This is a genomic window from Sporosarcina sp. E16_8, assembly GCF_017347095.1.
Lineage (GTDB): Bacteria > Bacillota > Bacilli > Bacillales_A > Planococcaceae > Sporosarcina.
Window position 1 is genome coordinate 1 of record NZ_JADPRZ010000001.1, and the last position, 57,671, is coordinate 57,671.

Consider the following 57,671-nt stretch of genomic DNA (forward strand, 5'->3'; position numbering starts at 1 on the left):
GCAATTGCACTATATACGTTCGCGAATTGAGCACCTGCAATCTCCAAATAAGCTGTGTGAATTCCCCCTTCACGAATAGCTTGAAAATCAGTGGCATGTTTACCATGCCAAGTCGTGGCTGAAAGTTCTGGTTCCAAACATTTGTGTTCATTCATAGTGAATTGCTGCTGTTTTTCGCTTAGTGAGGATTGACACGCATTAAGACGTGCAACCTCCCCTTCCTTCTTACTCAATAATGCATAGTAATAGCCAAGCAATCCTCATTCCCCCTGCCTTTTTTATTTACCTCACATTTACCCCACAATGACTTACCGGTTACTTACACCAGAAACTTTGATGAATTCCGATAAAAGGTTGTGAAGATTTTTATATTCATTTTTCGCTGCAACGATTTATGGAACATCATCAAATCTATGAGCTATCGAGGAATAACTATCCGTAATTTCCTCACACTAATTCTCCTTTATATTATTAATCGCGAATAATATGGAAATCAGTCATTGATACTATAAATAGCATCCCAACCTCCACGTTGTCAAATATATCCAAAACGACATGTGGTTCCCTTAGTACTATTATCCCTGTGTCTACTATCACTTATGATTATTTCATGTTTTATTACACCTACTTCTCACCTTAAATCTATGAATTCGCGACTATTATAATAGAAAATTCCGAATAAAAGTCCGACTTCATGACTTTTGATTCATCTTAGGTAGAATCAAAAAATAATAGTACATGCGGGAATCTATAACATACCTTTTTTGAAACAGAACATTACAAGGAACCTTTTTATAGTAAAGAACGTATTATCAATACAGAAGACGGAATATTAAACAATTTTCCCAGGTTAGTTGAACAGGATTTTAAGAAAAGGGTGGAATGAAAATGAATATTAATTTATGGTCCTTTATTCTTTCTTTATGTTGTATCCTTCTATTCTTCATAGTATCATTTGCAAAATTCCCAAGTTTTCTTACACAAATCATAGGGGCCCATCCTTTAGATATTGTTTTAGGCATAACGTTGATAGCGTTTTTTCTTGGAGTTATCGGCTTAAAGGATGTAAGGGAATGGAAAGCAATGGCTAGAAGTATATTTACCATAATTTTCTCAACAGGCTTGTTGGTGTTATTAGTTTACATTATCCTTATTGGCAGATTGCTTAGTTAATCTTCTTTAACTAATCCGCTTTAGTTAATGAAAAGCTATATGGAGCCTATTCTGAGCAGAATCACACTGATTAAAAATGTACACCGTAGTAGATGCCTTCATTATTCAACTCACCCGGATAATCATCAAGTACTAAAAGGTTTTAAAGTTTTATTAAAAAAAGAGGTTTATCTTAATTCAGCGCGGGTATAGTTAGATTACAAGGCGGAACTACCGGAGGATGAACTTAGTAGACGAGTAACCTACAAATGATTCTGACGATGAACTGCACAGCCTTGGCGGAAAATTTGCTTTGCTGGCGATAGGTACACTTTTTTAAGAACCGTGCAATAAGGTTCCAATCTCTATGTGTTAACCAAGCAGTAAGCATTATGTTTTTTGTGGAAGTGCAACTTGAAGACTGAGCTCAAAAGAGCGGATCGCGTACCAACCATCTTGCGACTGCATGGCCGAAATGGCTAATTGAGTCAGCCCTATCAAACTGCATTGACGAGCGTTACATTATTATTCGTCAGGAAGAACAGTTTGTGTAATTGAAAAAACCATCAAATTTTCCGAGTGCAACCCGTTTTTATCGGGTAATTGAAAAAGCATGACCCTCTTAGTTTGAGGGTCATGCTTTTTCTTTGTGTATACAGGTAGTGTGACCCACCGCGCAAAACAGACTAAGTAGAGACGCGGCGGGTACCATCTATAAAATGTTTTGAATTATCGAACCCGGCGTAGGCACCTTACAGGGATAGGCGAAGCTACCTAGCTTAAGGCGAAAAGCATCCCCTAAGCGCCGGAGCATTATTCAATGGAATCATTCAATATATGTCCCTCATTTCTCCTTCATTTTTTGGTATATGTCTAAGTTAGCACCCAAGACATTGATTTTATCTTCTCCGAGCACACCTAACACGCGGCTCTCGGTGTTTGCTAGGACAATTTCATTCACTTCATCTACAGACAATCCACTTGATTGTGCTACGCGTTTCACTTGAATGTACGCAGCCTCAATGCTGATATGCGGATCAAGACCCGATCCCGAGGCGGTCATCAAGTCAGCTGGAATCTGCGCACGCTTTACACCCGGATTAGCATCTAAAAACTTCACAATATCCGCTTCAATTCGTTTTTTCAGTTCAGGATTGGACGGTGCATAGTTGAATGTCCCCGAACTGACACCGCCGTATGTTGTTTCGCCATTCACATCCGGTACGGTATCTTCTTTCGAATAGACATTGTAATTCACCGCAGATACGCGTCCTGAGAAATACATAGGGTCAGTGAATGCCTGCCCCAAATTTTTAGATCCGACAATCTTACCATCCGCTTCGATTAAACTGCCGTTTGCCTGGTGATTGAATAATGCTTGAGCTACCCCAGTGACTGCAAATGGGTAGATTAAGCCACATATAACGAGTAACGAAAACGTAACCAGCAGTGCTTGTTTGGTGTATTCGAAAAACCCTCTCATAGTACTCTTCCTCCTATAGACCCATCATAGTTAAAATAGGCCCTGTCATTAAATCGAGCAATTTTATCCCTATAAAGGGCGCTATGACACCACCAAGCCCGAAATGTAGCAAGTTTCTCTTTAATAATTTCTCTGTGCTCATCGGTTTATAGTGAACACCTTTTAGTGCAATTGGTATTAGTAACGGGATGATGATCGCGTTAAATAGTAACGCTGAAATGATCGCACTCGTCGGCGAGTTCAACTGCATGACGTTCAGTGCGCTCATTTCGGGGACTGCCACCATTAGCATCGCCGGAATGATTGCGAAATATTTCGCCACGTCGTTTGCGATACTAAATGTCGTTAAGGCACCCCTTGTCATCAATAATTGCTTTCCAATTTCTACAACTTCAATGATTTTCGTTGGGTTCGAGTCCAAGTCGACCATATTCGCGGCTTCCTTCGCCGCGTTTGTCCCGGAGTTCATTGCCAATCCGACATTTGCCTGAGCAAGTGCAGGTGCATCATTCGTACCGTCCCCAGTCATCGCTACAATTTTCCCTAATGCCTGCTCTGCTTTGATTAAATTAATTTTATCTTCTGGTTTGCTTTCAGCGACAAAGCTGTCCACGCCTGCTTCTTTTGCGATTGTGGCCGCTGTAAGCGGATTGTCACCTGTACACATAATCGTTTTAATGCCCATTGCACGTAACTGTTCGAATCGTTCTTTTAAGCCAGATTTCACGACATCCTTTAAATAAATGACGCCAAGTATTTTATCATCTTCCGTCACGACTAACGGTGTACCGCCAAGTGATGATACTCGATTCACAAGCCCCTCCAAGTCTTTTGGGATAACTTGACCGGCAGCGATACTTCTATTTTTCATCGAATCATACGCGCCTTTACGAATTTCCGGGCCATTTTTCATATCCAACCCACTCATGCGTGTCTGAGCTGTAAATGAAATATGTTTACTCGTCTCGGTAATCGTTTTTTCATCGGCATCATTGACGTTTAATGTACGCGCAAGTGATAAAATCGATTTCCCTTCAGGCGTGTCGTCTGTTAATGAACTTAACCATGCAGCACGTATTAGTGTTTCACTAGCAACGCCTTGTACCGGCGAAAATTCTGATGCCTGACGGTTCCCATAGGTGATGGTTCCGGTTTTATCCAAAATCAATGTATCGACATCTCCACACGCTTCAACAGCTTTTCCTGACATGGCGATAACGTTGAACTGTGTAACGCGGTCCATACCGGCAATACCAATTGCTGACAACAATCCACCAATTGTCGTTGGGATCAAACAGACGATCAACGCAATTAGCGTCGCTATCGGAATATCAACATGTAGATAGGTAGTCATTGGATATAGCGTCACGACCACTAGTAAAAAAATAATCGTTAAACTGACTAATAAGGTGTTTAATGCAATTTCATTCGGTGTTCTTTTACGGCTCGCTCCTTCAATAAGCGCAATCATTTTGTCGAGGAATGATTCGCCTGGTAGAGAAGTAATTTCGATTTTCAACCAATCACTTGTCACAGTAGTACCGCCTGTAACCGATGAAAAGTCACCACCGCGCTCTTTCACTACAGGGGCCGATTCACCGGTAATTGCCGATTCATCGACGGTTGCAATCCCTTCAATCACTTCGCCGTCGTTCGGGATGATTTCACCAGCCCGAACTAACACAATATCGCCCTTTTTAAGTTCTTCGGCCTGTTTCATGACCAGCGTGCCGTCAGCAAGCAACATGCGTGCCTCTGTGCTAGTTTTTGTTTTCTTAAGTGTTTGCACTTGAGCTTTACCACGACCTTCCGCTATGGCTTCGGCAAAGTTCGCGAATAGAATTGTGACGAGTAATATCGAAGCGACTATCGCATTATAGAGACGCGCATGTCGATCTCCGCCATCGTCCAACATATTCGGGAAAAAAGTTAACACGAGTACAAATATGAACCCAATTTCAACTACGAACATCACAGGGTTTTTTATCATAAAGACTGGATTTAATTTCTTAAAGGCTCCTATTATAGAGCTTTTTAGTATATCACGCGTTATAAAACTTTTTTTTGATGCAGTTTCCATTGTTGTCTCTCCTCGTCAAGAACGTATTTGTAAGTGTTCTGTTATTGGACCGAGTGCTAAAGCGGGTAAGAATGTCAATGCACCAATCATCAGCACGACTGCGACAAGCATGAATGTGAACATTGCGTTGTCTGTTTTCAATGTCCCCACCGTTTCACTGTGCCATAATTTAGTAGCAAGTAGTGATGCAATGGTCAGTTGGATAATAATCGCTAAATAGCGGCCAAAGAACATCGCAAGACCCGTCGTCACATTCCAATATGTCGAATTATCGGCTAACCCTTCAAAACCGGAACCATTATTCGCCGAGGAAGAGGCATATTCATACAGAACTTGCGATAAGCCATGCGCACCCGGATTTGTGATACCCGCAATTCCAGCGACGGTCGTTACAGCAATTGCTGAGAACACCAAAATGATTGCCGGGTGGATTAAAATACAAAGTGCGATTAATTTCATTTCTTTTTCTTCAATTTTCTTGCCTAAAAACTGCGGTGTGCGTCCGATCATCAAACAGGCAATGAAAATAGTCAGTAAGACATACATCATCATGTTCATCAAACCGACTCCCTTGCCGCCGAAGACAACATTTAGCATCATGTTAAACATCGCCACCATACCACCAAGCGGCGTTAAGGTATCATGCATATTATTGACGGTTCCGGTCGTGAAGGCCGTCGTCACAACTGTGAATAAAGCGGATTGCGCAACACCAAAGCGCATCTCCTTCCCTTCCATACTGCCAAGATCCTGCGTGATGCCGAGCGTGTCTATAATCGGATTGCCCGCACGTTCAGCCATGTAACACGTGACCAAGCCGATGAGGAACAGAATACCCATTCCTGCAAAAATGACCATTCCTTGTTTACCGAATAGTACTTTCTTACGCCGTGATGCGACCATTAAGCCGAATGCCACAACACATGCGCCAGGCAACAGCATCATGGATAGTATTTCAACAATGTTTGAAATCACAGTTGGATTTTCAAACGGAGTTGTTGAGTTGGCGCCGTAATAACCGCCTCCGTTCGTACCGACGTGTTTGATTGACTCGAGCGAGGCGACAGGCCCAAGCGCAATATCCTGCATTTTGCCTTCTATTGTCTGTGCAGTTTCGTTCGCGTTAAAAGTTTGCGGCGTTCCCTGGACGACTAAAATCATCGCTACAATAAAAGAAATCGGCAGCAATATACGTGTTGTCACGCGTACAATGTCCACAAAGAAATTGCCGAGTGTATCTGTTTTCGCCACTAAACGACGACAAAATGCCATGCAGGCCGCATAACCGGTCGCCGCAGATGTAAACATCATGAACGTGATGACAAGCATCTGGGCCAAGTAACTTAACCCTGACTCACCGCTGTAATGCTGCAGATTCGTATTGGTTATAAAAGAAACAATCGTATTGAATGACAACGTCGCTTCCATATTACCAATATCATTCGGGTTGAAAGATAATACCGACTGAATGCGCAAAATAACGTAGCCAATGAATACCATAATGGCATTTGAAAGAATGAGCGCCAGCACATATTGCTTACCCGTCATATCAACCCGCTTAACGCCCGAAAATTTGAAGATGATAGTGTCTATTCGGTCCATTACCGGATCAAGCCATGTCTTTTTCTGCATCGTCACGTGATACAAATAATGACCTATACCAATGACAAGCGGTAAATATACTAGTAGTACTAAGGCGATTTGCCACATTTCCGTTACCCCCTATTGGCTTCTTACTATTTTTCTGGATAAAGCAATGCATGACCTAAATAAACAAACAACGCACTCACAATGCCTATTTCTATCCACATAAAAATTCCTCCCTAGTTGTTGACTTGCTTGTAACACCAGACCGTCAAGCCATAAAGACTAGCAAAACTTATGACTAGTAAACCAACCATATAAACATCCATCACATCTATCACCCTTTCCATCTATTGGTTATTCCCATCATAATTGTTTTCAAATTAACGTAGTGTTAGAGAAATACGAATTGTATGAAGGCAGTATTAAGATATCAATCTTAATACTGCCTTAATGGTAGTTGGCGCTATAATAAAAGAGAGGTGAAGACTAATGGAAGACTTACGTCCGAGTCCGGAAGCCATTTTAGCGAAGATTAAACAACAGGAAATAGAGGTAGGGCTAGGCAAGCTAAAACTATTTCTCGGATATGCAGCAGGAGTTGGTAAAACATATGCCATGCTTGACGCCGCTCACAGAGCAAAAAAGCTCGGTATGGATGTGGTCATCGGTTATGTCGAACCACATGCCCGACCAGAAACAGCAGCCTTACTTAATGGGCTTGAAATAATACCACCAAAAAAAATAGCTTATAAAAGAAAGACCTTTGAAGAACTTGATATCGACGCGGTACTTGAACGAAAGCCCGCGATTGTGTTGATTGATGAGCTGGCACATACAAATGTACCGACGATGCGCCATTTAAAGCGATTTGGCGATGTTGAGGAATTGCTAGCGAAAGGAATCCATGTCTATTCGACCGTCAATATTCAGCATATTGAAAGTCTCCACGATTTGGTTGAAGAGATTACTGGTGTGAACGTACGCGAGCGCATTCCGGATTATTTGATCGACAATGCATCGCAAATCAAGCTTGTCGATATTGAACCGGATGATTTAATTCAACGTTTACTAGAAGGTAAAATATATAGACCGGCACAGATTGAAAACGCAATGGACCATTTTTTCCGCAAGCCGAATCTGGTGGCGCTCCGAGAAATCGCGCTACGTCGCACAGCAGACACGATTTATTTTCAAAAAGTGCATGAGAGCGATTCGCGGTGCAACAACGCCCAGGTGGAAGATCATGTATTGGTCGGTATCAGTAGTTCGCCGACGAACGCAAAAGTTATACGTTCGGCAGCGCGATTGGCACACGCTCTACATGGTAAATTCACGGCACTTTATGTACAAAAAGAGGACATGACTAATGGCGACGAAGTGCATTCCGAACGGCTGCAACAGCATATTAAACTGACAGAGCAGCTCGGCGGCCATGTAGTGACTGTGCAGGAGGACGATGTGGCTGCGGCCCTTGCCAATTATGCAAGGATGAGCGGTGTGACAAGTCTCGTTATTGGGAGATCCGCGGTGACAAAGCAGTGGTGGCGGCCAAATCCCAAAATCGCAGACCGTATTAATGACTACGTGCCGAATTTGACGATGCATATTGTAGCTGATCAACAAAACGAACCGATTCGCTTCCCCCGTGTAAGACCATACTTAACGTTTAATTGGAATGACTTGTTGAAAATGTCAGCCGTGTTTGGCTTTGCATCCGCAATCGGGCTGTTTTTTTCAACGGTCGGCGTAAGTGAAGCGAATATCATCACCATTTATATTTTAGGCGTGTTGGTACTTGCCATGTGGTCAACTGGCTGGGTGGTAAGCATGATCAGTTCCCTAGTGGCGGTACTGTTGTTCAACTTTCTATTCACTGAACCACGTTTTACGTTCGAAGCGTATCACCGAGACTACGCGATGACGTTTTTAATCATGTTTGTTTCCGGGTTCATCACAAGTAGTCTGACGCGGAAAGTGAAGGCGCAGGCAATTGGAGCGGTTCGTAAGTCATATCGAACGGAAGTATTACTTGAAACGAATCGGAAATTGCAGCATGCGAAGTCTCTTGAGGAAATCATCACTGAGGGCATGTCCCAAATTGTCAAACTAGTCGAAAAGCCCGTTGATTTTTTTGAAATCGCGAATGAACTAATTGTGCGTTCAGTATTTTTCCCGTCAAATGCCCTGATTAATTCGGAAAACAAAGAGCTCGAAGCACTGTTTGACAATGCGAACGAGCGTGGCGTGGTAACATGGGTTGCAAATAATAAGCATGTGGCAGGCGTGTCAACAGATACCTTCCCTGAAGCGAACGGGTACTATTTACCAGTCATCTCGGGCGGCAATGTGAAGGGTGTTATTGGTATCGCACTGACGAAAGAAGCACCATTGCCGGCGTTTGAACGAAATATTTTGCACGCCATCATGAACGATTTTTCATTTGCGCTTGATAAATGGTATTTACAGAAATCGAATGAGGAAGTCACGCGAGAAGCAGAGCTTGAGCAGATGAGAGCAAATCTTTTGCGTGCAATTTCACATGATTTAAGGACGCCGCTGACAAGCATTTCAGGGAATGCTGATATTTTGTTGACGAGCTCGGAACAACTTAACGACACACAGAAACTCCAGCTTTACCGCGATATTTACAGCAACTCGAAATGGCTTGTGCAAATGGTGGAAAATCTGCTCGCTGTATCAAGGCTGGATGATGGGCAACTTGCGATTGAAATGCAACCAGAAATTGTGGAAGATATTATGCAGGAAGCACTATTACATGTGGTGCGCAATGACAATACGCATAGAATTTCTTGCCATGTCGAGCCGGAGTTGTTATTCGCAGTGATGGATGCACGGCTCATTATTCAAGTGATTATTAATATTATCGACAATGCGCTGACATACACACCGGCTGGCAGTGAGATTAGCCTTACTGCGCAGGAAACGGGTAGTTACGTGCATATCCGCATCACGGATAACGGTCCTGGCATTGATGATAAGCTAAAAGCCCGACTTTTCGAGCCGTTTACGACGGGCAAAATTCACCGCAGTGACAGCCGACGGGGTCTTGGACTCGGCTTAGCATTGTGCCAGACGATCTTAAACGTACATGGTAGCGAACTGACAGTGGCAGACAATGAGCCATCAGGCACCATTTTTAGTTTTATGCTTAAAAAGGGAGATATCAGCATCGATGAATAATCGAATTTTAGTAGTTGAAGATGATGTGGCTATCGCAAACTTGATCAAAATGACATTGACAATGCAGAATTATGACTATGAAATTGCATCAGACGGTAAAACCGCGTTGCAAAGAGTTCTATCGATGCAACCTGCTGTCATTATTCTAGATCTTGGCCTACCGGATATGGATGGCATTGACGTTATCCATAAAGTACGCAGCTGGTCGCAAACTCCGATTATCGTTGTGAGTGCACGCGGCGAGGATACTGATAAAATAAACGCACTCGATGCCGGAGCCGATGATTACGTAACGAAACCGTTCAGCGTCGATGAGCTACTGGCACGTATTCGCGTAGCGTTTAGGCGAATTTCGAGCGATCGCAATTTGGAAAAGGAGCAACCCGTGTTCGAGAACGGCGATTTACGAATCGATTATTTAGCGAATACAGTGTTTGTGCGTGGCCAGGAAATACATTTGACACCGATTGAATATAAGTTATTGGTCGTGCTATCCAAACATGTCGGCAAAGTACTGACGCATAATTTTCTATTGAAGGAAGTATGGGAGCAAGTGTCGCAATCCGACGTGCCAAGCCTGCGTGTATTTATGGCGACGTTACGCAAGAAAATTGAAGTGTCCCCCGCGGATCCAAAGTATATCCAGACACATGTGCGCGTTGGCTATCGGATGTTGCGGTACTAATCCTAATAAGTATTTATATTTTTCCAGTTTGTAGTTGTGATTTTTCACATTTTGGAAACACTACTGCTTGAAGGAGGAGATAAAATGGCTAGCAAGAATAGAATTTTAGTTCCAGGTGCACGTAAAGGATTAGATCGCCTTAAAGCTGATGTCATGAAAGCACAAGGATACAACGTAAATGCTGATAATCCCAATAACGTGAAATATGAAATTGCGAATGAACTAGGTATTCCACTGTCGAAAGGCTATAACGGAAAACTAACGTCGGAACAGGCGGGGAAAATTGGCGGCCCAATCGGTGGTAATATGGTGAAAGAAATGGTGAGAATGGCTCAACAACAAATGGCGAAGAAATGAAAATAACGCTTGTCCCGCAACTTGTGGGGCAGCGTTTTTTATTTGTTGGACGATTTGCCGTGTTGGTTGGATACTTTCGTACAATGGTTGGACACTTTCGTACAATGGTTGGACACTTTCGTACAATGGTTGGACACTCCACTGCGTTGGTTGGACACTTTCGTACAATGGTTGGACACTTCGGGAAAAGTGCACTTAGAAAAGCACCAGCTAAGTTGCAGCCGGTGCTAAGTTTTAAAACTTCGATCCAGTTTCGCCGAACTCTTTGAGAAGTTCCCCAAAACTTTTGTTTTTCTCACGTTCTTTGCGTTCAAGGCGAAGTTGCTCTTGACGTTCTTCTTCTTTCGACTCTTCAACAGCTGACAATGCCTTTTTTGCCGCCTTCAATTTCTCAAGAATATCATCGTCAAGTGCATCTGAATATACAGATCCTTCGTTGTCTCTTTTTTTCGGCTGTGGTACAGACTGTTTACGTTTTTTCGCCATTTATTTCACCTACTTTCGTTCATGGTCGTGTAACAATGGTTGCGACCCCTTGTCCCCCACCGATGCACAGCGTAGCAAGTCCGGATTTCACATCACGACGTTTCATTTCGTGAAGAAGCGTCACTAGGATGCGTGCCCCGCTAGCCCCGATTGGATGGCCAAGTGCAATTGCGCCGCCGTTGACGTTAAGTTTTGATGCGTCAAATTCCAGTTCTTTTCCGACCGCGATAGACTGTGCTGCAAATGCTTCGTTCGCTTCAATCAAATCGATTTCCGATAGTTGCATATTTGCTTTAGTCAGTGCCTTTTTAACCGCTTCCACAGGTCCTAGACCCATAACGGAAGGATCCACGCCTGCATTACCATTTGCTACGATTGTTGCGAGTGGCGTTAAGCCTAGCTCGTCAGCTTTTTCTTTCGACATGATGACAAATGCTGCCGCACCGTCGTTAATGCCCGAAGCATTCCCTGCAGTTACACTGCCATCTTTTTTGAATGCCGGTCGAAGTTTACCGAGCTTTTCTGCAGTTGTTCCGACTTTGACGTATTCGTCTTGATCGAAAATAATAGGGTCACCTTTACGCTGCGGGATTTCAATCGCAACGATTTCTTCTTTGAAAGTTCCGGCTTCAATTGCTGCCGCTGCTTTTTCCTGCGATGTAGCAGAAAATGTATCTTGCTCTTCACGTGTAATTGAATAACGATCACAGAGATTTTCTGCCGTGATGCCCATATGGTAATCATTGAATGCACACCATAGTCCATCTGAAATCATACTGTCGATAATTTTTTGGTCCCCCATTTTAAAGCCTTCTCGGCCATCTTTCATTATGTAAGGGGCTTGGCTCATATTTTCCATACCGCCTGCAACTATAATATCCGCATCTCCTGCAATAATTGCTTGACGTGCAAGATGCACAGCTTTTAATCCAGAACCGCATACTTTGTTAATTGTCAGAGCAGGAACGGTTTCAGGTAGTCCCGCTTTCATTGCCGCTTGTCGTGCCGGATTTTGACCTAATCCCGCTTGTAGGACATTCCCCATGATCACTTCGTCAACGCTCTCTGGTGCCACACCTGCACGTTTTAATGCCTCTTTGATAACTGTCGCCCCAAGATCTGTTGCCGGTATATCTTTCAATGAACCAAGGAACGATCCGATAGCAGAACGAACCGCACTGATAATTACGACTTCTTTCGACATTTCTTTTCCCCCATTCCCTTATTTAAGTTGCCTGTATATGCATCCCTTCATTACAATATACTAGAGGAGGGATGATATGTTCATTTTACCAAACAACGTCACAATAATCGAGGTTGGTCCACGCGATGGGCTTCAAAACGAAAAGAAACATGTCAATGAAAATGATAAGCTAGCATTTATTGAGGCTTTACAAGGGGCAGGCATTCAAGAAATGGAGCTTACTTCGTTTGTATCACCGAAATGGGTGCCGCAAATGGCGGATGCAAAAACGATTGTAGAAAAGTCAAAAAAGGTCGGCAGGCAATTCGTCCTTGCACCGAATGACAAAGGTGCCGAGCTTGCAATTGAAGCTGGTGCGACCAGTATTGCCGTGTTCGTTGGGGTGAGCAATACATTTAACAAAAAAAACATTAACCGAACAACCGCTGAAAGCATCGATGCGCTTCAGCCCGTCTTTGCGAAATTAAAAATAAATGACGTTTTTATACGGGCTTGTATTTCAACTGCGTTTTATTGTCCGTATGAAGGGAAGATAGAGATAGAGGATGTCGTCGCACTTTGTAAACGATTTGTCGCCATGGGTGCGAACGAACTTAGTGTCGCGGATACGATTGGGAAGGCGAATCCCCGTGAAAGTTATGAGTTGTTCAAGACGTTGAAAGAGGAATTTCCAGACGTACTGTTGACAGCTCATTTCCACGATACGCAAAAAATGGCTATCGCAAATATTTTTGCTGCGCTTCAAGCAGGTATCAACCGGTTTGATACCTCTGCAGGCGGCCTCGGCGGCTGTCCGTTCGCACCTGGCGCAACAGGTAATGTCGCGACAGAAGATGTTGTCAACATGCTCGATAAGCTTGGCATTGATACCGGTGTTGATGTGAAAAAAGTTTGTCAAGCAGTCCAAGTGATTGCGCCGCATGTGTCACGGCCAATTGATACAGGTATGTATAGATTGTTCGAAAACAATCAACCGTAAAAGGAGTTGAGTGGTTTGAAACGGCGCGTTCTTTATATAACCGGTGTGATTTCTAGCATTGTTACAGCGTTACTGAGCATTTTCGGATTTCTCGCAACGAATAGACTGATGTTTTTGAAGTTGAAGGATTCCAACTTTATTTTAGAACGCGAAATTATTTCGAAACGGTTTGACGAACATTGGTATGAAAAGGTGCGCAAAGATGATATGTGGATTGAGTCACCAAATGGTTATTTATTGAAAGCTGTATTTCTGAAACCACTTGAAACCGCAAAAACTGTGATTATCTGCCACGGAGTAACGGAAAATAAAATAAATTCGATGAAATATGCCCGTCTTTTTGAACGACTTGGATTTAATTCTGTCATCTATGATCATCGACGACATGGTGATTCAGGAGGAAAGACGACGAGTTTTGGTTATTATGAAAAGATTGACTTACAAGTGATTGTCCGTGCCGTACGGGAACGGATCGGAAAACGAGCTTTGCTCGGTATCCACGGCGAATCCATGGGTGCCGCAACAACGATATTATATGCGGGAACATTTAAGGATGAAGCAAATTTTCATATTGTCGATTGCCCGTTTTCGGATTTCTCCGAGCAGATTCTTCATATTCTACGGAAAAATACGCCTATTCGGTCATCGATGGCTCTACGTATTGCCAACGTCTTTCTCAAAATGCGCGATGGCTATACCCTAAACCTTGTCTCTCCGCGGGAAGTCGTCAGAAACATCACTAAACCGGTTCTTTTCATCCATAGTTTGGAAGACGATTTCATCCTTCCTTATATGACAGTGGAATTGTACGAAGCAAAGCTAGGCGACAAAATGTTGATTCTTTTTAATAAAGGTGCCCACGCAAAGTCGTTCAATGATAATCCGGTTCAATACGAAAAAACAGTACAGGAATTTTTGGGCAGATTCGGATTTAGAGATTGAAGAAAAACGCCCGCTATGAACGATTGAACTGCACCCCGAATTTCGGACACTTTGAAAAAAGATCCGAGATTTGGGGTTTTTGTTTAACTTTTTTTGCGTGACCAAACGTAAATACCTTGCTACTGATCATAAATGCCCCGCTATCAATTTTATCCTATGCGAACCGATCATTAACTATCCACAGCCAATCATATCTTATGCCAACCGAGCATTAACGGCACACGACCGATCATATACCATACCAACCGAGCATTAACGACACACGACCAATCATATCCCACGCCAACCAAGCATTAACTACTCACGACCAATCATATCCCACGCCGACCGAGGATTAACGACACACGACCAACATATACCACGCCAACCGAGCATAAACTACACTCGACCAATCATATACCATACCAATCGAGCATTAACTACTCACGACCAACATATACCACGCCAACCGAACATAAACTACTCACGACCGATCATATCCCACGCGGACCGAGCATAAACTACACACGACCGATCATATCCCCGAGCGTTAACTTATCCTCAGTAGGAAATCAATATATTCCTAGACAACAAAAAACCATCTTTCCTGTCAAGCGTTCAACAGATAAAATGGCTTATTAAGTGATCGGTAGAAAGTTTAAGTAATCCGAGTAAATTTCAGGTGAAAGATTAACCTATGTATAAAAATTTGCAGGCTTTCCTTTTCACTAATCCTTTACAACCCAATTAATAACGGGTATTATGTAATTACTTTTTAACCTTTTTTGTCACTTACTTTGTTCATTTGGTTCATCATTTGATTGATTTTTTTCTGTGAGGGTTTTTGTCCCATTTGCATCATCATACGTAACATCTGATTTAATGGGTTTTCATCAATTTTAAAAGTCACTAATTCTATTAAGAAAAATATAGCATAGTTTTAAAGCTTTGTCTACTAAGATAAGGTATCAAAAAGCCCTCATTTTTGGAGGCAATTATCTCCTATAAGCAAACCTTTTCCTCTTATCCCCAATCCAGAATTACTAATGTAACACATTCAAGTATGCCTTGTCGGTTATCTGTGTTCTTCGTAGTATACTGAATGCCAAGATGTTATTCTCTCTTAATTGTTCAGCCCTTCCCATTCATCTCGAGTTCGAATGGTACTATGGCTTCTGCTGACTTCTGATTGTTCAGCTACCCATCACTGAGTAGGTTACCATGTTGTACTTGGCTTATCAATCAGACATCCCCAGGTAAGAACGTAGTCTTTCCCTCCACCTTATATTCTTCTATATAATAGCCGTATATGTAATACCTTTTTCTTCTTTTTAGTTGCATCTTTCTTGGATGAACCTCTTACCCAAGCTTCACGACTCTTTCTACTTTTCAGTGTACCAAGTTTCACATCATGCTTTTCAGCCAATGCAGCAAGTTTTTATAGTTTCCCATCCCACTCTGATTTTACTCCAGTTCATTTACATGGCACTTACCTCCAATAATAAGTATGTATAAGAGCTTCGGGAGTCTACATTTTCCGTCTTCTCATAAAAGAGATTATGGTGTAAATTGATATTAAGTAAACAAGGTGGTGAAAATAATGATTAATAGCTGTGTAGTCGAAAAAGTTGACGGCGAATGGAGGATCACGTCAGGCTTCCCGATTGCCGGAAGGATTTCTCAAGAGTCCTTCTCGTCTGAGGAAGAGGGTCTTAAGGCGCTAAAAGAAGGAAACTATAGTTTTTAATAATCACCGCACGGTTTATTGCCGCGTACTTATTTCATTTAGTTCTAATTTCATCACATTTAGCACATCATCGTCCACCTCCGTTATTTTTATGCATAGAAAAAAGCGCAGCAACTGGCGCTCCATTTAGAATATTTATCCAATTGATATTTTAGATGAAATAACTACTTGTTCAGTTAATTCTAAAACCACGTCTTTCGCAAGACCTGAAAGTTGGTATGTCAACACTAAATCAAACGAAATTATTAAGGGCTATTTTTTTATAAGCAACCGGACTTAGGTAGCCTAATGTACTGTGCGAACGGATATTATTATACCAATTGACATAATCGAAAAGTTCAAGGGACAGCTGGTTAAGGGTTTGATAGTGGGCTCCGTTGATCAATTCTGTTTTTAAAATCTTAAATGTTGCCTCTGCACCGCATTATCATAAGGATTCCCTTTATGGCTGAGTGATCTTTTAATTTTGTATCCTCTTAATAATTCATCGATACCAACGTTTTTAAATTCAGAACCGCGATCTGTATGAAATAAGTTCACGTTTCCCAATGGGTATTTAACAGAATCGAAGGCACGCTGAACTAAAGCAGCGTCTTTTTGTGCTCCGACGCTCCACCCGACAATTTCACGATTGTATAGATCGATTAAGAAACAAACGTAACTCCAACGGTATCCTACTTTTACGTATGTTAAGTCGCTTACTAACACGGACATCTCTTTGTCCACTTCAAATTCTCGATTTAATACGTTTCGAACGGATTCTTCATTTGGTCTTGTTGCCATTGGTTTATAGGAAGGTTTGGCGTATTTTGATTGAAGTCCAAGTTCGCTCATCAATCTTCCAATTCGGCGTCTCGAGATTGGAAGGCCATCTGTCTCTTTATCTAGTTCTATTTTTAGTTTCCGAGTCCCATAAACGTGTAGGTTTTCATTGAAAACCTTAGCGATATTTTCTTTTAATACGCGTTCTTCTTCCCGCTTTACTTGCTCTTTTTGAGCGGATACTTCAGTGTCATAATAGAAGGTGCTACGCGCAATTTTTAGGACTTTACACATTGCTGATACCGAATAGGTGTGACGGTTTTGTTGAATCACATCTATTTTCGTCCCATGATCAGCGCTGCTTGCTTTAAAATATCTACTTCCATTTCTAGTTGCTTATTTCTCTTCCGTAAGGCAATCAATTCCTGTTCCTCTGGAGATTGATTATCTATCTCTAAGAAAGAGCCTGACTGCCTGAATTGTGTAATCCACCTATCAAGAGCAGATGCGGTTAATTCATATTCTTTGACAATATCTTGTCGGCTTTTTCCGTTTTCATATAGGGCTACCACTTGTTTTTTGAAATCTGTAGAAAACGTTCTTCTTTTTACGGACATAGTAGATCTCCTCACTTCTTGTGTATTATTCTACTAGCCCTTAATTTAATTGTCCAACTAAGTGTAACCTATCCATATTCGTTATATTCAATATATGATAAGTGCATCAAATAGTATGCTTGATTATGATACGTTTCAAAAGTTATTTCAACACTATATGATACACTTATTTCCGAATAAGAATGGCTTAGGTAATGGCTTTCAATTTACGGTTGAAAGTGTTTCAATATGTGTACATTTTGATGCATTGATACATGCCATCCACTGATTAGGAATGACAGGATTATTCCCCTGCTAATAAGAAGAATGGGGATTTTTCCGAATTTTCCCTTCTATGATTTTATTTAAGACAACAAAAAACGACCTTTTTGCTAAGATCGTTAATGGTTTGTGTTGTATTTGATTTTAGATGCTATTCTTTATGCTTTACTTTCCTTTTAGATCTACAAAATTAGAAACTTGCACGCGAATTAATTTTATTCGATTCAATGCAGATAGCAGTACAGTTATTTCCTTCCGATCTAAGTAGTCTAGCAGTTCAGAATAGATCAATGTATGCTCTTGAATGATATCGGATAGGATTTCATCTATAGGAATAGGATTAAGTGCATTAGATTGGCTAATCTTATTTTCATAGATCCTAAGCGCAAGCATTTCTTTTGCCAATGCGCTGAATGAAGTGGATGACATCAAAGCATTCTTCAGTAAATCCATTTGCCTTGGACAAGTTTTGTTAAACGCAACTCCCTGTGTGATATATTTCCCTTTGGTTCTATTAATCATATCTTCAATTGCTTTATCTACTTCCTCTTCTGATTTATGCCATTCCATATGCTAATCTCCCTACCCTCCTGATTAAATTATTGACTATCGGTTAATTTACGTTTCTCTAAATTAACCCTATCCGTTAAACTTTTGTATGATAATAGTATGATAGGAGGGACATGGAAAGAAGATAGTCGGGGAGGAAATAGTCAAGTTTGAAACCCAAGGCTTCACTCTCGACCACTTACGATACAACCGTATGTTTTTGCATCTTATAGTCCTAGATCAAATATCGCTTATTTATATGTAATGAACGTAGCGGCGTGCGTGCAACGCTTATTTATTTAGTATTGAAGATGCTTAATCTGAATTTAGACATCTTCACTGTTCCTACTTTCGAATAATAACAAGAATAGGTATTTTGTGCATTTATATACGAATATATAGAAAAAAGAACGTATCCGTGATGGGAGTACGCTCCATTATTGAATTACCGTCGCAATGATTCAATTATTTATCTAACGCTTCCTTGTTGCTGCCAACAACTGGGGAGTTTTTTATTGCATTTATATCATGCTAGTTACCATTAACCGTACCCTTCATGAGTTCTGAATTTCAAGCTGGTCTCATTCATGTTGTTTTATACTTAAATTTCTCACAAAAAAAAAAAAAAAAAAAAAAAAAAAAACAAAACACCTGTTGCCTAAAATGCAATCAAGTGCTTTATAGTTAGCTATATAAAGTAATTCATTACTATTTCTATCTTTAAACCAACGAGCCTGTTTAATTTCGTAAGTTTTTGGCGTGTTCCCTGTAACAATACTTCGTAAGTTTAAAATGTCATCTCGCCAGTTATCATACTTACTTTTCATAAACCATGTATTCTTTGGTACAATCTACATGAGTTATTGATTTTGACTAACCTCAGTAAGATTACTTTGTGAGTGGTAGACTAATAGAATATTGCAGTTTCCAATTATTTGCATGTTTTTTAATTATCTTGAAGCCCTATTACAATCCATTCATCTACAATATCCCAGAAATCCACATTATATTCAGGCTTACCATTGGTAAACCATAATGTCGCTACATCATCGATACAGTTGTTTAAATCTATAGCAACATATCCTCCCATGCCGTTTTCAAAAAAACCATATGTTGTAGCCATATTAATTCCTAATGGTTCATCTAATTCTTTAAGTATTCCCCATTCATAATCCTCAAAATGAGTAGTGCGTTCCACTGGTACTAGCCCCATAGCTCTACTTGGCAAATAATAAAACCCATTGTGTAACTTTTCATAGAACCCCTTAATAGATTCTGGAACATTTGACCAATCTTGTTGCATTTCTGAAATATAAATAGAACTGGTCGGTATACCACCTTCGTAATAAAGAATTTCGTCATTTTCACTCTTTACGCTGTATAGTACTGCATATTGTCCATTATCTACAATTAGTTCAAATTCTAATAAATTCTCTTTCAAGTATGATATAGTATTACTCAATTCTTTTTCACACACATCATTCCATAAAGCTATTAATTTATCTTTCTTTCTAGTTTTATCTGTTTCTTTAAATATCTCTATCCATTTTTCAGGCATATTTTCCTTTTCTATATTGAGTAAGTCTTTGTTAGATACAAGCTCTATACTTTTTCTGTATTGTTTTAATAAAGATAACTTATCCACCCGAAATCACTCCTTTTTATTTATCCTATTAAATTCATCTGTCATCTTTTGTATCTCAATTTCTAGTTCTTTTTCTTTTAATATCATTTTTTCCCTAAATACAGGATTTACCAAAATGTTTTCTTTTTTGTAGATGTTCCAATCTGCAAATGATTTTGAACCTTTAGATGTATTAGCTGCTTCACTAAGACCTTTAAAATTCTCTACAAAATTGGCAATTTCCTTCTGTTGTTGGTAAGTCAATGTCTCAAAACCTTCCAAACGAGCTATTTTCTCTAGAGAAACAATATGGTCTGCATGCAGTTTTTTTTCAATTATTTTTCCGGGTAAAGCAAAATCCTCAGTTCCAATAATATCATCAATATTTTTATTAACTTCTTTTTGTATTTTAGAAGATGGCGATGCTCTTCTTAATTTACCATATGTCTCATCGGAAATTTTCCTTTCCCCATATCGTGCACCTTACGTAATGTTTTTATCCGTACCCTTAGCCCCAACATCCACATTTTTTATTTCGACCTTAACATCGGTAGCTCCACTTTTTATATTCGTAGGGATATCCGTTTTTGCAAATGGCATATTGAATGCAATGGCATTTGGCGTACCCAATTGGTAATGAGTGTTAGTTAAGAAATCTAGTTGATTTTGAGTTTTTCCTAGTGAACTGTTGACGACATCCTGGTAAATTGGGGAATAGATGGACTCCATCTTCTCTGTACTTACCACTTTACTTACTTGATTTCACTAGCGTCGCATTAAAATAAAATACACCTCTTCGTGAATCTGAATAATCTGCAATTTTAATCAAACACAAAAAAATCCTTTATAATGGGTTGGAGGTAGTAACCTATCCAAATCCAATATAAAGGACCTAATCATGGATAAGTTTACACGAAAAACATCATTTGAACAATGGCTTTCACCTATTTCCAACGAATTATTTGAAGAACTGGTGAAGACACATCGTTTAGACTACTATACAAAGAAGCTGTACATGGCTTCGTTTACAAAATTGTTACTGTATGCCCAACTACATCAAACAGAAAGCTTACGTGCCATCAGCGATTGCGTCTTCTCGAAAGAATTGCAGGAAGCATCAAACCTGGATTCGATCAGTTTCTCTCAATTAGGAAGACGGTTACATCAAGTTCCTACGGAATTCTTTCAGGCTATTTTTCTAGACTTGGTGGCTCAAATACATGAAATCACTGATTTTCAGACGAGACGGAAAACAACTACTCCGTTAAAAATCATTGACTCGAGTACACTGCCTTTAAACTTGAATACTCATCGATGGGCGAAATTCCGACAAACAAAGTCCGGTATCAAACTCCATCTACGACTTGTGTTCATGGAAAATGGCTGTTCCTATCCAGATCAGGCAGTCTTAACAAATGCAAAGGAACATGACCGAGGACAACTGGAAGTACTAATCGACGATAAAGAATGCATGTATGCGTTTGACCGCGGATACCTGGATTATAAGCAGTTCGATCGTATGTCAGATGAAGGGTATTTCTTCGTCTCCCGCTTACGTAAGAATGCGGTAGTACACTCGCTCAAGCACTTCGAACTTCCAGAAAACTCATCGGTGCAATCAGACGAAATGGTTATCATCGGTACTGCGCAGAATCGTTCAGAAAACGCTTTTCGCCTTCTTAAAGTGCTAGATTTCAAAGGCAATCAGCTGAACCTGATTACAAACCGATTTGATTTGCCTGCGGATGAAATCGCGGTACTGTACAAATCCCGCTGGGCCATAGAACTATTTTTCGAATGGATGAAGCAGCATTTGACTATCAAAAAGTTCTATGGACAAAGTCAGGAAAGCGTACATAACGTCGCTCATATGCTTAAAGGAATCGAATTTGCTAAAAGGAACTTTTGTGAATCCTTTGGAGTTAGCAAATTGTATTCTCAAAGCATCGTTTATACTAAAGTCATTAAGGATTTCTCCATCCCGACTTAAAGCGTTAATCTTGATTACACCTTTATCCACCAATGACTTTAAGTACTTTTTATTAGTCGCACCACTTGCTTTATGAGTTGTCGAAAATTTAATTGGTGAGAATACACTTAATAATGTTACTGTCGTTTCCGTAAATTCATCGTACCCAACTTTTCTTTTCAAAAGGGAATACAGATATAACTCCACTTCATTAAGATGTGCATCCTCTCCTTCTGTAACCAACGTGTCGTACACCATGATGAATTCCTTCTCATTTTCGTTTCCCATAGTAATAATCTTCCTCTCATGTTTCTCATAATAAAGAATAATAAACACCACATCTCTATACAATACATGTCTATGTATATATTTATAATAATGTGTATATCTTTAAACTGTCCGATATTCATTCTGTTTCGGTATGTTATTCGGACACTGTCGTTCGATTTACATACCATTTCAGCATGTTTTTCGGACTTTTTTAAATCGCGATGTCATTGCGTTTCTTTAAATTGAATTAGTAACTCCTGCAACTCATCCGATTTCTGATATAAAGTAAAACTCCACGAAGATACCACTTCCAATTAGTGGTTCAACCTCTATACTAGTTATTATCTTGGTAAGAACCGAAATCATCAATAGATTTCAAATTTTCTTCGTTTTTATTTTATTTATGATTACCTATTGTTTTTTTTTGTGATCCACCCTGTAAATAGATGTTTCAATCGTTTTCCTATCTCCAAAAATAGCTTGTCCCGCTATTCAGTGATTCGCATTAATCTCTGCCTTAATTATGATGATACTCACTCATACAGCTCCATCTGAGCCCGTCTCATATATTGTGATATATTTATTCAACTTATTAATAAAGTCGATGTAACGGAGCCGTATGACCTCTGCGTGAGCGTTGTAAGTTAGGAAGGTTGTAAGGGAAAAGAAAAGGGATGTCATTTAGACACCCCCTCAAGTGGATTCATTTTGCTGACTTTTAGTTTTATATATGATCCTCTTCGCATCAGGGACAAGGTTTTAGATAACTTCAACTTCAATTCTATATTTAATGTCGATTAATAGTACCTTGGCTTCGATTTGTTTGCTTATATATGTGCCTTGTTTCTCAATTTTATAGTTAATTTCAGATAGCTCATTCATTAAAGTAAACTCATGACTGTAAGTCCTGCATTTAGTAAATAATGAATGGCGACTTTCCCCCATCAGATACCCTCTAATCCTTCCAGACTCTATCGTTATAACACTTGACTCTTTCCTGCTGCCACTTGTTATTGCTGGCTGATATTCCTACCTGAGTGTTCTTATTCTTAGGATTACGTTTGATGAATATTAATAATGCATAAAGAGTACTTGTTACTTGACTTTGAACTGCCCTTCCAGAACAGAGTAGCAGCTTGACCTTGGAAACGGCTTGTGAACGTTTTTGCCTACTTTCCAAACAAAATGAAAATACAAATAGAATCATAATGTTTAAAAAGTAGGCGAAAAACTACGTACAACGTCATAGAGATGACTGTGGTATCCGTTCGTCCTTGTTTAGTTCCGATATTCCTATCGCTGTATTCTCATGCTTTCATTGCCCCACATGTGCCTACAAGTGTCTGTGAACCTCATAGAGCCTAAATACAATCGCACTAGCTGTAACTAGTCAATGCTTCCAACCCAAGCCGTTAACGGTCGCTCTCACCGTTCGTCATCCACCGAAACAAGGAACGGCTTACAGGATGATATATCCCTTGGTTGCAGTGGTAGGGAATACCTGTCAAGGTTAGATTAGAGACGTATTAGTAGGCATTCCACGACCAGAGTTCCTTAAAAAGGCATCACTAAATAGCCTTGCCTATATCCAATTTTTTTGATATAGTAAGAAACAAGGAACTCTTATTCAATTGTAGGTGTACTTCTGTTTAAGGGTAGATACGTTTTCACACGAGGTTAGGCGTTCGAGCGCTTGACCTCTTTTTTATTTGTTCTTGTTTATATTGGATAATGGACTAAAGGATATGGCTTTCCTCTCTATTTCCTCCGTGGTCATACTGCGTAAGTATTCCTGTGTTATTAAAATTGAAGAATGACCCAAAAGTTTTGAAAGTGTAAAAACGTCAATTCCGTTATTTACCATTCTTACAGAATAGAAGTGTCGAAATTTATGCGGATGAGCATCTTTCACTTACGCCTTTTTCGCCGTGTCTTTGACTATGTTGTGTAATGACATGTGCGTCAGTTTGTTGCCTTGATATGTCAGAAAATAGGTATCGGATGCAACAATTTTGTCGCTAAAGAATTGTTGTTTTAGTCGTTCATATTTGATTAAAATCTTCTGTACAGTTGGACTGATAAAAACTACCCTTTGCTTGTTCCCCTTGCCATTTATTATTAGGATCGAGTTTTCTTTTACATCATCATTCTCAATCCCCCTTATTTCCATCGCCCTTAAACCACAATCAGCTAACATTGCAATTACCGCTTTATTACGGGCTTCGAGATAAGTTTTATATCCGTAAACACCAATCATCTTAATGACTTCCTTCTCAGTGAATCCTACTGTCACCTTTTGCGGAATCTTAGGTATCTCAACCGTTCGCATTTGATTCTTTTTCAAATAGTCCTCGCGTACACACCAGTTCATGTATGCTGCAACAACCTTTGCAATAGTATCTAGACTTGTCGGCTGAAGCCCTGTGCTTTGTCTAAACCTGAAATATGCTTTCATATCATGCTCAGTGATTAGTTCTAACTCTGTGATTGCTCGTTTTCCAATTAGAAACCTTTGGAAATGACCCAACTCATGTCGCTTATTGTGTAAAGTCCTCGAGGTTAAACCCTCTGCCTTACAATGAACCATGTATTCCTCTATAGAATCCTTTAGGTACAACAAAAAAGCCACCCCTCTATCAAACCTTCTGATAGAAAAAGTGACTTCTTCATTTTTGATTCAAATCGCCCATGAAAGATATATCAAATGAATGAACATCATATGTACTCAAGAATGACAATTTAGGTGCAAAGTTTACAAACCCATAAACTACGGGTATTACGTAATTACTTTTTAACCTTTTTATCTTTTTTGTCACTTACTTTGTTCATTTGGTTCATCATTTGATTGATTTTTTTCTGTGAGGGTTTTTGCCCCATTTGCATCATCATCATACGTAACATGTCTTCATTAATCGGCGGGTTATCTTTCAAATATTTCATCATATATTGACGTGCAATGAAAAATCCGAGGGCCACACCTGCTAATAGCGCAACGATGATCAAAACGATCCACCATACTGTAGTCATCCGCTATACCTCCTCTACTTCAGTTATTCGATTTTACTCTACCATCATGGATTATACAACATTGTACGGGTGAATAGCAATGGACCTTTATTAAATATTCTAATCATCGCATAATGGAATTTCTTACTTAATGCTATTTGAACAGACAAAATAGACCCTATTTTTGAGATTTGGGTCCTTTTTGTCCCTTTACTATCAGTATCATTTCAAAGATATGCGGCTTCTTCATACGAACGAAAATCAGTCGTTTTGACCGGTTTCAGCCATCCCCATTCACCGTGTCCATCCATGACAGCGAAGAAGCGGTCAGCCGCCCCAGATAAGGCAACAAACAAATCCAAATCCAACATACGGGATCCGTCGCAAAAGACATTAAGCGAATACGATGATAGCGAAATTAGAATGGATCCTTTGACCGGATGCGTTAGTTTGTATTCCCCGTTTCGAGATTCAATCGACGTAAATCCTTCGCCAAGATTTGCAATTATAGCCTCATCAATCATTTTTTCTTCAAGTCTGTCACATAAGTAATGAACTTCAGGCATACAATTATTCTTCTGCTCGTCTTCTTTTAAAAGATCATACAAAAGCCGTTCACGCCCAATGATGAATGGCTGGTACATTTCTTTCACTTTATAAATTCCATATGATCGCAATATCGCCACCCCCTAGAGATAATCCTACATGGTTTGATGTAAAAAGGGTGTCACATTGCGGAATAGAACGGCACTATTATTGTCGGAAAAGATTGGTGACTAAAGATTCCGTCAAATTATCTGAAAAAGCAGTGCCGTTTGCCAAAAATCCTTCGACAAACGGGACTGGATCATTTATTTTTAGTTATTGATTAACATTTTCACAGTAGCAAGGACATTGTCCTCTGTGAAGCCGAATTCTTTAATGACAGTATCTCCAGGCGCACTTGCTCCAAATGTGTCAATCGCAATGATTGCGCCTTCGTCACCAACATATTTATGCCATCCTAATGAAACGCCCATTTCGATACCAAGACGTTTTTTTACATCTTTCGGCAATACACTTTGTTTGTATGCATCGTCTTGCTTCTCAAACAGATCCCATGAAGGCATAGAAACAACCGCCACATCGATTCCTTCAGCTAACAGTTTCGCTTGTGAAGATACCGCTAGGTTCACTTCAGAACCCGTCGCAATTAAAATTGCGTCTGGTTGTTTTTTGCTTGCAGGAGATATGATGTAAGCTCCTTTTTTGACGCCTTCCATCGCAAGTTCAGCTGACTTTGGAAGAACAGTCAAGTTTTGACGAGACAATACAAGTGCAGTCGGCGAGTTCTTCGACGACACTGCAATATTCCATGCAGCTGCAGTTTCGTTAGCGTCAGCCGGACGAATAACCGAAAGTCCAGGCATCGCACGAAGCGCAGCAAGTTGTTCAACTGGTTCATGTGTAGGACCATCTTCACCAACAGCTACGCTGTCGTGTGTAAAAACGTATGTGACAGGTATACCCATAAGAGATGAAAGTCGGATTGCAGGACGTACGTAATCGCTGAACACGAAGAACGTTCCACCGAACACATGTAATCCGCCATGCAAAGTCATTCCGTTTAACGCTGTTCCCATTGCAAACTCACGAACGCCGAACCAAATATTACGGCCGGAATAATTGGTAGCAAGGAAATCTCCTGCTTCCTTAATTGTCGTTTTGTTTGAGCCTGCAAGGTCGGCACTTCCACCAAAGAACGAAGGAAGCTGTTTAGCAATTGCATTGATAGCGTCACCTGATGCAGAACGTGTTGCATGGGATGAACCCGCTTCATACGTCGGCAATGATTTTTCGAATCCTTCAGGTAGTTTTCGCTCAATTGCATCTTTCAATTGCTTCGCAAGTCCTGCATGTGTAGTTTCGTATTCTTCAAATAGTTGGTTCCATTCCTGTTCTTTTAGCACGCCCAATTTCTCAGCTGCTTCTTGGAATGTTTCATAGACACCTTCAGGAACATGGAAATCTTCTTCCAGCGTCCATTTATAGTATTCTTTTGTCAATTTCATTTCATCTTCACCAAGTGGCATACCATGCGCATCCGATTTTCCGGACCTATTTGGCGATCCGTAACCGATGACCGTTTTAACTTCGATCATTGTCGGGCCTCCGACATTGCCTTTAGCTTCTTCAATCGCTGTTGAAATGTTGTCAGTGTTGTTGCCATCTTCAACACGGATGTAATTCCAGCCGTATGATTCAAAACGTTTACGAATATTTTCAGAGAACGACATGTCAAGTTCACCATCGAGTGAAATGTCATTGCTATCATATAGGACAATCAGTTTATTTAACTGTAAGTGACCGGCAAGTGAAATTGCCTCAGCAGCAACGCCTTCCATAAGGTCGCCATCACCGCAAAGAGCATAAGTGTAGTGGTCGACAACGTCAAAGCTTGGTTGATTGTACGTTGCAGCAAGGTGTTGTTCCGCCATTGCCATTCCGACTGCCATTCCGATACCTTGTCCAAGTGGACCAGTTGTTGCTTCAACTCCGACTGTATGACCGTATTCGGGATGTCCAGGCGTTTTAGAGTTCCATTGTCTGAAGTTCTTGATTTCATCCATCGGAAGTCCGTAACCGCCAAGATGAAGCAGGCTGTAGAGAAGCATAGAGCCGTGTCCTGCCGAAAGAACGAAACGGTCACGGTTAAACCACTGTGGATTTGAAGGGTTGTGATGCATATGTTTTGTCCAAAGCGTATAGGCCATCGGAGCAGCCCCCATTGGTAAACCAGGGTGTCCTGAATTCGCTTTTTCGATTGCGTCAATAGAGAGCGTACGGATTGTGTTAATGGCTAGCTGATCAATTTGTTTAGTCATCGTGTACATCCTTCCCGTCATATGTATTTATCTACACATCCTAGTTTAGACAATTCGCGCAGTTAATGCAAAGCTCAGTTTAAATATTTGCCGCTACGGGCGTCTTTTACCTTATCAGGTGTCACATCGTTGCCTTCAGGATCAAGGATTTTGACCTGCTCAATTGTGTTGCGCATAGATGAACGAAATGTCTCTAAATATTCTTTTCGTAGTTGTGTCTGTTCTTTTGCCTCTTCGATCGACAGACCTGACGTCTTCGATTTTTTTGAAAGTTCATTAATTCGTTTCATTTTCTCAGCTGGTAGCATATGATTTCCTCCATTTAGTTTATGACTACAAACGTATACAAAAAGTACAGAAAGTGCAATAAATCAGCCTTCCTGCTCCATCTCATATTCTTTATACCTGCGATGCACAGTCGCTTTACTTATATCATGACCGAGCCCTTTCAAGACGCCAGTAATTTCTTCATAGGTCAGTCCTTTGTCCCTCAATGACACGATTTCAGCTATCGGTACTTCAATCCGCTCACGACCTTCCGCATTGCCCCTGTTTTTCAGGTTATGCTCAGGCCGATAGCCTTCCCTTACCGCACGTTTCATGCCCCTCTTGATTTTGGCGTTATGTAGTTTACGTTGGTACTCTTCGACGATAGCTAAAATTTCAAGTAACATTGTGTCCATTTCATTGAGCGCTATTGGCCCACTATCATTATGCGAATAAATCGCTGTGTCCGTTTTCGCCAATAGATGCAAAACCGCCATCCGTGCATTTCCACGCCCAAGCCTCGTTTCATCTTGGATAAGGATTGCATCAACTTCCTCATCACGGATGTAATCCAGAAGACTTAGAAGCCCCTCACGGTCAATGTCAAAACCGCTGTGCTTATCCATAAATGTCGCGACATGTTCGAGACCAAGTTCAGCTGCCAAGTCAACAAGCTCTTCTTCTTGCCTCACTAGCGACATTTCCTGCGTTTCTTTCTCAGTGCTCACCCGGCAATAGATAACACATCTTTTATTGCGCCCAGTCATCGATTAACACCCGCCAGTTGTGTATTGTTTTTACCCATAGTCCGTGCAGCAGGCAAAAGTAGATCCTCGCCTTTTTTTATTGTAGCAGATGATAGGTCATTCAATTTCATAACTTCTTTGATCCATTTATCTAGAGCCATATTTTCCGAGTAATGATTTGCGAGACCCCAAAGCGTATCCCCTTCAATAATTGTTATTTTCGTGACCGTTTGTTCTTTCTCGTATTTATTTACTCCAATAATTGCAAAAACCATACATAAAACAATAATAAGCACAACATAGCTATTTCTTTTAATAAAAGTCATCATTATCCCCCTAGCGAATACTTGTTCGGAATGCTTGTTCTTATTATAGGAAAAACAAGTGAGATTGTCAACACTTATTCGAACCTGTGTTTGCCATTTATCCAGGAGACTGATATAATGAATCTATTGAAAAGACTTGATTGTCGGGAATTTATTTCACGACTTTCGAAAGTTAGCAGAATATAAGGCGAGAGGTGAATGGGATGCAAAAAATTTCAAAAAGACAAGAAGATATTTTGTCTTTCATTAAATCTGAAGTAAAGAAAAAAGGTTATCCACCATCCGTGAGGGAAATTGGCGAGGCTGTCGGTTTGGCATCAAGTTCAACTGTTCACGGGCATCTAGCGCGATTGGAAAGCAAAGGTTTCATTAGAAGAGACCCAACAAAACCGAGAGCAATTGAAGTACTCGATCCAGAAGGGCTAGAAACGATGAAGCCCGGTGTTCTTCACGTACCTCTTGTCGGTAAAGTGACAGCGGGTCTCCCAATTACAGCTATTGAAAATATCGAAGAGTACTTCCCACTTCCTGAATCTTTTGGTACATCGGAAGACAAGCTGTTCATGCTTGAAATAGTTGGGAATAGTATGATTGAAGCTGGAATTTTGAATGGCGACTACGTTGTCGTTAAACAACAGCAGACCGCTAATAACGGCGAGATTGTCGTAGCAATGACCGAAGATGATGAGGCTACAGTGAAACGTTTCTTTAAAGAAAAAGATTATTTCCGTCTGCAACCTGAAAATGCTTCGATGGATCCAATCATTCTCGATAACGTATCGATTCTTGGTAAAGTGGTTGGCGTTTATCGCATGATGCATTAATCTCAAGTATGCAAAAGGGCTACATCCTTCACTTGAAGGATACAGCCCTTTTTTATTTGAAGAATTGCCATGACAGTTAGCTATCTTTACTTCCCAATCAAGTTTTCACTAACTAATTTTTCGATTGAGGATAACACAGCTACTTTTACATGCTCGTAAGTCAAGCCACCTTGGACATATGCCGTATAGGGCGGTCTGATAGGGCCATCTGCCGTCAGCTCGATGCTGGAGCCTTGGATGAATGTCCCTGCAGCCATGATGACGTCGTCCGTATAGCCAGGCATATAGGACGGCTCAGGCGCGTAGTGCGCATTGATAGGCGAGTTTTCTTGTATTGACCGACAGAACGCAATCATTTGATCTGCATTTTCGAAGGATACCGATTGAATCAGGTCGGTTCTTTTTTCAGAGTAATGTGGCGACGTATTGAGACCGAAGCTTTCTAGGAGTGCTGCTGTGAATAGCGCTCCTTTTACTGCTTGACTGACAACATGCGGCGCTAGGAAAAATCCTTGGTACATTTCCCGCAGTGTATCCAGCGATGCCCCCGCTTCTGCCCCGAGTCCTGGTGAAGTCATCCGGTATGCACACTTTTCAACGAGGTCAGCACGGCCAGCGATATAGCCACCCGTTCTTGCCAGTCCGCCACCGGGATTCTTGATGAGTGAACCTGCCATTAGGTCCACACCGACTTGAGTTGGCTCTTTTTCTTCCACAAATTCACCGTAACAGTTGTCCACAAAAACAACGAGCTCAGGATTAATGGCCTTCACTTTACGAACCATTTCACCGATTTCATCCACCATGAAAGAGGGACGATCGGAATAGCCTTTCGACCGCTGGATACCGATCATTTTCGTCTTACCATGAATGTTTTTAGCGACTTCTTCAAAATCGACTGTGCCATCTTCATTTAAGTCAATATGTTTATAGGAAATGCCATAATCATGCAGTGAACCTGTGTCTTTACCTTTTCCAGAAACGATAGAATCCAGTGTATCATAAGGTTTCCCCGTAATATAAAGGAGTTCATCGCCTGGTCTCAGGATTCCGAAAAGGCTGATTGAAATTGCGTGTGTGCCCGAAATAATTTGGTTGCGTACGACGCAATCTTCCGCTCCAAATACGTCGGCGTATACTTGTTCCAATACATCCCGGCCTGCGTCATCATAGCCGTAACCTGTTGAACCGGTCAGGTGAAAATCGCTCACCATATTTTTACGGAATGCAGCGAGCACTTTCCGTTGATTGTAAAAGGCGGTTTTTTCGATACCTTTGAAAAATGGTGCAAGTTTCTCTTCGATTACTTCCGCATTTGCAAATAAAAGGTCGTCTTGTTCTGTAAACATAATTGGTATTCCTCATTTCATTAAATAGTCACTTCATTATCTTATCAGTCTGTCCGTAGAGGTCAACGTTTACGGGGTTTTCTTCATTGATTAATAATTGTAATCTGTTAGAATGCTAAAGGGTATATTGAATGGAGGAAGTTAAGTGGCGTGGGATGTATTTAGCTTTATCGGTACCGCGGCATTTGCCATCTCGGGCGCAATTGTTGCGATGGAAGAGGAATATGATATTTTTGGCGTTTATATATTGGGTATGGTCACTGCTTTTGGCGGCGGTGCCGTTCGTAATGTCTTAATAGGTGTACCTGTCTCTGTACTATGGGATCAACAATTCTTATTTTTAGTGGCAAGCATTTTGATAACCATTATTTTCTTTTTTTCTAGGTATCTTCTTTCGCATTGGAATAGATGGGGGAATTACTTTGATGCGATCGGTTTGGCGGCATTCGCAATACAAGGCGCTATGCTAGCCATTTCACTGAATATGTCACTTTATGCAGTTATGGTTGCAGCCGTTCTAACAGGAGCTGGCGGCGGTGTCATTCGTGATCTGTTAGCAGGTAGAAAACCACTGGTCTTTAAACGGGACATCTACGCAGTCTGGGCTGCTCTCGCCGGACTTATAGTCGGCCTGGGTCTATTCAAAAGTGACCTGGCACTTTATGCGTTACTCGTGATGACTGCCGGTCTTCGTATTTTCTCGCTTGTCTTCCAATGGAAATTGCCTACTGGAAAAATTCATTAACAAAAGCGGAACAAGGATTTTACTCCCTGTTCCGCTTTTTTACGTCTAGAGGCTCGCTTTTGTTTACGTCGAGACTCCGGGCACCTAGAGGCTCGGACATAAGGCGGTCCGGCTATGCGGCAAAGAACGCCACTTGGGCCTGCCGGATGCAGGTCATGCAGTCATTGCGACAGGACGTCGCGCACGTAGACTGCCTTCCTTTTTTACGTCTTATGCCTGCCGCGGGCCTACAGGATGTAGGTCATGCAGCTGTTGCCACAGGAAGTGGCGCACTTAGGCTGCGTTCATTTGTGACAGGTACCCTCCGCTTTTGCTTATTCAGTCTCGTCTTTTAAAATAACCGGTTTTGTTGGGACATATGTGGAAATCGCATGTTTATAAATCAGTTGTTGCTTGCCGTCCGATTCAAGCAACACGGTATAATTATCATACGATTTAATAAGTCCTTTCAATTGAAATCCATTCAGTAAGAATACCGTTACAAATGTATTATTCTTTCGTAACGAGTTTAAAAACGTTTCTTGCATGTTAACCTGTTTCATACGCCGAATCCTCCAGTTGTCATAGATATATTTCTAGTGCTCCACTTACTTTATTCGACCTGAATTATCGAAATCCTTCAAGATTGCCAAAATTCTCTTTACAATTTCGGTTGTACCCAATTTTCCATCGAACCAGCTGATGTCCAATTTGTTGCGGAAATAGGTCATTTGCCGTTTTGCGTAGTTACGCGTATTTTTTTTAATTAATTCAACAGCATCGTCTAGTAACAACTTCTCTTCGATATATTGATGAAGTTCCTTATAGCCAATCGCTTGTACAGATTGTACGCCACGAATGTTTTCATCCCATAATCGATTCGCTTCCTCTAGAAGACCTTTTTCCATCATTATGTCGACACGGAGACCAATCCGTTCATAGAGTACATCACGGTCCATATCAAGACCGACAATGAGATGATCATATAGGGGCTCTTGTCCCGCATCGTCTTCGTGGTCTTCTTTCGTTTTACCAGTCACTTCAATGATTTCAAGCGCACGAACCAGCCGACGATGATTATTCGGATGAATTTTTTCAGCACTCACCCGGTCAAGCTCGACAAGTTTTCCATGCAAATAGGCGCCCCCTTTTTCAGCCAGTTCCTGCTCCAAGCGTTTCCTAACTTCTAGATCCGCCGCCTCTTCTGTAAAACGGAAATCAAACAACACCGATTGTATATATAATCCGGTGCCCCCTGTAATAATTGGAATTTTTCCACGGCCTTGGATTTCTGTAATCCATTTACGTACAGCCGCTTGGTACTCCGCAACAGAAAATGATTCATTCGGTTCTTTTACATCGAATAAATGATGTGGGATGCCATCCATTTCTTCTTCTGTGATTTTTGCTGTCCCAATATCAAGACCTTTGTATACTTGCATTGCATCGCCATTAATGACTTCCCCACCAATTATTTTGGCAAGTTCGACACTTAACGCCGTCTTCCCAGATGCTGTAGGTCCGACGATTGCGATTACTTCAGGATAGTTACTCATTTTTTTCAATCCAGTCATAAACGGTTTCGAATACGTGTTGGCGATTCTTTTCATGGAGCATTTCATGCCTGCCACCTTCGAACAAAAATAGCGTAACATCTTCTAGGCCCGCCTTATTATATTGCTGTGCTACACTCCAAACCCCTTTTCCATTGCCACCTACCGGGTCTTCACTCCCTGAAAAGAGGAAAACAGGCAGTTTTTTAGGGATTTTATTTATTTCATCTATATCATGGATTTCTCCAAGTCCTTTGAATAAATCCGCAAAAAGTTGTGTGGTTGGGACAACTCCACAAGCGGGATCAATCAGGTACTTCTCAACTGCTTCAGTATCGGTGGAAAGCCAATCGAATGGCGTTTTTGGTTGATGTACTGACTTATTGTAGCCACCAAAAACGAGTTTATTCAGGAAATTATCGGGCTGATCGAAACCGTTTTTCTTGCCGTGCAGATAAGCAACTGCCTGCCCTGCGAACCGGCTTGCACCGGGGTCTCCGCCTGTCCCTGAAAATATTGCCAGGTCAACTTCACTGCCATGGAGTTGGACATATCTCCGTGCGACGAACGATCCCATACTATGACCGAACAGAACGAAACGCGAGGATGGATACTGTTCCCTGAGATTTGAAATGACTTCGAAAGCATCTTGAACAACGTGGTCAAAACCGTCCTTGTCGGCAAAATGCCCTTTCAATCCGTTCATTTTAGCCGTTTTACCATGTCCCCGGTGATCGTGTCCGGATACGATATATCCTTTTCCTACGAGATAGTGAGCAAATTCTTCATATCTGCCAATATGTTCGGACATGCCGTGAAGAAGATGGATATGTCCGACTGGATTGCCTTCAGGTTTCATCACGATGGCATGAACTAAAAAACCATCTGACATTTCAAGTGTCGCTTCTCTCATTGACGTCCACCATCCCTCACTTTAAGTCTTGTAATAGCTACTAACTTCCACCCATCTCTTCCTACATCACTCGTTTGAACATTTTTTCAAGTTCATATGTCGTGAAATGAATTAGCACCGGTCTACCATGCGGACAAGTAAATGGATTGTCGGCAGCGGATAGATCATTCAACAGCCTTTCCATATCTGCCAGTGTCAAATGGTGATTGGCTTTGATGGACCGTTTGCAACTCATCATGATGGCGGCTTCTTCACGCAATTTACCGATATCAATTTTCCGTGTTGTCAACACTTGCTCAATAATATCTTCGATGATAACCGTCTCTTCTCCTGCTGGAAACCAAGATGGATATTCTTTTACCGCATAGGAAGATGGACCAAACTCCTCTAGGAAGATACCGACTTCCTGCAACAGGCTCATATTTTCCTCAATTTTCGTTTTCTCATCTGCTGAGTAATGGAACATAAGAGGAATCAGTAACATTTGACGTTCTTCATCATCAGTCACACTCAATTTATCTCTGAAAAACTCATACTTTATTCGTTCTTGGGCTGCGTGCTGATCAATCATGAAGAAACCATCTTCATTTTGCGCAACAATATAGGTGCCATGAACCTGTCCAACTGGCTCTAGAGCTGGAAATTTTTTATCAACTTCTGATTGTTCAGCTTCGTCTAGAGCAATCTGTGGTTCATTGACCGTCCAAGGCGTTTGTTCAACGGGGTCATTTTCAGGGAGATCATACGGCACGTACTCAGGTTTTTCTAGTGGTGTCATTGACGGCGCTGTCACGGGTGTTGGTCTTTCGGTTCGGAATTGATTCCACATATTTACTTGTTCAGACTGATTTTTCTTGGCAGGTTCTTTTTTAATAGCATCTGGAACGATTGTGTTTTTCCGGATCGCTTTCTGGACGGATTCTTTAATTAACGCCAGCAACTCGCCTTCTTTGCTCATGCGGATATGTTGTTTGGAAGGATGCACGTTGACGTCTGTCAAATAAGGGTCCCCTTCAATGTTAATAACCGTAATTGGAGATCGTCCAATCGGCAAATACGTATGGAATGCATCTAGAATTGCGTGATTGATTGCATTGCTCTTTACCCATCTACCATTGACGATTAACGTCATATAATTCCTTGACGCACGCGTCATTTCAGGTAGTGTCACATGGCCTGAAACGCTGTAATCCGCATTCTCTCCCGCGAAGCTCACCATTTTACGGGCGACAGCTATGCCGTATATATCTGATAGTACTCGGCGTTGATCTCCGCTTCCCGCTGTCTGTAATAGCACTTGACTGTAATGAGAGAGTTTAAATGCTATCGCGGGATGACTGAGCGCAAGTCGATTGACGAGATCGATTGTATGGCCCAGTTCTGTTTGGATTGTTTTCATGTATTTTAGGCGTGCTGGCGTATTGAAAAACAATTGAGAAACAGTAATATCCGTTCCTTTGCGGAATGCCGCATTATCGTGTTTGACAAGTCTGCCTCCGTCAATTTGTACTTCTGTGCCTTCTGTTTCACCGTCGGAAGTCCACATAATTATCTTGGACACGGATGCGATACTCGCAAGTGCTTCTCCTCGGAAACCGAGCGTGCGAATTCGGAACAGATCATGGTCATTGGAAATCTTGCTCGTTGCATGCCGCTCAAACGCTTGAACAGCATCTTTTTTAGACATTCCATTGCCGTTATCTGTTACACGAATTGTCAGCAGACCGGCTTCCTCAAGCCCAATTTCAATTACGGTACTTTCTGCATCAATCGCATTTTCAACAAGCTCTTTAACGATGGAAGCAGGACGTTCGACGACTTCGCCCGCAGCGATTTTATTGGACAGCGTATCGTCCATCACTTTGATGATGTCTATCGGTCTCACCCTTTCTTAGGTCTGAGCTTTTCTTTCAATTCATGGATGTATTGCAGTGCCTGGAACGGTGTCATATTTAGTAGATCTGCATCGTTCAGGTCAGTCAGCACTTCTTGCTCTTCTGTAGACAGGGAAACCTGTCCTTCATTTTGAATATCGAAAAAGTTCAACTGCATAGGTTCATCTTCACGAACCGTTTGTTTCTCCACATTTTCAAATGTAGTGAGTAATGTTTTTGCTCGGTTGAGAAGCGATTCAGGTAGACCTGCAAGATCCGCAACGTAAATCCCGTAACTTTTATCAGCTGGCCCCGTCATGACTTTATGGAGAAAGACGACTTTTCCATCCTGTTCCATTGCAGCGACATGAACATTTTCAAGTCGAGATAGTTCTTTATCCAAATTGGTCAGTTCATGATAATGGGTAGAAAACAGTGTATTCGCTCCGATTTCATTGTGAATATGCTCCATCATCGCCTGCGCTAAAGCCATGCCATCATAAGTTGAAGTCCCACGCCCGATTTCATCAAAAAGGAGAAGACTTTGCGCAGTTGCATTTGCGATCGCGAATTGAGATTCCATCATTTCCATCATAAATGTACTTTGTCCTGAAGCTAGGTCATCCGCAGCACCAATTCTTGTGAATATTTGATCGGTAACTGGAAGTAACGCCTGATCGCAAGGAACGTAGCAACCAATCTGCGCCATCACAACAATGAGCGCAATTTGCCGCATATACGTACTTTTACCGGACATATTGGGTCCCGTGATAAGCAACATATTCGCTTCGTCAGTCAATTTGCAGTTATTAGGAACGTAAAGAGAATGGTCAATCATCTTTTCAACGACCGGATGACGACCGTTCTTGATTTCCAATGCTTTCCCATCGTGAAATACGGGTTTGACGTAGTTACGCTTTTCCGAAACTGCTGCGAATGAAAGAAGGACATCCAGTTCGCTTAGGACACTTGCAAGATGCTGGATATTACGGATATGTGTTTTCATGGAATCTCGGACCTTGCTGAATAATTTATACTCAAGCTCTAGCCCTTCCGCTTCCGCATTGAGGATAAGGTCTTCTTTCTCTTTTAGCTCAGGCGTTATGTAACGTTCAGCATTCGCAAGCGTCTGCTTTCTCTCATATCGTTCCAAATCCGCAAGATGGATATTGGACTTCGTAATCTCTATATAATAGCCGAATATTCTGTTGTACCCTATTTTTAACGATTTAATGCCTGTTCGCTCGCGCTCCTCACGTTCAAGTTCTGCAAGCCACGCCTTACCATTTTTTGAAGCATCACGGTATTGGTCAAGTTTTGCATCATAGCCATCCTTGATGATACCGCCTTCTTTAACGGATAGTGGCGGATTTTCAGCAATTGCTAGTTCAAGAATTTGTAGTGCTTCTTCGCAACCATTAATCCGCTCAGAAAATTGATTCAGCAGCGGGCGTTCTGATTCATGGAGTGCTTTTTTGATAGTTGGAACACGACGGAGTGAGTTACGAAGTTGTGCAAGATCCCTTCCACTCGCGCTACCCATCGAAATTCGCCCAGCAAGTCGCTCTAAATCGTACACTTCTTTCAAGCTTGTCTTCAATTCATCCCGCAGGAAAAATTCTTCTATCAGCTCAGTCACTGCATCAAGACGGTTTTCAATTGCTTTTTTTTCGGCTAATGGCTGATGAATCCACATTTTTAATTTACGTGCGCCCATCGCTGTAACCGTCTCGTCAAGCAACCAGTAAAGCGTACCATCCTTGCTACCGTTGCGGATTGATTGAATGAGTTCCAAATTACGCATGGAATTGGCATCAATGGATAGCTTCGTTTGTTTCTGAATGAATTCGAATGGACGTATATGATCGAGTGCCGTTTTCTGCGTGCGCTTTACGTAGGATACAAGCATGCTACATGCTTCTCTGACATCCGTTGGAATTGCACCAAAAAGATCTTCCGTTTCGAACTGTTCTTCGCCATATTCGATGGACAATACAATACTGCGTTTCGCCATGCTGTCACTAAGAGCGAGATGCAGCCTTTCATCGACAACGACCTCTTTCATACCCAGTGCCTCAATCTCAGCAATTAGCGTCCGCTCATCGCCTTCCACACACTCTACTTTGCCCTCACCAGTTGCTAGGTCAAGATAAGCGAGCGCATACTTGTTGCCATCTATACTATCAGCAGAACCGATGAAATGATTCGTATTCGCATCAATTGTTTTTCCCTCCGTCATCGTACCCGGGGTAATGATTTTAACGACTTCCCTTTTGACGATACCCTTCGCTTCTTTTGGATCTTCTGTCTGTTCACAAATAGCCACTTTATGCCCTTTACGTACGAGCGTTTCAATATAACCCGCAGCGGCATGATAAGGTACACCACACATCGGAATCCGCTCACGATTTGCAGCATCCCGACTGGTTAATGTAATTTCAAGAATTTGAGATGCTTCTTCCGCATCCGCGAAAAACAATTCATAGAAATCGCCTAATCTAAAAAACAGAAATGCATCTTCATGCTCTGATTTTACTTTTAAATATTGTTGAATCATTGGTGTATGTGTTGTCATTTTTTTAACCTCTTTACGTTTACTGTTTTTTATTATTATACCAAAGTTGGGCCACGAAGAGCCCAACTTCTGTGTGATTTTTGCGGGCTGTGCGAAAATCACAACAAAATCGGACTACGAAGGGTCCGATTTCTGCGTGATTTTTGCGGGCTTCAAAAATCTAAGCAAATACCGGACAACGAAGAGTCCGGTATTTGTGTAATTTACACGGGCTGTGTGGAAATTACAACAAAGTTGGGCCACGAAGGGTCCGATTTCTGTGTGATTTTTGCGGGCTTCAAAAATCTAAGCAAAGTTGGGCCACGAAGAGCCCAACTTCTGTGTAATTGCAACTCCACGATTTTAATTGCAACTTCACTGCTCTAATTGCAACTTTACCATTCTAATTGCAACTCCACCGCTCTAATTGCAACTTTACCGTTCTAATTGCAACTCCAGATTTTCAGTCAAAACGCCGGACATTAAAAGGTGTGTAATCGCAACTTCGAAAACCTAATCACAACTCCACCACTCTAATCTCAACTGCACATCTATCATCACAAACTTCAGCTATGAAGCTTAGTAAGCGTACTCTCACAAAATTCAAGTAACTAAAAAAAAGCCGGTGGTGTTTGCCGGCTCTCAAAATGACGATGATTCGTTTGGTGATTTATGATTTTGTCCTTGACCTTGTTCATTGCCCCGCACTTGCGCTTGTTCACGTCCTGGACCGTGCCCCTGTTCATGGGATGATGATTCATCTGAAAACTTCCATTCCTCTTCAAAACTTTGCGGATGTACCGTAATACAGACTTTTGTTTCGCCAACAACTTCAGCCATCAACTCTCGTTCAATCGTTATGCAGAACTTCTCACCACATTCCGATATAATCGCCTCTGTACAATTCGGGTGCTGTACAACATCAACGATGACTTCTTCATGCCCAGATGTCGGCTCGTCTCGATAATGCAAACGAATCCTGTCCTTGTAAGGAATTGACTCCGTAAATACAGATGTCTTTGAATGTTCTTGATGGGAATACCAAACATTGACGTCGAACTTACCGGTAACTTCGATGAATTTACCGACCTTTTTCGCCTGATGTGTATGGTTGATGACCCAACATCCGAGTATACTCGTCGGACTATTCGGCGGCTTCAGTGTCACAGTCGTCTCAGTCCGCTTCTTCCCCTTGGCAATAACCGTCTTCGTCACGATCTGACGTAAATTTTTCAGTTCGATTCCTCCTCCATTCGCTTCAATCCATCTTATGCAACAGAAGCCCAGAGAGTGAGAAAAATCGGCAGGAAATATTTTCCCACCGATTGGTATACTTACTTATAGTTTTTCATATGTCGTATTTTTTACATAAGAACCTGTTTCTCCACGTCTTACATCGCCATCTGTCGCTTTGATGATTTCATCTGTGACAGTGTTTGCGATTGTGTTCGATACAAGTTGTAGTAAATCATTCACTTCACCCTGAGATTGTTTAAATTCCTGAACAATCGGAACTTCGTCTATATCACTTTGGATTTTTTCAATTTTGCCTTCAATGATACCCAGTGCTCTTTCTTTTCCATACTGCTGGAAATTGACTGCCTGCTTTTGCAATGATTTTAGACTTGCAATATTTTCACGGATTTTTTGATTTTCATTAATCTGCTCTTCTGCCCGCTTGAAAAACTCCACTTGCTCCGTGTTTGCAATCATTACTGCGATTTCGCGTGCCTTTGCGATAATTTCATCTTTTGAATAGTTCTTTTCCATTATGACATCACCTTTTCCTTTTCTACTACGCCGATAAACTCACCGTCGAGTGACCATGTTTTGGCCTCTATTATTTTCACATTGACTATTTTACCAATCACCGATTGTGGTGCTTTAAAATTGACGAGTTTGCTTTTCTCAGTGTAGCCCGCGAGAACTTCCGGATTACGCTTACTTTCCCCTTCGACAAGCACCTCAACGATTTTACCTTTATAGGGTTTCATCGCTTCTGCGGATAAATCATTGACGACTTTATTTAATCGTTGTAGACGTTCTTTTTTCACATCCATCGGAATATTATCAGCCATTTTTGCGGCCGGCGTGCCATCCCGTGGCGAATAAATATACGTATAAGCAATGTCGAAACCAACTTCCTTGTACAAGGATACTGTCTCTTCAAATTGCTCGTCCGTTTCATTCGGGAACCCAACGATAATATCCGTCGTTAATGTAACGTTCGGAATCGCTTTCTTTATTTTACCCACGAGTTCCAGATAATGTTCACGAGTATATTTTCGCGCCATGATTTTCAAAATATCGCTAGAACCCGATTGAACTGGAAGATGAATATGATCGACTAGATTTCCACCCTTCGCAAGTACTTCGATTAGATAGTCATCGAAGTCACGTGGATGGCTCGTTGTGAAACGGATTCGCGCAATGTCGATTTTTCTTAGATCATCCATTAAATCGCCAAAACGGTAACTCGTTCCTTCAAAATCTTTTCCATATGCATTAACATTCTGACCAAGCAACGTAATTTCCTTATAGCCCTCTGCCGCTAACTGCCGTACTTCCAGAATAATATCTTGCGGACGTCTGCTTCGTTCCTTGCCCCTCGTGTATGGCACGATGCAATACGTACAAAACTTGTCGCAGCCGTACATAATGTTCACCCAAGCTTTAATTTTTCCGTGACGGACTTTTGGAAGGTTCTCAATAATATCACCTTCTTTTGACCACACTTCAATGACCATTTCTTTTGATAAGTAGGCCTCATTTAAAATATGGGGCAATCTATGGATATTGTGTGTCCCAAAAATCATATCAACCTGATCATACTTTTTAAGAATTTTATTAACAACTGATTCCTCTTGCGACATACAACCACATACGCCAATCAAGACATCAGGATTTCTTCGTTTCAACGATTGCAAATGGCCTAGCTCACCAAACACTTTGTTTTCGGCGTTTTCACGAATGGCACATGTATTGAGCAACACGACATTCGCATCTTCAACAGTATCTGTCGGTTCATACCCAAGGGCTATTAAAATTCCTGCAATCACTTCTGTGTCATGTTCATTCATTTGGCAACCATATGTCCGTATATAAAATTTCCGGTTCGACCCCATTTCACGGAAGCGCTCGTCAATTTCAAAGTTATCGTAATAAGCGATTTCTTCCTTGCCACGTTTTTTGGCGTCTTTCAAAGAAGGGGGTGTGTAGGCTGTCTGAAAATAGTGGCTATAGTCCTTCTCGTCTGCAATTTTTGCTAGATTTGGCTTCACTAGCCCTTCATTCAATCGCTGTTCCTCATTCATTTAACTTGTCCCCTTTCCTACAAAGCCTTGTGACATCCGCTGGAGGCTTGGGCCAACAGGATGTTAAGGATACTCAGACGTCGCCGCAGGACGCGGTAGTTTCAGTCTGAGTTCCCCTAATCGGCAGGGAATTTGCGCCCCACTGAGTAAAGTTGAACGTATGATTTCATTATACTTAATTGTTGACCCACTGTACAAGAACTCAAAGCTTTGTCGGTTGTTTGTCACAGTTCTTATAGAACTTTCTCTTGTGATAAAGGTAATCTTCAATCAGCTGGCCGCTTCTTCCCACCGATTGTTTGTTTAACCATTCGGTCTTTTACGGGCAGTTAATGCGGGATACAACTAAAAGACCACAGGGAATTAACGCGTCCCGTGGTCCTGACTCTTTCTAATTTACATATGACGCTGTCTTTTTTCAACAAGTAATTTCAATGCCGTACGTCCTTCACCGTTAATCTCAATATCAGTGAAAGCGGGTGCACAGATGAGATCACCGCCACTTGGAGCGACGAATCCACGTGCAATTGCAATTGCTTTTATTGCCTGATTTAAGGCACCAGCACCTACTGCCTGCATTTCTGCGTACCCCTGGTCCCTGATAACTGCAACGAGTGCTCCTGCAACAGAATTCGGATTCGAGCGGGATGATACTTTCAATGGGTTCAACATGATTCCTCCTTATTTTTCGGTGTCTATGGAACGGATATCTCCATAAACCATCCTATGATTCGGAGGCGATGTTTAGACGCGCATTAGCCTTTGAATGTGCGGTCAGCATTGATGGCAACTCGTTCAACTCTGATTGCTTTTCCTGTTTCATCATCCAATACTACGAAAAGACCGTTTAACTGGGTACGTCCTGTTTTCGGAACTTCAAAACGAACTGGTAAATTCGTACGGAAACGATAGATGACGTCTTCTTTTTTCATACCTAAAATTTCATCGTAAGGGCCCGTCATGCCCGCATCAGTTAAATAGGCTGTTCCACCTGGTAGAATGCGATCATCCGCCGTCTGGACATGCGTGTGCGTTCCTACAACAACAGATGCTTTCCCATCAAGATGCCAACCCATCGCAATTTTTTCGCTTGTCGCTTCAGCGTGGAAATCAACGAAGACGAGCGGAGAAATTTCTCTTGCTTCCGCTACCAATTCATCTGCCTTTTCAAATGGATCGCCGTGCGGTGGTAAAAATGTCCGGCCATGCAAATTGATGATAGACATCGTCACACCATTCCGTGAAATCGTTGTCATCCCTTTACCGGGTGCTTCATCTGAAAAATTGGCAGGACGGATAAGATAATCTGTGTCATCGATAAAATCGTAAATCTCTTTTTGATCCCATGTGTGATTTCCCATTGTTACAACGTCTACTCCAGCACGGAGCAAATCATCAAATATTGCTTTAGTGATTCCTCTTCCAGCTGCTGCGTTTTCTCCGTTCGCAATAATAACATCTGCGTTATACTTCCTTTTGAGTCGTGGTAAATAGTCAAATACCATATCTCGTCCTAGCGATCCTACTATATCTCCTATAAATAATACTCTCATAAAATAATCTCTCCCAATAGAAAAAGAGGCCCCCGGACCGAAATGCACGGAAACCCCTTTTTTCTTTATTTTGCGTATTCGACCGCCCGTGTCTCACGGATGACCGTTACTTTAATATGTCCTGGATAATCGAGCTCTTCTTCAATCCGTTTCCGGATATCTCGCGCTAGACGATGGGCTGTAATATCATCGATTTGGTCTGGGCGGACAATAATTCGAACTTCGCGTCCTGCCTGGATAGCAAACGATTTCTCCACGCCGTCGTACGATTCAGAAATCTCTTCAAGTTTTTTCAGTCTGCGGATATAGTTTTCAAGCGTTTCACTGCGCGCTCCCGGCCTTGCAGCTGATAATGCATCTGCTGCTGCAACCAATACGGCAATGACTGATGTCGCTTCAGTATCCCCATGATGGGATGCGATACTGTTAATAACAACAGGATGTTCTTTATATTTCGTTGCAAGTTCAACGCCAATTTCAACGTGACTGCCTTCTACTTCATGGTCAATCGCTTTTCCGATATCATGAAGGAGTCCAGCGCGTCGTGCGAGCGTTACATCTTCTCCAAGTTCTGCCGCCAATAAACCTGCTAGATAAGCAACTTCTGTCGAATGCTTCAAGACATTTTGGCCATAACTTGTACGGAAACGCAATCTTCCGATGATTTTAATAAGATCTGGGTGCAGATTATGAATGCCTATATCGAAAGTTGTCTGTTCTCCAGTTTCGCGGATAAGTTCATCCACTTCACGCCTCGATTTATCAACCATCTCTTCAATACGTGCTGGATGAATTCGTCCATCTTGCACAAGTTTCTCTAGTGCAAGTCGTGCAGTTTCCCGGCGTACCGGATCAAAGCCTGACAAGATGACCGCTTCTGGCGTATCGTCGATTATTAGGTCAATTCCTGTCAACGTTTCGAGTGTGCGGATGTTACGTCCTTCACGACCGATAATACGGCCTTTCATCTCATCATTCGGTAGATTTACTACCGATACAGTCGTTTCAGCAACATGGTCTGCTGCAAAACGTTGCAAGGCGATAGAAAGTATTTCACGTGATTTTTTATCCGATTCCTCTTTTGCTCGTTGCTCTGCTTCTTTTGTCATAACAGCGATATCTGTAGCAAGTTCTTTCTCTACTTCACTAAGGATGAGCCTTTTCGCTTCATCACGTGTCAGAGAAGATATCTTTTCAAGTTCGGTTTTCTGAACCAAAACAAGTTCTTCCGCTTTGCGTTCCATCTGTTCGATATGCTGCTGTCTTCCGGTAAGCGCTTCTTCTTTGCGCTCCAGACCTGCGTCTCTTTTATTGAGAGCTTCATCTTTACGGTCATGATTTTCTTCCCGTTGCAAAAGACGGCTTTCTTGTTTTTGCAGTTCCGCCCTTCGTTCACGGATCTCTGATTCCGCTTCAATTCTCAGTTTGTGAGTTTCATCTTTCGCTTCTAGTAGTGACTCTTTTTTAAGAGCATCCGCTTCACGCTTCGCCTCTTCGACGATTTGTTCTGCCGTAAATTTGGCACCAGTCACTTTTGAATCGTTCACTTTCTTATTAAAGAAATAGGTAACAGCGACACCAACGAGCAGACCAAGCAAAGCGAAGATGATCAATTGTAGTTCTAACATCCAGGTCACCTCCTCCTGCTATTCTTTTCATTTTCAGTCGGCTCATATATCAACGTACAACATACTGCCAAAATCATTTCAATGGTATGAAATTATACAATTCTAATTGTATCTATGTAAATTTGACATGTCAAGGTTACACAAGTCTTTGCGACACATTATTCTTGGATTAATAGTTGTATTTTCTGCATCTATGTAAAAACCGATCACGCCCTATAAAAAGGACGGATCGGCTTTCTGTATTACTTATTCTTCATCAAGTAGAAGTTCTAACTCTTCGTCCTCATCTACTGCTTGAGCACCAATCACATAGTTAGAGCTTGCAAGTCCATATGCTTCACGAATTTTGTTGGCGATTTCCGCACGTATATCCGGGTTTTCCTTCAAGAATTGTTTCGAATTCTCTCGCCCTTGTCCAAGTCGTTCTCCTTCATAGGAATACCAAGATCCACTCTTTTGGACAACTTCGGAGTCAGCACCAAGGTCGATGATTTCTCCTTCTCTAGAGATTCCTTCTCCGTACATAATATCAACTTCCGCTGTTTTGAACGGAGGTGCAACTTTATTTTTCACAACGCGGATTCGTGTTTTATTTCCCACTATATCATTGCCTTGTTTGATTGCTTCTCCACGTCGTACATCTAGGCGCACTGAAGAGTAGAATTTCAATGCGCGCCCCCCTGGAGTTACTTCAGGGCTACCGAACATAACGCCGACTTTTTCACGGATTTGGTTAATGAATATTGCAATTGTATTTGACTTATTAATGGCACCAGAAAGTTTACGTAAAGCTTGTGACATAAGACGGGCTTGTAAACCGATATGCGAATCTCCCATCTCACCTTCAATTTCCGCTTTTGGTACAAGTGCAGCGACGGAGTCCACAACAAAAATATCAACTGCACCGCTTCGTACAAGCGCTTCAGCGATTTCAAGTGCTTGCTCTCCCGTATCAGGTTGGGAAAGTAATAATTCGTCGATATTAACGCCTAATTTACGCGCATAAATCGGATCGAGCGCATGTTCAGCGTCGATAAATGCTGCTGTTCCTCCAGCTGCTTGTACTTCTGCGATGGCATGAAGAGCAACTGTCGTTTTACCCGAACTTTCAGGTCCGTATATTTCAATGACACGGCCGCGTGGATATCCGCCTATGCCGAGTGCAGAATCAAGTGCAAGGGAGCCTGTCGAAGATGTTTCAACTTCCAGGTTTGTTTTTTCACCCAATTTCATAATAGATCCTTTACCAAATTGCTTTTCTATCTGTTTTAGCGCCATTTCTAAGGCGGCTTTACGATCGCTCAATTTATTTCCTCCCTCAAGGTAATGTTTCTGTTTTTCTTACTACCCCTAGTATACTCCTTTAATGAGAAATACTCAATCAAAAAGCGAACATTTATTCGATTGTTTTTCTTGAATTAAATATTTAATTGAGAATAACGGGTGCTAGACATTTTTAATTGAGAAAACGGATTAAATCTTAACTTTGGCCTTCTTTTACAGTTAGGTGTTTGATGAGATAATAGAGCGCAAACCTTGCTGCCCTGAGACGGTTTGCGTTTCTTGAACCTGACAGTAACAACTTAAATGTTTCTGTATTTGCATTTGTAGAAGCGATACCAATCCACACAGTGCCGACCGGTTTACCATCATGAGGATCTGGCCCCGCTGCACCCGTTAAACCGATTCCGATATCCGATTTGAACGTTCGTTTTACGTTTACCGCAAGGGCCGCCGCACATTCTGCACTGACGACGCCATACTCCGTAAGTAAAGACTGTTCAATACCCAGTTGTTCCACTTTCGTTTTCTCTTTGTAGACGACAATACCACCTTCAAGTGACGAACTAATCCCTGGTTCACCAGCTAGTTCTGCCATGAATAGACCAGCCGTTAAACTTTCTGCCGCGGCTATCGTCCAACCGTTTCGGACTAGGAGTTCTGCGGCTTTGGACGCCAATGTATCATCATCGGTCCCGTAGATGTAGTCCCCAACTAATGATCGTATATCCTCTTCCATAGGCGCAATCAGCTTTAATGCCGCATCAGTTGTTTGTGCTTTTGCAGTGAGGCGCAATGTTACCGCGTCAGCTGTTGCCAGCGGGGCAACTGTCGGATTCGTCTGTTTGTCCAAAATGGGTTGAATCCGGTGTTCAAGCTCGGCCTCTCCAATACCGTAAAACTTCAGAACCCGCGATGTGATGACTTCGTGCTTGCCAATAACGCCTAACAAATAAGGAATTGCCTCATCGGTAAACATCGGCTCCATTTCATGCGGTGGACCTGGTAGAAGAATATAGCGTACGCCATCCTTTTCCACAGCCATACCGGGTGCCATACCTTTTCGGTTCGCTAAGACTTTTGCGCCTTTAAACACCAGTGCCTGTTTCTTATTATTCTCCGTCATAACCCTACCGCTACGTTCAAAATACTGTTGAATATATAGAAGTGCCTCGTCATCGCTGACTAATGTTGTACCAATATGCTTCACGATGGTTTCTTTTGTCATGTCATCTTTTGTCGGTCCAAGTCCGCCTGTAAAAATTAGAATATCTGCACGTTTCCTTGCAATTTCAATCACTTCATCCAAACGATCCGGGTTGTCGCCCACGACTGTCTGATAATGAACATCGATCCCGATTTCTGCGAGTTTTAATGAAATGAATTTAGCGTTCGTATTCGTAATTTGTCCAAGCAATAACTCTGAACCAATTGCAATGATTTCTGCTTTCATGGCTTCCCATCCCCTTACATTGAATCAATCAGTACACGCCTGTTTTTATAGAAATAATCGAAACCTGACCAAATTGTAAAGAAGAGAGCGATATAGAGCATAATGACACCGAATGGCACACCAATCGACTCGAAAAATATATTATTCAATAACAGCGAGGTAATTGCTAAAATCTGTGCAACCGTCTTAATCTTCCCTAGTTGGTTGGCCGCCACGACTTCTCCACCACCTGCTAGGATAAGCCTAAGGCCTGTCACAGCGAATTCACGGCTTATAATGATGATGACAATCCATGACGGTGCTGTTCCAAGTTCAACAAGAATGATGAATGCAGCAGAAACGAGTAATTTGTCTGCAAGCGGGTCAAGAAATTTCCCCATATTTGTTACAAGATTATTTTTTCTAGCGATATAACCATCAAGCCAATCTGTTATAGAAGCAATAATAAAAATAAGTCCACCGATTAAATGCTCTTTCATCATTTCAGTACCAGCGACAGCTACAGTGCCCAATTTAAAATCAACCAGCATGAAAACCATAAAAACTGGAATGAGCAGAACGCGTGATACGGTTATTTTATTTGGCAAATTCATAAAATACACCTTTCCTTTCAAAGAAAATAGTCATCTGAAGTAGATGACTATCACTCTTTCTTGTATTCAATCAAAATATTCTGCGGGACTGTATCCTGAGGTGGCACACCGTATTCAAGTAACACACCGTTTACATATATTTCTGTAGACTTAGGACGCCCTACACGGATTCGCACGGAGTCCGTAGCCGTCACATCAAATTCAATCGTTTCCCCTGCGGACATAATACGCGCAGGCGACATCCATTCTTTCCCGGAATTATCCTTAACACCAATCCAAGATCCGCCGTTTAAACGGATTTCAAGTTGGAATGATTCTGCTCCAGTTAATCCGTACGTCGACGTTTCGCCACTTGCACTTTCAAAAGCTAAAGTCTGTTCCGGTTTTTCCGGTTCTGGCTCTTCTTTTACAGGCTTTTCCTCTGTTTTTTCTGGCTCTTTTTTAACTGGGCTTTTTTCCATTATTACTGGTTGATTCGTTTCGCCGCTGTCTACATCACCCTGCTTGTTGTTAGATGAGCCTTGATATAGAGTCCAAATGACAACTACAATAACGATAATAAATAAAGCAACGATGATTTTAGGCATCATTTCATTTAGCTGGTCATTATTTCTCAAACCTCTTTTACGTGTCAATGTCGACGAAGCGCGCTGACCTGCCTCTTCCTCGGATGACACTTCAGGAGAAGTATTTTTAAACATAGATAGCATTTCATCAGAATCTAGGCCTACTGCCTCTGCATATTGTTTGATGAATGCACGTACATAAAAAGATCCAGGCATCATGCTGTAATCTTCATTTTCGATACCCAAGAGATACCGTTTCTGTATTTTCGTTATTGACTGTAAATCATCCAATGTATATCCTTTAGTCATTCTCGCCTGCTTGAGACGATCACCTAATCCGGTCACCAAAAACACCTGCCTATCAGAAGTTGAATAAACCCGATCCATCCATCATTCCATGATTGGACATCATATCATTTTTTTCCATCATTTCATATGTAATTTCTTGATCTGGATCTGTTCTTAATTCAATAATATAATCAAAATCTTCAATACTGTATTCCGAATGCTGAACGAACATATCCGGATGCTCTACAACTTTTATAGTAGGCATTCGCATCATTTCTCGGACAAGTTGCATGTGACGCTCATCCTCAGCCTTACGCGTAACGATGCCATCCAAGATAAAGATATTATCTTTCGAAAATTCATCGCCTGCTAAGTTTTTCCGCAACGTTTGCTTAATCATCGTCGAAGAAAGGAAGATCCATTTTTTATTGGCACAAACGCTTGCTGCAACAACTGATTCCGTCTTCCCAACTCGCGGCATCCCGCGAACACCAATTAGTTTATGACCTTCTTGTTTAAATATTTCAGCCATGAAATCAACAAGAATTCCAAGGTCACTTCTAAGAAACCGGAACGTTTTTCTCTCGTCCGCATCACGCTGTATATAACGTCCGTGTCTGACCGCTAAAATATCACGTAACTTCGGCTCACGGATTTTTATCACTTGAATCGTTTCCATCGTCTCGGCGATTTGTTCAAAACGTGCAATCTGGTCGTCGTTGTCAGCCCGCAGCAGCATTCCGCGATGTCCGCCATCAACACCATTAATTGTAACAATGTTCACGCGCAACATTCCTAGCAGCGACGAAATATCGCCTAGAAGGCCAGGACGGTTAACCTGAATTTCATATTCAAGATACCATTCACCCATCAGACACACACTCCTTTGACCATTTTTTGAACACGCACTACTATATGACGCACAAGAAGTAATATAGTTCTATGATAGCTGATTAAATGCATTATGAAAAGGAAAAAGGGGATTATCGTAATCCCCTTTCACAATTAAATATACCAGCCGCCATTCACTTTCATAATTTCGCCTGTCATATAATCCGCCTTACCACTTAACAGGAAATTAACTGCTTCAGCGACATGTTCTGGCGTCCCGGAACGCATAAGTGGTATTTCATCGATAACCATCTGTCGTTCATCTACCGGGATTTCATTGTTCATACGCGTTTCAATCCAACCTGGTGCCACAGCGTTGACGCGCACCCCTGAAAAGGCTGCTTCTTTCGCATACGCTTTCACAAATGCGTGTTGCGCCCCCTTGACAGCGGAGTACATCACTTCACCTGCCGCCCCCGTATTGCCCCAAATCGAGCCAATCACGACAACGTACGATTGTTCAAACTCGCGTAATTGAGGAGATACAAGACTTATAAATCTCGCTGGGTTTTGTACATGGACTTTCCATAATGCATCCATGTCTTCCCCGCTCGTTTCAGTCAACAGTTTCATCATCGATTGCCCATTCGCAACAACGACAGCACAAATCGTGCGAACTTGTTGGACAAGTAATTCTGCTCCGCCTTGTACACTGAAATCTGCTTGGACTGTTTTAAAAATCGATTGTGGATATGCTGCGCTTAGCTCTTTTTGCACTCGTTTAGCATGTGTAGCATTTTCATTGTAATGAAGATATAGAGACCAGCCTGCAGCCGCTAATGCTCGACTAATCGCATCGCCTATTCCACCTGATGCACCAAGTACAACGCAGTATTTCTGCCCCGTCATTCTGCCTTATCGGCTGGAACAATTGAATAGACCGTATGACCGCTTTCATCTGAAAACGTTTGGAATGCATCTTTCAAGTTTTCGAGCGTTAATTTCTCCAGGGTTGGAACAACATCAAACAAATTCATGTTGTTAAACGTATAGCGCGTAAATTGGTTGGCGATAAATTCCGGAGAATTCAATGAACGCATGAATTGACCAATTTTCTTTTTCCTCATTCGATTTAATTCTAAGTCGGTGATAGGCCATGTGTCAACAGTGTTTTTCACAGTTGTTCGGATTGCTTTTTCGAGTTGTTCCGGCTGGTCTGTATCAGAACCAACCATTGCGAAACCGAAGCCATTCTCCATTGTGAAATCATAAGAAAATGACTCATCAATCAGCCCATCATTATACGTTTCCGTATAGAAATCGGAAGACCTGCCAAACAGAATATCCAGTACAAGACCCGCGGAAAGTTCCTGGATAAGCATCTCTTCTCCATCGATATCCGTGTTAGTGCATTTCATACCCATATTAAATTTCGGTTTCGATATATCCATTGCAAGCTTCCGTTCAGTAATTGCTACAGTATCCATTTCAGTAGGGAAACTACGTATGATATCTGCAGGATCTTCGAATGTTTTTGCATCTTGGTTTTTCTTGATGAATGCCATCATCTCTTCCGGATCAACAGCACCTACAACGAACAGCACCATATTTGATGGATGATAGAACGTTTCATAGCATTCATACAAGTAGTCCGCTGTGATATCTTGAATCGATGCTACCGTACCAGCGATGTCAATTTTCACTGGATGTTCATGGAACAGGTTTTCAATTGTTCCGAAATAAAGACGCCAATCCGGCTGATCATCATACATCGTTATTTCCTGGGCAATGATACCTTTCTCCTTATCAACCGTCTTTTCCGTGAAGTACGGCTCCTGTACGAAATCAAGAAGAATTTCCGTATTGTCATATAACTTATCCGTAGCGGAGAACAAATAAGCAGTCCGTGTGAATGATGTAAACGCATTGGCGGATGCACCGTGGACACTAAATTTCTGGAATACGTCCCCATCTTCTTTTTCGAACATTTTATGTTCAAGGAAATGAGCAATGCCATCGGGAACCGTCACTTCTTCTGTTTTTCCACGTGGAATAAATGTTCGATCGATTGAACCATATTTGGTCGTAAACGTCACGAATGTTTTTGAAAATCCACGTTTCGGTAAAATATAGACATCCAAGCCGTTGTCAAGTTTTTCATTATATAATGTTTCCTGTAAATTATCGAAGTGAATATTCTTCATCATTAATTAGCCTCCTTGCCCGATAACAGATAGACGATTTCTAGTTTAATGTCAGATGCCATATTTTTAACATCGTCTTTTGTAACGGATTCCCAGCCTGCAATGATTGTGTCCGCCGTGAAGTTTTCATCAAGCTCTTTGTATTGATCAAATACTTCAATCTGCCCTCTTGCAGAATCAAACGCACTTTTAATGCCGTTAGCAAGTAATGCTTTTGTCTGTTCCATTTCAAGGTCTGTGATTTCACCTTGTTGAAGCGCAGTGAGTTGAGCATTAATAAGATTTACCGCTTTTTCTTCAAGTTCAGCATCGATTCCTGCCATTACATAGAGCAGCCCATAATGAGAAGAATAAGAACTAGATGCATAATACGCCATGCTTTCTTTTTCACGGACGTTAATGAAAAGCTTACTGTGCGCAAAACCGCCGAAAACACCGTTCGTTATTTGCATTTTCGGATAATCAGGATGGCGGAATGTAACAGGCGTGCTAAAGCCTAAATGGAGTTTCCCTTGTTTCATATCTTGTTTTTCACGAACATGACGAACTTCTGTTTCTTGAGCCATCGTTTGTTGTGTAGCCGTTTGACGTTTATTAACTTTACGGCTATTGAATGTCAGTAGTGACCTGATCTTTTCAGTCATGTCATCTTCGTCAATGTCACCTACAATATAGATATCAATTTCATCTTCATTTAACATGCTTTCGTATGCTGCAAATAGGTCTGCAGATGTAAGTGCATCTACATCCTTTTCCGTTCCATATGACGGTGCGGATGCAGCGCTATCAGGACGTATTAATTCAAGCATACGCATCTGTGCGAATCGCGTCTTGTCATCGTAAAGCGAACGAATTCGCTCTTTCACAGACCTTTTTTCACGGTTGACAACCGTTTCATCGAACTGTCCGTCTACCACATTTGGGTCAAATATGACGGTCTTAATCAAACTCAGTACTTCTTCAAGTACACCGCCTTCGGAAAGATATTCGTCATTTACACATTCAGCGGATAGTGAAACAATATTGGTTTCCCCACGTTTTCCGGCATCTGTGTACAATACCGTTCCGTATAATTCATCTAGCGCATTGCGGAACTCCGTTTGTGACCGGTATCGACCGTTAGATTCTTCTAATACATTTGCGAGTACTGCACGAAGAGCCGATTTCTTTTCATCAAGAGCCGTTTTCCACTTGATGGAGAAATTGACAGTTTTGAACTGTTCTGACTTGCGGATATATAATGTGACGCCCTCTTGTAGCTCAACTTTTTTGAACATATAAACACCTCTGTTTTAGTTAATATGCGGAATCCTCACTTCACTATACATTCCATAAGTCAAAAGATGCAAATAAACAAGCGAATGCATCGTAACTTATATAAAAAATCACATGCTGTAGGCCAAAAAACGCCCCGTAGTCCAACGTAACAGACTATCGGGGCATTTTCATTTTTTAACGATTTCCTTTGATATACGGTTGTCCACTTGCTTTTGGCGCATTCGCCCTTCCAATGAATCCTGCAAGTGCAAGAATGGTCAATGCATACGGCAAAATGTGGAAGTACACAGCCGGAACATTTTCCAAGTAAGATATGCTTGACGAGCTGATAGCAAGTGCTTGTGCGAATCCAAAGAACAATGCGGCTCCCATTGCACCAATCGGATGCCATTTACCAAATATCATTGCAGCAAGTGCCATGAATCCTTGCCCGTTAATCGTTGCATGACCGAAATCATTTGTCATTGTTTGAGAATAGATAGCTCCACCAATACCAGCAAGACCGCCTGAAATGATAACCGCAATATAGCGGATTTTAGTTACGTTGATGCCCATTGTATCAGCAGCCATTGGGTGTTCCCCAACTGATCGAAGGCGTAGACCAAATGGCGTTTTATAAATGATGAACCAAGCTAATAAAGCAAGACCTATCGCCAATATCGATGAACCATAAATCCCAGTGAAAAACATGGGTCCGATAAACGGAATTTCATGTAATACTGGAACGTTGAAACGCGGAATACTCTGTTGGATGAAATCCGTCTGTCCTTTGTCAAAAATCATTTTTACAGAGAACAAAGCAATGGCAATCCCTAGCATGTTAATGGCAACACCTGATACTACTTGGTCAGCACGGAATGTAATCGATGCGACCGCGTGCATGATGGAGAAGATTGCAGAAACAGCCATTGCCACAAGTAAGGCAAGCCATGGTGTCCAAGAGCCAAATGTATCCGCATAAAACAGATTAAATAGAATACCGGTAAAAGCACCCATTACCATGAGCCCTTCAAGTCCAATGTTAACTACACCTGCACGTTCCGAGAACACGCCTCCGATTGCAGTGAAAATAAGGGGGGCAGCGTATGAAATGGTTAACGGAATGATGAAATAAACTATCTCAAGAAGACTCATATCATTTTGCCTCCTTTTTCTTTTTCATCTTGCTAAGAAGAACTCGGATGATATAACCTGATGCAACAAAGAAGATGATAAGTGCAATTACAATTGAAACAATTTCAACTGGCACCCCTGCCTCATTCGGCATATTGCCGGCACCGTATTTCAGTGAACCGAATAGCGATGCACCAAAAATAACACCAAGTGGCGTATTAGCCCCTAATAAAGCGACGGCAATCCCGTCAAATCCAATACCAGTAAAGCCACCGCGAGTTACCATGTTACCAAATGTTCCAAGGGCTTCCATCGCTCCTCCAAGCCCTGCGAAAGCACCAGAAACAACCATTGATAGAATAATGTTCTTTTTCACGTTCATTCCCGCATATTGAGAAGCATGGTCGTTAAATCCGACCGATTTAAGCTCAAATCCGGTTTTCGTCTTCTCCAAAATGAACCACATGACTGCAACCATCGCCAGTGCGACAAAGATTCCGTAATGTAATGTAGAGAAATCAGTCAGATTAGATAAAAAGTCTGAACGCAGCGACGCCGTAGGGTGGATTCTTTCTGTCTTGTATCCACCTTCTGAAACCGCTTTTATCAACGCATTTACCGTATGAAGAGCAATGTAGTTCATCATGATTGTAACGATAACTTCGTGTACATGAAGCGTTGCTTTTAAAATACCTGGAATCAATCCCCAAAGTGCTCCTGCTAATGCCGCTGCAATGAGGGCAAGTGGTAAGTGGATGAATTTCGGTAGCTCAAATGCCATACCGACGTATGCCGCCGCAAACCAGCCGACAATCAATTGTCCTTCGACCCCAATATTGAAAAGCCCAGACCTGAATGCAAATGCAACCGCGAGACCTGCTAATATATAAGGGCTTATTTGTCGGATTGTTTCTCCGATTGAATACATATCCCCGAAAATCCCGTTCCATAATGCGATATAGCCCATAACCGGATTATATCCACTGAACCACATTACAGCTGCTCCCACAAGCAACCCCAAAATAATAGAGATGATGGGTACCAGTATATTTACAAACCTATTCGACATGGTTATCATCACCTTCTTTCAGCGTAACAGTAGCTTTGTCCCTGGATTGTCCTGCCATGAGAAGGCCGAGTTGCTGCTCTGTTGTTTCTGTCGGAATAACTGTATCAACAATTACTCCGTCGTAGATAACTGCAATACGGTCAGAGACGTTCATGACCTCATCTAGTTCAAATGATATGAGAAGGACTGCCTTACCGTTATCACGTTGTTCAATTAGTCTTTTATGAATGAACTCAATTGCACCAACATCAAGACCACGTGTTGGAAGTGCAGCAATCAGTAATTCCGGGTTGCGATCCACTTCTCGTCCAATGATGAGCTTTTGCTGATTACCGCCTGAAAGTGAACGGGCTAATTCATGCTCACCTTGTGTCCGCACGTCAAACATCTCTATGATTTCTTTTGCTTTCTTAGATACGTGTTTATAATTCATAATGCCCTTTTTGGATAGAGGTTCTTTATAATACGTTTGCAATGCCACATTATAGCCAACAGAGAAATCAAGAACAAGACCATGCTTGTGGCGATCTTGCGGAATATGACCGAGACCAGACTCTGTTATTTCACGTGGCTTTTTCCCAGTTACATCCTTAGAATCTATGAAAATTTTCCCACTTTTCACTTTACGAAGACCTGCAATTGCCTCAATCAATTCAGATTGTCCATTGCCGTCAATTCCAGCGATTCCTACGATTTCACCTCTACGAACGGAAAGATTTAAACCTTTCACTTTCTGAATTCCGCGGTAATCTTCTACAACTAGGTTCTCTACACGGAGAACTTCTTCTGCCGGATAAGAGGGTCCTTTTTCTGTTTTGAATGTCACTTGACGTCCTACCATCAATGTTGCAAGCTCTTCCGGGTTCGTCTCAGAAGTAATTACTGTTCCAATCCCTTTTCCTTTACGGATTATCGTCACACGATCGGACACATCCATTATCTCCTGAAGTTTATGCGTAATGATGATGATCGATTTTCCTTCGCTAATCAATTTCTTCATAATTGAAATCAGTTCAGTGATTTCTTGCGGCGTTAAAGATGCCGTCGGTTCATCAAAAATCAGAATTTCTGCTCCACGATAAAGCGTTTTCAAAATTTCTACTCGTTGTTGCATACCGACTGATATATCTTCAATCTTTGCATAAGGATCCACATCAAGCCCATAAAGATGCGAAATTTCAGCCACTTTTTTAGCGGCGTCTTTAACGTTGATCATTCCCATTTTTTTCGGTTCATTACCAAGAATGATATTTTCTGTGACAGTCAGATTTTCAACAAGCATGAAATGTTGGTGAACCATTCCAATACCCAAACCATTCGCGACGTTCGGATCTGTAATAGCGGTCGCTTTCCCTCGCACCCTAATTTCTCCACCTTCAGGCTGATAAAGACCAAACAACACGTTCATTAACGTTGATTTCCCTGCCCCATTCTCGCCTAATAGAGCATGAATTTCACCTTTTTCAAGCTGAAGAGTAATATCGTCGTTCGCAACAAAATTACCGAACTCCTTTCGGATGTTCAACATTTCAATAACATATTCCACTGGGTTCACTCCCTCGCGTC

52 protein-coding genes and 2 pseudogenes are annotated in these 57,671 nt (G+C 41.6%); 11 read left to right on the forward strand and 43 right to left on the reverse strand.

The window, feature by feature from the left end; translation table 11 throughout:
* Positions 1-257 (reverse strand): DUF5082 domain-containing protein (locus I2484_RS00005; RefSeq protein ID WP_207148988.1); only part of this gene is annotated, 257 nt, incomplete at its 3' end.
* 631 nt (positions 258-888) lie between these two features.
* Between I2484_RS00005 and I2484_RS00010 the strand changes: the two genes are divergently transcribed.
* On the forward strand, positions 889-1,173 hold the full coding sequence (locus tag I2484_RS00010) for a hypothetical protein (RefSeq protein ID WP_207148989.1): 285 nt from the start codon (positions 889-891) through the stop codon (positions 1,171-1,173).
* Between the two features lie 823 nt (positions 1,174-1,996).
* Here I2484_RS00010 and kdpC read toward each other — a convergent pair.
* The 4 genes from kdpC to I2484_RS21910 are packed head-to-tail and all read right to left on the reverse strand — an operon-like array spanning position 1,997 to position 6,526.
* Complete coding sequence (gene kdpC / locus I2484_RS00015; RefSeq protein ID WP_207148990.1) at positions 1,997-2,635, reverse strand: potassium-transporting ATPase subunit KdpC; 639 nt, start codon at positions 2,633-2,635, stop codon at positions 1,997-1,999.
* 13 nt (positions 2,636-2,648) lie between these two features.
* Positions 2,649-4,715, reverse strand: a complete 2,067-nt coding sequence (gene kdpB / locus I2484_RS00020) for a potassium-transporting ATPase subunit KdpB (protein WP_207148991.1) — start codon at positions 4,713-4,715, stop codon at positions 2,649-2,651.
* Positions 4,716-4,730: 15 nt separating this feature from the next.
* Entirely contained in the window at positions 4,731-6,425 is a 1,695-nt protein-coding gene (gene kdpA, locus I2484_RS00025; protein ID WP_207148992.1) for a potassium-transporting ATPase subunit KdpA, read from the reverse strand.
* A gap of 26 nt (positions 6,426-6,451) precedes the next feature.
* Entirely contained in the window at positions 6,452-6,526 is a 75-nt protein-coding gene (locus I2484_RS21910) for a potassium-transporting ATPase subunit F (protein WP_207149288.1), read from the reverse strand.
* 265 nt (positions 6,527-6,791) lie between these two features.
* On the opposite strand from I2484_RS21910, the gene I2484_RS00035 reads away from it, so the two are divergent.
* The 4 genes from I2484_RS00035 to I2484_RS00050 all read left to right on the forward strand — a co-directional run bounded on the left by I2484_RS00035 (position 6,792) and on the right by I2484_RS00050 (position 10,814).
* Positions 6,792-9,503, forward strand: a complete 2,712-nt coding sequence (locus I2484_RS00035) for a sensor histidine kinase (RefSeq protein ID WP_207148993.1) — start codon at positions 6,792-6,794, stop codon at positions 9,501-9,503.
* Positions 9,496-10,188: a response regulator transcription factor gene (locus I2484_RS00040; RefSeq protein ID WP_207148994.1), complete on the forward strand. Its 693-nt coding sequence runs from the start codon at positions 9,496-9,498 to the stop codon at positions 10,186-10,188. Before I2484_RS00035 ends, I2484_RS00040 begins: the two co-directional genes overlap by 8 nt.
* An 84-nt stretch (positions 10,189-10,272) precedes the next feature.
* Positions 10,273-10,545 (forward strand): alpha/beta-type small acid-soluble spore protein, encoded by a 273-nt coding sequence (locus tag I2484_RS00045; RefSeq protein ID WP_207148995.1) that lies wholly within the window; start codon positions 10,273-10,275, stop codon positions 10,543-10,545.
* Positions 10,542-10,814 (forward strand): hypothetical protein, encoded by a 273-nt coding sequence (locus I2484_RS00050; protein ID WP_207148996.1) that lies wholly within the window; start codon positions 10,542-10,544, stop codon positions 10,812-10,814. Before I2484_RS00045 ends, I2484_RS00050 begins: the two co-directional genes overlap by 4 nt.
* Here the strand turns inward: I2484_RS00050 and I2484_RS00055 are convergent.
* Together I2484_RS00055 and I2484_RS00060 are read right to left on the reverse strand one after the other, a co-directional pair.
* Positions 10,780-11,031: a YqkE family protein gene (locus I2484_RS00055; protein ID WP_207148997.1), complete on the reverse strand. Its 252-nt coding sequence runs from the start codon at positions 11,029-11,031 to the stop codon at positions 10,780-10,782. The genes I2484_RS00050 and I2484_RS00055 overlap by 35 nt on opposite strands.
* A 19-nt stretch (positions 11,032-11,050) precedes the next feature.
* On the reverse strand, positions 11,051-12,235 hold the full coding sequence (locus I2484_RS00060) for an acetyl-CoA C-acetyltransferase (protein WP_207148998.1): 1,185 nt from the start codon (positions 12,233-12,235) through the stop codon (positions 11,051-11,053).
* Positions 12,236-12,311: 76 nt separating this feature from the next.
* Here I2484_RS00060 and I2484_RS00065 point away from each other — a divergent pair, with 76 nt between their 5' ends.
* Complete coding sequence (locus tag I2484_RS00065) at positions 12,312-13,214, forward strand: hydroxymethylglutaryl-CoA lyase (RefSeq protein ID WP_207148999.1); 903 nt, start codon at positions 12,312-12,314, stop codon at positions 13,212-13,214.
* Between the two features lie 15 nt (positions 13,215-13,229).
* Positions 13,230-14,156: an alpha/beta hydrolase gene (locus I2484_RS00070; RefSeq protein WP_207149000.1), complete on the forward strand. Its 927-nt coding sequence runs from the start codon at positions 13,230-13,232 to the stop codon at positions 14,154-14,156.
* Between the two features lie 754 nt (positions 14,157-14,910).
* Here the strand turns inward: I2484_RS00070 and I2484_RS00075 are convergent.
* Complete coding sequence (locus I2484_RS00075; protein ID WP_481886365.1) at positions 14,911-15,066, reverse strand: YneF family protein; 156 nt, start codon at positions 15,064-15,066, stop codon at positions 14,911-14,913.
* Positions 15,067-15,735: 669 nt separating this feature from the next.
* Between I2484_RS00075 and I2484_RS00080 the strand changes: the two genes are divergently transcribed.
* Positions 15,736-15,882, forward strand: coding sequence for a hypothetical protein (locus I2484_RS00080; RefSeq protein WP_207149001.1), 147 nt, complete (start codon positions 15,736-15,738; stop codon positions 15,880-15,882).
* 232 nt (positions 15,883-16,114) lie between these two features.
* On the opposite strand, the pseudogene I2484_RS00085 reads toward I2484_RS00080, so the two are convergent.
* The 5 genes and pseudogenes from I2484_RS00085 to I2484_RS00105 all read right to left on the reverse strand — a co-directional run bounded on the left by I2484_RS00085 (position 16,115) and on the right by I2484_RS00105 (position 20,424).
* A pseudogene (locus I2484_RS00085) lies at positions 16,115-17,261 on the reverse strand (IS3 family transposase).
* A 426-nt stretch (positions 17,262-17,687) separates the two neighbouring features.
* The gene (locus I2484_RS00090) at positions 17,688-18,092 is read right to left on the reverse strand and encodes a hypothetical protein (protein WP_207149002.1); all 405 of its coding nucleotides are present in this window, start codon (positions 18,090-18,092) and stop codon (positions 17,688-17,690) included.
* Positions 18,093-19,017: 925 nt separating this feature from the next.
* Positions 19,018-19,716, reverse strand: coding sequence for an SMI1/KNR4 family protein (locus I2484_RS00095; protein WP_207149003.1), 699 nt, complete (start codon positions 19,714-19,716; stop codon positions 19,018-19,020).
* Positions 19,717-19,722: 6 nt separating this feature from the next.
* Complete coding sequence (locus I2484_RS21310; RefSeq protein WP_255550722.1) at positions 19,723-19,959, reverse strand: hypothetical protein; 237 nt, start codon at positions 19,957-19,959, stop codon at positions 19,723-19,725.
* 219 nt (positions 19,960-20,178) lie between these two features.
* On the reverse strand, positions 20,179-20,424 hold the full coding sequence (locus I2484_RS00105; protein ID WP_207149004.1) for a hypothetical protein: 246 nt from the start codon (positions 20,422-20,424) through the stop codon (positions 20,179-20,181).
* 169 nt (positions 20,425-20,593) lie between these two features.
* Between I2484_RS00105 and I2484_RS00110 the strand changes: the two genes are divergently transcribed.
* Positions 20,594-21,685, forward strand: a complete 1,092-nt coding sequence (locus I2484_RS00110) for an IS4 family transposase (RefSeq protein WP_346014135.1) — start codon at positions 20,594-20,596, stop codon at positions 21,683-21,685.
* A gap of 1,954 nt (positions 21,686-23,639) precedes the next feature.
* On the opposite strand, the pseudogene I2484_RS00115 reads toward I2484_RS00110, so the two are convergent.
* From I2484_RS00115 to yneA, 7 genes and pseudogenes are all read right to left on the reverse strand, one after another.
* Positions 23,640-24,521, reverse strand: a pseudogene (locus I2484_RS00115) (tyrosine-type recombinase/integrase).
* A gap of 197 nt (positions 24,522-24,718) precedes the next feature.
* Positions 24,719-24,961, reverse strand: coding sequence for a YneF family protein (locus I2484_RS00120; RefSeq protein WP_067211048.1), 243 nt, complete (start codon positions 24,959-24,961; stop codon positions 24,719-24,721).
* 206 nt (positions 24,962-25,167) lie between these two features.
* Positions 25,168-25,617 carry a sporulation inhibitor of replication protein SirA gene (gene sirA, locus I2484_RS00125; protein WP_207149005.1) on the reverse strand — a complete coding sequence of 150 codons (450 nt, stop codon included), beginning with the start codon at positions 25,615-25,617 and terminating at the stop codon, positions 25,168-25,170.
* A 180-nt stretch (positions 25,618-25,797) separates the two neighbouring features.
* Positions 25,798-27,804 carry a transketolase gene (tkt, locus tag I2484_RS00130; RefSeq protein ID WP_207149006.1) on the reverse strand — a complete coding sequence of 669 codons (2,007 nt, stop codon included), beginning with the start codon at positions 27,802-27,804 and terminating at the stop codon, positions 25,798-25,800.
* Between the two features lie 74 nt (positions 27,805-27,878).
* Positions 27,879-28,112 (reverse strand): DUF896 domain-containing protein, encoded by a 234-nt coding sequence (locus I2484_RS00135; RefSeq protein WP_207149007.1) that lies wholly within the window; start codon positions 28,110-28,112, stop codon positions 27,879-27,881.
* Positions 28,113-28,175: 63 nt separating this feature from the next.
* A complete protein-coding gene (locus I2484_RS00140) occupies positions 28,176-28,838 on the reverse strand; it encodes a YneB family resolvase-like protein (protein ID WP_207149008.1) in 663 nt (220 codons plus the stop codon).
* Positions 28,835-29,143, reverse strand: a complete 309-nt coding sequence (gene yneA / locus I2484_RS00145) for a cell division suppressor protein YneA (RefSeq protein ID WP_207149009.1) — start codon at positions 29,141-29,143, stop codon at positions 28,835-28,837. Before yneA ends, I2484_RS00140 begins: the two co-directional genes overlap by 4 nt.
* A gap of 203 nt (positions 29,144-29,346) precedes the next feature.
* Here yneA and lexA point away from each other — a divergent pair, with 203 nt between their 5' ends.
* On the forward strand, positions 29,347-29,967 hold the full coding sequence (lexA, locus tag I2484_RS00150) for a transcriptional repressor LexA (RefSeq protein WP_207149010.1): 621 nt from the start codon (positions 29,347-29,349) through the stop codon (positions 29,965-29,967).
* 86 nt (positions 29,968-30,053) lie between these two features.
* Here the strand turns inward: lexA and I2484_RS00155 are convergent, their stop codons facing one another.
* Entirely contained in the window at positions 30,054-31,316 is a 1,263-nt protein-coding gene (locus I2484_RS00155; protein WP_207149011.1) for a methionine gamma-lyase family protein, read from the reverse strand.
* A gap of 145 nt (positions 31,317-31,461) precedes the next feature.
* On the opposite strand from I2484_RS00155, the gene I2484_RS00160 reads away from it, so the two are divergent.
* Positions 31,462-32,061 carry a TRIC cation channel family protein gene (locus I2484_RS00160; RefSeq protein WP_207149012.1) on the forward strand — a complete coding sequence of 200 codons (600 nt, stop codon included), beginning with the start codon at positions 31,462-31,464 and terminating at the stop codon, positions 32,059-32,061.
* A 314-nt stretch (positions 32,062-32,375) separates the two neighbouring features.
* On the opposite strand, the gene hfq is transcribed toward I2484_RS00160, so the two are convergent.
* The 22 genes from hfq to I2484_RS00270 all read right to left on the reverse strand — a co-directional run bounded on the left by hfq (position 32,376) and on the right by I2484_RS00270 (position 57,651).
* On the reverse strand, positions 32,376-32,603 hold the full coding sequence (gene hfq / locus I2484_RS00165; RefSeq protein WP_067211068.1) for an RNA chaperone Hfq: 228 nt from the start codon (positions 32,601-32,603) through the stop codon (positions 32,376-32,378).
* A 45-nt stretch (positions 32,604-32,648) separates the two neighbouring features.
* Positions 32,649-33,596, reverse strand: a complete 948-nt coding sequence (gene miaA, locus I2484_RS00170; protein WP_207149290.1) for a tRNA (adenosine(37)-N6)-dimethylallyltransferase MiaA — start codon at positions 33,594-33,596, stop codon at positions 32,649-32,651.
* Positions 33,589-34,506 carry an alpha/beta fold hydrolase gene (locus tag I2484_RS00175; protein WP_207149013.1) on the reverse strand — a complete coding sequence of 306 codons (918 nt, stop codon included), beginning with the start codon at positions 34,504-34,506 and terminating at the stop codon, positions 33,589-33,591. The genes miaA and I2484_RS00175 overlap by 8 nt, the downstream gene beginning before the upstream one ends.
* Before the next feature lie 61 nt (positions 34,507-34,567).
* Positions 34,568-36,382, reverse strand: a complete 1,815-nt coding sequence (mutL, locus tag I2484_RS00180; protein ID WP_207149291.1) for a DNA mismatch repair endonuclease MutL — start codon at positions 36,380-36,382, stop codon at positions 34,568-34,570.
* Positions 36,383-36,387: 5 nt separating this feature from the next.
* Positions 36,388-38,955: a DNA mismatch repair protein MutS gene (gene mutS / locus I2484_RS00185; protein WP_207149014.1), complete on the reverse strand. Its 2,568-nt coding sequence runs from the start codon at positions 38,953-38,955 to the stop codon at positions 36,388-36,390.
* A gap of 621 nt (positions 38,956-39,576) precedes the next feature.
* On the reverse strand, positions 39,577-40,149 hold the full coding sequence (cotE, locus tag I2484_RS00190; RefSeq protein ID WP_346014136.1) for an outer spore coat protein CotE: 573 nt from the start codon (positions 40,147-40,149) through the stop codon (positions 39,577-39,579).
* Between the two features lie 123 nt (positions 40,150-40,272).
* Complete coding sequence (locus I2484_RS00195; protein ID WP_207149015.1) at positions 40,273-40,704, reverse strand: YlbF/YmcA family competence regulator; 432 nt, start codon at positions 40,702-40,704, stop codon at positions 40,273-40,275.
* Positions 40,704-42,248 carry a tRNA (N6-isopentenyl adenosine(37)-C2)-methylthiotransferase MiaB gene (gene miaB, locus I2484_RS00200; RefSeq protein WP_207149016.1) on the reverse strand — a complete coding sequence of 515 codons (1,545 nt, stop codon included), beginning with the start codon at positions 42,246-42,248 and terminating at the stop codon, positions 40,704-40,706. Before miaB ends, I2484_RS00195 begins: the two co-directional genes overlap by 1 nt.
* A gap of 396 nt (positions 42,249-42,644) precedes the next feature.
* The gene (locus I2484_RS00205; protein ID WP_207149293.1) at positions 42,645-42,917 is read right to left on the reverse strand and encodes a stage V sporulation protein S; all 273 of its coding nucleotides are present in this window, start codon (positions 42,915-42,917) and stop codon (positions 42,645-42,647) included.
* An 86-nt stretch (positions 42,918-43,003) separates the two neighbouring features.
* Positions 43,004-43,801, reverse strand: a complete 798-nt coding sequence (locus tag I2484_RS00210) for a TIGR00282 family metallophosphoesterase (RefSeq protein WP_207149017.1) — start codon at positions 43,799-43,801, stop codon at positions 43,004-43,006.
* Between the two features lie 65 nt (positions 43,802-43,866).
* Entirely contained in the window at positions 43,867-45,429 is a 1,563-nt protein-coding gene (gene rny, locus I2484_RS00215; protein WP_207149018.1) for a ribonuclease Y, read from the reverse strand.
* Positions 45,430-45,675: 246 nt separating this feature from the next.
* Entirely contained in the window at positions 45,676-46,734 is a 1,059-nt protein-coding gene (gene recA / locus I2484_RS00220; protein WP_207149019.1) for a recombinase RecA, read from the reverse strand.
* A 175-nt stretch (positions 46,735-46,909) separates the two neighbouring features.
* Positions 46,910-48,163 (reverse strand): competence/damage-inducible protein A, encoded by a 1,254-nt coding sequence (locus I2484_RS00225; RefSeq protein ID WP_207149020.1) that lies wholly within the window; start codon positions 48,161-48,163, stop codon positions 46,910-46,912.
* A 14-nt stretch (positions 48,164-48,177) separates the two neighbouring features.
* Positions 48,178-48,756, reverse strand: coding sequence for a CDP-diacylglycerol--glycerol-3-phosphate 3-phosphatidyltransferase (gene pgsA / locus I2484_RS00230; RefSeq protein WP_207149021.1), 579 nt, complete (start codon positions 48,754-48,756; stop codon positions 48,178-48,180).
* 50 nt (positions 48,757-48,806) lie between these two features.
* Positions 48,807-49,667, reverse strand: coding sequence for a RodZ domain-containing protein (locus tag I2484_RS00235; protein WP_207149022.1), 861 nt, complete (start codon positions 49,665-49,667; stop codon positions 48,807-48,809).
* 16 nt (positions 49,668-49,683) lie between these two features.
* Complete coding sequence (locus I2484_RS00240) at positions 49,684-50,481, reverse strand: DUF3388 domain-containing protein (RefSeq protein WP_207149023.1); 798 nt, start codon at positions 50,479-50,481, stop codon at positions 49,684-49,686.
* A gap of 134 nt (positions 50,482-50,615) precedes the next feature.
* Positions 50,616-51,350 (reverse strand): elongation factor P 5-aminopentanone reductase, encoded by a 735-nt coding sequence (ymfI, locus tag I2484_RS00245; RefSeq protein ID WP_207149024.1) that lies wholly within the window; start codon positions 51,348-51,350, stop codon positions 50,616-50,618.
* The gene (yfmH, locus tag I2484_RS00250) at positions 51,347-52,645 is read right to left on the reverse strand and encodes an EF-P 5-aminopentanol modification-associated protein YfmH (RefSeq protein ID WP_207149294.1); all 1,299 of its coding nucleotides are present in this window, start codon (positions 52,643-52,645) and stop codon (positions 51,347-51,349) included. Before yfmH ends, ymfI begins: the two co-directional genes overlap by 4 nt.
* A gap of 2 nt (positions 52,646-52,647) precedes the next feature.
* Complete coding sequence (yfmF, locus tag I2484_RS00255; RefSeq protein ID WP_207149025.1) at positions 52,648-53,922, reverse strand: EF-P 5-aminopentanol modification-associated protein YfmF; 1,275 nt, start codon at positions 53,920-53,922, stop codon at positions 52,648-52,650.
* A 175-nt stretch (positions 53,923-54,097) separates the two neighbouring features.
* Positions 54,098-55,057 (reverse strand): ABC transporter permease, encoded by a 960-nt coding sequence (locus I2484_RS00260; protein ID WP_207149026.1) that lies wholly within the window; start codon positions 55,055-55,057, stop codon positions 54,098-54,100.
* 1 nt (position 55,058) lies between these two features.
* Positions 55,059-56,105: an ABC transporter permease gene (locus I2484_RS00265; protein ID WP_207149027.1), complete on the reverse strand. Its 1,047-nt coding sequence runs from the start codon at positions 56,103-56,105 to the stop codon at positions 55,059-55,061.
* Positions 56,095-57,651 (reverse strand): ATP-binding cassette domain-containing protein, encoded by a 1,557-nt coding sequence (locus I2484_RS00270; RefSeq protein ID WP_207149028.1) that lies wholly within the window; start codon positions 57,649-57,651, stop codon positions 56,095-56,097. Before I2484_RS00270 ends, I2484_RS00265 begins: the two co-directional genes overlap by 11 nt.
* Positions 57,652-57,671: the final 20 nt, after the last annotated feature.

Coding starts and splice junctions, on each gene's coding strand:
- I2484_RS00155 (WP_207149011.1), bottom strand. CDS start 31,316: ATGTTTACAGAACAAGACGACCTTTTATTTGCAAATGCGGAAGTAATC.
- yneA (WP_207149009.1), bottom strand. CDS start 29,143: ATGACTTTTATTAAAAGAAATAGCTATGTTGTGCTTATTATTGTTTTA.
- I2484_RS00035 (WP_207148993.1), top strand. CDS start 6,792: ATGGAAGACTTACGTCCGAGTCCGGAAGCCATTTTAGCGAAGATTAAA.
- ymfI (WP_207149024.1), bottom strand. CDS start 51,350: ATGACGGGGCAGAAATACTGCGTTGTACTTGGTGCATCAGGTGGAATA.
- miaA (WP_207149290.1), bottom strand. CDS start 33,596: ATGAGTAACTATCCTGAAGTAATCGCAATCGTCGGACCTACAGCATCT.
- I2484_RS00120 (WP_067211048.1), bottom strand. CDS start 24,961: ATGACTACAGTATGGTGGATCGTTTTGATCATCGTTGCGCTATTAGCA.
- kdpA (WP_207148992.1), bottom strand. CDS start 6,425: ATGTGGCAAATCGCCTTAGTACTACTAGTATATTTACCGCTTGTCATT.
- I2484_RS00260 (WP_207149026.1), bottom strand. CDS start 55,057: ATGAGTCTTCTTGAGATAGTTTATTTCATCATTCCGTTAACCATTTCA.
- pgsA (WP_207149021.1), bottom strand. CDS start 48,756: ATGAATTTGCCAAATAAAATAACCGTATCACGCGTTCTGCTCATTCCA.
- yfmF (WP_207149025.1), bottom strand. CDS start 53,922: ATGTTCAAAAAAGTTGAGCTACAAGAGGGCGTCACATTATATATCCGC.
- I2484_RS00140 (WP_207149008.1), bottom strand. CDS start 28,838: ATGACTGGGCGCAATAAAAGATGTGTTATCTATTGCCGGGTGAGCACT.
- kdpC (WP_207148990.1), bottom strand. CDS start 2,635: ATGAGAGGGTTTTTCGAATACACCAAACAAGCACTGCTGGTTACGTTT.
- I2484_RS00010 (WP_207148989.1), top strand. CDS start 889: ATGAATATTAATTTATGGTCCTTTATTCTTTCTTTATGTTGTATCCTT.
- hfq (WP_067211068.1), bottom strand. CDS start 32,603: ATGAAACAGGTTAACATGCAAGAAACGTTTTTAAACTCGTTACGAAAG.
- I2484_RS00240 (WP_207149023.1), bottom strand. CDS start 50,481: ATGGGTGAATGGTATCTTGAATATGAAATTCAGGTTAACCGTCCTGGC.
- tkt (WP_207149006.1), bottom strand. CDS start 27,804: ATGACTAAACAAATTGATCAGCTAGCCATTAACACAATCCGTACGCTC.
- I2484_RS00135 (WP_207149007.1), bottom strand. CDS start 28,112: ATGCTACCAGCTGAGAAAATGAAACGAATTAATGAACTTTCAAAAAAA.
- I2484_RS00065 (WP_207148999.1), top strand. CDS start 12,312: ATGTTCATTTTACCAAACAACGTCACAATAATCGAGGTTGGTCCACGC.
- miaB (WP_207149016.1), bottom strand. CDS start 42,248: ATGAATGAGGAACAGCGATTGAATGAAGGGCTAGTGAAGCCAAATCTA.
- I2484_RS00175 (WP_207149013.1), bottom strand. CDS start 34,506: ATGAGAGAAGCGACACTTGAAATGTCAGATGGTTTTTTAGTTCATGCC.
- yfmH (WP_207149294.1), bottom strand. CDS start 52,645: ATGAAGAATATTCACTTCGATAATTTACAGGAAACATTATATAATGAA.
- I2484_RS00090 (WP_207149002.1), bottom strand. CDS start 18,092: ATGGAATGGCATAAATCAGAAGAGGAAGTAGATAAAGCAATTGAAGAT.
- I2484_RS00060 (WP_207148998.1), bottom strand. CDS start 12,235: ATGTCGAAAGAAGTCGTAATTATCAGTGCGGTTCGTTCTGCTATCGGA.
- rny (WP_207149018.1), bottom strand. CDS start 45,429: ATGTTAGAACTACAATTGATCATCTTCGCTTTGCTTGGTCTGCTCGTT.
- I2484_RS00265 (WP_207149027.1), bottom strand. CDS start 56,105: ATGTCGAATAGGTTTGTAAATATACTGGTACCCATCATCTCTATTATT.
- mutS (WP_207149014.1), bottom strand. CDS start 38,955: ATGACAACACATACACCAATGATTCAACAATATTTAAAAGTAAAATCA.
- kdpB (WP_207148991.1), bottom strand. CDS start 4,715: ATGGAAACTGCATCAAAAAAAAGTTTTATAACGCGTGATATACTAAAA.
- I2484_RS00080 (WP_207149001.1), top strand. CDS start 15,736: ATGATTAATAGCTGTGTAGTCGAAAAAGTTGACGGCGAATGGAGGATC.
- I2484_RS00055 (WP_207148997.1), bottom strand. CDS start 11,031: ATGGCGAAAAAACGTAAACAGTCTGTACCACAGCCGAAAAAAAGAGAC.
- I2484_RS00210 (WP_207149017.1), bottom strand. CDS start 43,801: ATGAGAGTATTATTTATAGGAGATATAGTAGGATCGCTAGGACGAGAT.
- I2484_RS00195 (WP_207149015.1), bottom strand. CDS start 40,704: ATGGAAAAGAACTATTCAAAAGATGAAATTATCGCAAAGGCACGCGAA.
- I2484_RS00040 (WP_207148994.1), top strand. CDS start 9,496: ATGAATAATCGAATTTTAGTAGTTGAAGATGATGTGGCTATCGCAAAC.
- I2484_RS00105 (WP_207149004.1), bottom strand. CDS start 20,424: ATGGAGTCCATCTATTCCCCAATTTACCAGGATGTCGTCAACAGTTCA.
- I2484_RS00225 (WP_207149020.1), bottom strand. CDS start 48,163: ATGAAAGCAGAAATCATTGCAATTGGTTCAGAGTTATTGCTTGGACAA.
- I2484_RS00110 (WP_346014135.1), top strand. CDS start 20,594: ATGGATAAGTTTACACGAAAAACATCATTTGAACAATGGCTTTCACCT.
- lexA (WP_207149010.1), top strand. CDS start 29,347: ATGCAAAAAATTTCAAAAAGACAAGAAGATATTTTGTCTTTCATTAAA.
- I2484_RS00045 (WP_207148995.1), top strand. CDS start 10,273: ATGGCTAGCAAGAATAGAATTTTAGTTCCAGGTGCACGTAAAGGATTA.
- I2484_RS00050 (WP_207148996.1), top strand. CDS start 10,542: ATGAAAATAACGCTTGTCCCGCAACTTGTGGGGCAGCGTTTTTTATTT.